Source organism: Citrobacter sp. Cc139 (genome assembly GCF_030334645.1).
GTDB classification, from domain to species: Bacteria; Pseudomonadota; Gammaproteobacteria; order Enterobacterales; family Enterobacteriaceae; genus Citrobacter; species Citrobacter werkmanii.
Genome location: NZ_JAOWDM010000072.1, coordinates 1 through 57,671, shown reverse-complemented (window position 1 = coordinate 57,671; position 57,671 = coordinate 1). Strand labels below are relative to the sequence as shown.

Sequence of the window (57,671 nt, the reverse complement as noted above, 5' to 3'; positions counted from 1 at the left end):
TGGTGGCGCAGGTTATATTGGTTCACATACTGTTTTAACACTACTGGAAAGAGGCGATGATGTCGTTGTCATTGATAATCTGTCGAACTCTTGTCAAGTCTCGCTGGACAGAGTCGCGGAACTCGCCGGAAGGAAACCGACTGTCTATATCGCCGATATTTTGGATCGGCAGGCGTTAAAGAACATTTTCACCCGCCATAACATCACTGATGTCATTCATTTTGCGGGACTCAAATCGGTTTCGGAGTCGATAAAAGAACCCCTCGCCTACTATGAAAACAACGTCACGGGTACGCTGGTATTACTTGATGAGATGCGGGCCGCAGGCGTGAATCGTTTTATTTTTAGCTCATCGGCCACGGTATACGGTAATCCGGAAAGCGTGCCGCTAAGCGAGCAGTCGCGCACGGGCGGTACGACCAATCCGTACGGCACGTCTAAATTAATGGTCGAACAGATTCTGGCCGATTTTTCACGCGCACAGCCCGATTTTCGCATCACCTGCCTGCGCTATTTTAACCCGGCCGGTGCCCATCCATCGGGTCGAATTGGCGAAGATCCTAACGGTATTCCCAATAATCTGGTCCCGTATATCTCCCAGGTCGCGATTGGTAAACTTGAGACCGTGTCGGTATACGGTAATGACTACCCAACCTCCGACGGTACTGGCGTTCGTGATTATATACACGTCATGGATCTGGCGACCGGCCACTTAGCCGCGTTGGATTCCCAGAACAAAGGCGCCGCTTACAAGGTGATTAATCTTGGTACCGGAGTCGGGTATTCCGTACTAGACCTCATTGAGGCGTTTGAAAAAGCGGCGCAGACAAAAATTAATTATCAGTTTGTCGCCAGAAGACCCGGAGACATTGCCGAGTGTTGGTCAGACCCTTCTCTGGCGCGAAAAGAGTTAGGCTGGCAGGCTATCTATAGCCTTGATGAAATGATGCGCGACACGTGGAACTGGCAAAAAAATAACCCGAATGGTTATAACCTGTGATGTTCTCAGCCACGAGCCTGGTCGCCAGGTTCGTGGCTTTACCAGGCTAGCGTGACGTTATTGTTGATACACGATACCAGCCGTTGCTCTGCTTCCCTTCATTGGCCAAGTTGATTCTCGCGGCGCCGGATTTATCCAGCATCGCAACCTCAATCGCATATTGCCCTTTCGCCAACTGCTCCGGCATAGGCAGCGCATAACTAACCTGATGAATTCCAGGGAGCCAATGTCGTATATCATCCGCCGCATTGCCCTGCGCCACCACCTTATTAGCACTGTCTACTACACGAAATGCCAGCGTATAGGACAGATAGATCGGTGCCACTCCATCGTTATACCAGGTACTGTTCAACGTCAGAGTTTGTCCACTGTTCCACACTGACTCATGGCTCAGGGACGCTAAGCGAAATCGGTAGCCCAGTTTGGTCAGCGCATCGTCGACAATCGGTCGATAATCGCTGGGTATCGCTCTCGATTTCAGGTTGATGGTACTGGCATGCTGCTTGAGCGCCCAGTCAAAAATCCCCTGCACTTCGGCGCGCGTATAATGAAAAGAATTCTTCCAGTCCTGCATATACGAACAGATTTCCAGACTCACCGGCGCGCTTTTCCAGGCATCGTTAAAGCCTGCATAACTTTGCTGCGCTGCCAGTAATCGCTGAGGATAGTCATCTTGCATATGATTCCACGAGTCTGAAAACACGCGCAGGTCGCCCCAACAGTCCGCTCGCCACCCGGCCCCACGCGCCACCGCATTTGCCAGGCTTTGCCCACCGCTTATCAGCATAATTTTGGGCGTTTTGGGAAAGGCAGAAAAGTGCATCGCAACGTAGCGATCCAACTGTCCGGTGGTGTATCGCTGCATGAGTGGCTGCAGGTCGGGGAAGTTGCTGTTATGCCACTCTCCCCACGAACCCACCATGCCGATATCAACAAAAGCGAGATTCTCATTACCATCGTAGCGCTGACCCAATGCGTTGAGCAGTCGCTGGCTGTATTCGATAAACAAAGGGTCATCTAAATCCGGCACAAAAGTCTTATTATCAGACGTCCAGGTCCCTTTTACGCCTTTTTTAATCAGCCAGTCGGGAATTTTAGTACCGTCCGCCGGGTCGGCAAGCGCCATAAATCGTAGCCCGACATTCATCGCAGGACGATGCGCCGCAGCGTATTTAAAGGCATCATCCACCAGCGCAAAATTGTACTGGCCCTCAACAGGTTCCAGATCTCGCCAGTAAAATCGCTCATATTCGAACCCGGTATTGGGATAATCCGCCAGACTCAGCGTTTCACCGTATCCCTGATGAAAACTGGCAACGCCAATCCCCGGATTAGTTAACGGCCCCGTCAATGCTTTGGGAGTTACGGTCGTTAATGCGGCCATGACCGACAGCGGGAGGAACATACCCAATAGCGCAGAAACCCATTTACTCTTCATCGCAGTAACGCCCCCCACTGGTTTAATCACGCTAGTGGTTTTTCAGATTTAACCACCAGTCCCAAATACCGACGTGAAAATTTTGGAATACATCAATACCTAACGCTGATTTGATCATATACAACGTCAGCAATACGCAGCAGGTGACGAACAGCACGGCGATCAACAGCAAAAAAGTGAGCAAGATCCGCGATAAAGTCGATTCCTGGCGATGCTGGCGGCGTAAATCTCTGCCAAACAAAAAAACCAGATAAAAACGTTTACTGAAAAAAGGAAAACTCCGGCGAATATCAATTTGATGCCGTGACGCCAATGTCGAGGCCAGGATCGCGTTTTCTACCCCTGCTTTTTGTTCCGGGGTCAACCCCGCCGCTATTTGCTCATCAAGGTGAGCGTAGAATCGCTCGATGACGGGAGGACGATTTTGAGGACTGGTCAAAATTAACCTATATCTTTATCAATTGAGTGATAGACGTTGACTGTCTTTTTGGCGATTTCATACCAATTATAGTTTTGCAAATATACACGATAGTCCACGCGATTGGCTGTCACCCACTGGGTTAATTTCTCGGCCAGACTGTTCACATCCCCGACCTTAAAATAGGCTTCGGCAGGTAGCTGAACTTCCAGGTTCGCCGGAATATCACTGACCACGGCGGGAAGAGAAAAGGACATCGCTTCCAGCAACGCAATAGGCAGACCTTCGTGATATGAAGGCATCACAAACAGTTTCGCCTGTGAAAATACCGCCTGCAGCTCATCACCGCGTAAAAATCCGGTCATCACGACGCCTGGCGTGTCGGCGGCCTGCTTTTTGAGGCGAATGCTGTATTCAGTCGGATGATCCGCATCGCCAATTAACACCAGCGGCATGGTCAAACCGCTTTGTTGATAAGCGGCGATGGCGTCATGCATCCCTTTTTCTTCGACAAATCGTCCAACCACCACAAGATAATTTTTCGGCTGTAGCCTAAAGCGGGAGAGCGTATTTTCGATAGTCAGCTCAGATAATAACCGCGGATCGTTCACACCGTTGTGAATTAAATGCGCGTCATAGCGACCATGTTTTTTCTGGATCAGTTGATTAATCACCTCAGAAATCACAATCACCTCGTTGGCGTATCTCACCGCCCAGCGTTCACCCAGCAACAGTATTTTTTTGGCAATGAAACCCCATTTCTGACGATCGTAGTCAGGCCCATGGTGGGTAAAAACGACCTTTTTGCCTAAAACACGTAATAATGGGATCACAAGGCCTGGTCCGATAGCATGCACATGCACAATATCCGAATGGTCGAAAACTGTCCTCAATGCCGCCAAAACGGAATGAACAATCGCTTCCAGCGAACGTTTTTTGGGCGCCCACAGCGCATAGGTTTCGACTTTCTTATACGTTGACCGTTTGTAATTCACATACGGTGAGCGAGCGATAACACAAATATCAACATCGAGCTGCTGCTTAATAGCAGGATAAAGATTCTGGCAGTGAGTCTCCACGCCGCCCAACACATCCGGAATACCTCGTGTGCCAAAAACCGTTATTTTTTTCATACTATGGCCTGCTCAGCAGTTCTTTATACAGCGCCAGTAAGGTATCCATATGTTTACTTAGCGCATATTTTTCACTTAACCGCGCACGACCATGTAACCCCATAACCCGCGCTTTCTCTGGTGCGTCAGCCAGCGTATCCATCGCATTCGCCAACGCTTGCGCATTGCCCGGCTCGAATAAAATCCCTTCGATACCGTCACGAATTTGTTCCGGGATCCCGCCAATGCGCGATCCAATCACCGGCTTACCTAAAGCCATCGCTTCTAATATCGCCATGGAACAGTTTTCATAACATTCAGAAGGAAGGATCACCGCCCGCGCATGCTTAATAAGCTTATCGAGGGCCTCCCCTTGCTGCACATAACCTAAAAACTCGACATCCGGGTATTGGGCGACTAACTCGTCATGTAGCGGACCGTGGCCCACAATTTTTAACGGTGCTTTGTTCTGCATTTTCTTATGCGCCGCCAGCAGCGTTGCCACCCCTTTTTCACGGCTCAGGCGACCAAAGAACAACATATAGCCTTCATCGCTTGTCTCATCCAGAGGACGGCTGTCATCGACCCCATTAACGATCACATCAATGCGGGAATTCGGCAGCGTACGCAACAACACGCCGCGTAAAAAAACGCTCGGCGAAACAATCACATCCAGCGCCTGGTAATTTTGCGCAATGTATTGCCAGGTTGCCTCCAGAGAGAGCAATAAGCTTTTTGAGGCGGAACCTTCCTGACAACGATACCTGAAGGCATTAAAAACCGTGCCGGTGATACAGGCATCACACACTTTGCCGTCGCGCAGCATGGAATATGCAGGACATACAATCTTATAGTCATGCGCAGTCAGTACCGTTTTGCAGCCAAAATTGCGCGCAACTTTAATTATCGCTGGCGTTAACTGGTGGTAGATATTATGAAAATGAACGATATCCGGGCGCTCTTTTTGCAATAACGCCAGCATTTTTTTGCAGGCCTGCGAATTATGAATAAAGTTAACCGCCGTTTTGAGCCCGCCCAACAAATTACTTTCTTTGTGGTAGTCCACATTGCTGACAAAATAATCCGCATAGTCCGAAGGGAAATTTTTCTCATGCTGCATCGAGAAATCAATCACCTGCACTCCGGCCTGTTTCAGCATATCGCGCTCTTGAAAATAAACTGTTTCCGCGCCGCCTTTGATGAAAAAAAACTTATTTACTAATAAAACTTTCATGGCGTCTGCCTTAGTTATTCATGAATGATTTTACTGTCAGGCGGAGTCAACGGATCGCGTAGCGGATGTGTCAGCCCTTTAACAAGCCCCGCAGAAAGCACAGCTAAGTTCATCACGCTTTGCAGACCGTTCAATAACGACCGATTCTGCACGGTTTTCAGTATGATAAAGGCAAGCAATGGCAGAAATGCGATATCGAAAAGCTCAAGATTAAAGGTCACCACCGCAATGAACAAAGCAACCAGGTAAACAGCAAATATCGCCTCATTTTTAACCATCTTTAAGGCGTTGATGAAATAAGGTTTTCCCCAGGCGCAGCGTAAAAATTCGCCCGGAGCCTGATAGTATCCGCTTCTCCAGCGATGCTTCAGCATCTGAAAGGTCGGCATGGTATGCGAAGTATGAATGAAATACGGAATATTCAGACGACGTAGTTTATAACCCGCGTCAAGTAAACGCAGGCCGAGTTCGGCTTCTTCATAAGCGTGCAGATTACGGTTGGTAAGATAACCAATTTTCTCAATGGCGGAGCGGCGATATAGCCCCCCGCCGCCTAAATGGTCGCTATCCCCTACGGGATAGATTTTATTAATGCGTTGCTTACGCGATTTAAATTCATAGTTAACGGCATCGTCCATTTCGACGGTTCCCGCTACGCCTGCATATTCCGGTTCAGCCTGCAAAAACGCGACAGCCTGATCCACAAACCCTTCTTCCAGCTCCATGTCGCCATCCATCAGCAACAGATATTCCCCCTCACTATAAAGGTAACCCAACTGATGTCCGACGCCACAGCAACGATCGCCAGGATCGGTTAATGACACCACAGTCACCCCTTTATCGATCGCCAACTGCTGGGTGTTATCCGTTGACAGACTATCTGCCACAATGATTTTATGTGGATAATCAACAAGCTGTTTCCGGATACTATCAATTGTTTTCTCAATACATTCAGATTCATTGAGCGTTTTAATACTCACTGAAATAAACGGTTTATTGTCCATACAATTACCCTACGCAGCGAAGGACGGTTCGACGAATCACTAAACTTGATCCTAGTGATAAATAGAACAGGAATTGTAACATCGGTATAATCATCAGTATCTGGCTGTAAGGTAAGCTAATTAAGCAAGCAATCGCAAAAGCATTAAATGCCGGAGCAAAGCTCAACAACTGAAGATCCTGCTGGTCCAGTTGTTCAAGCATCAGTAAAGGCTTGGGCTGACATATTTTCAGGATATAAATGAATAAGCTAATGAAGAGTAACGTGCCAATCACCCCCACTTCCCACAGCAGCATACTCAGAGAAGTCGAGTCGAGGATTAAGTTATAAATAATATTCAGAAAGCCTGGCGAAACCGTACTACCACTGTTAGTGGCGTTGAGTCCATAGCCAAATAACGTTCCTGAAAGTCCCCACAGATCGTTATTTTTTAGCCAGAACAGGAAGGTCGTAAAGCGCCCTAACTCCCCGGTAGACATAATGTAGTTCGGGTCAAAAATATAGCTCAAAGAGTCGATGAAAATACTCAACGAGCTTTTCGACGGATCGCCGCCAAACGCAGTAGAATAATAATACGCAAGGATCACTATCGACAGGCTAATCAGCAGCAACATCCCCGCCACAATAACCAATAACGTCTTCAGATTAACCTTACTAACGTCTTTAACGTAGCTCGGTGAGATCCACACCCACGCCAGGAACAGCGGCGATAGCAGGATAACGAACTTTACTTCGCCAATAATACATAGCCCGATCCCGAGAACAATGTGTAACGCCATGGATTTAAACGTGGTCAGTCCGTGCTTATACTCAGAGACCTTTAACAACATAATCAGCAGGCAAAACAGGCCCATCGCAGCAGTGTTACCGCCCCCCATCGGGTCGCCGCCAAACGTACCCACCACGGAATCCCATTTTTCATCTTCACCACGCACCGAGACACGCTGGGGAACAACCAGTAAAACCTGATAAATCATTACCGGGATCTGCGCGTAGAACACCCAGTACAAATAGCGAGTCACGCGATAAATCTGCGACTCCCGGCAAAATCCCAGCAGTAAACAGATCATCACCAGCGACAGTGCGATTTCATTTTTAAAGGCCACAATCGCGACGGTGATACCGCCCTGAATCAGAGTTGAAGCCCCGGCCAGTATCAGGAATGAGAAATACAGCGCCAGCACAATCGTCTCCTGCGCATCCAGACGCAGCGAGCCATCCCGCGTCTGCATCACCAGTAATCCCACCATCAACAGGGTCAGAAAAAAGGGGATCCATAGCACCGACTGTATGCCGGTAAAGTATTGCACCAGGCCACACAGGATCAGGGTAACGAAGGTATAACCTTGTAAATAATATCCGGTATTCAGCGTCATAGTATCACCGGCCTGTCTTTCAGCAGATTAGCCCGCTTGTTCATTTTCAAATAAATAAAGGCGTAGCGAATAAATGTCAGTGAAGAAAACAAAATCACCGACGTTGCATAGTCTTTATAAAAATAGGGCGTCACGACAAAAGCGAATAGCACAATCGCCAGTTGCTCCAACTGGATGCGCAGAAAATAGCGATGGGAGCCAAAAATAAGCTCTATGACCGTCAGGGGGCTTATCGCCAGCGCCGGGAACAGGTAGGGTAGCATGTAGCGTGACGTTTCAATGGAGTTAATCCAGTCTTCGCTAAAACCAAGGCGCATCACAATCGGGTAGAAAATAAACACGCCAAGAGTACAGATAACCCCCAGCACCAACAGCAGCATCCGTACCCGGGTATATTCCTGATAATTAAAGGTGTTATTTCTAAAATCGATAGACCACTTGGAAAAAATAGTATTACGCACCGCGTTCCCGATGATCACCACCGGCGCCAGGCAGAAGCGGCTGACCACGGAAAAATAACCGGCTGTCAGCGCCGAAAACCAGAAGTTAATCAGCATAATCGGCAGATTGCTGCTGGCCATCGCCAACACCTCAGCGCTGCCAACTTTAGTGATGTGATGAATATTCTGTTTAAAAAAATGCCAATTGCTGACGGGCCGTAAATGTTGCGCCGCCACCAAACGAATATCAAACGAATGCAAAATACAGCTGATGGTCAGTACCATCGTCGCGCAGGCCCATGACCAGTAGAACAGTTGCACATGGTGCGTAACCAGTATCGAAAGTAATACCACCACAGAAACAGAAATGCGCTGGAAGATCAGAAAACGAAAGTTAGCTGTGCGCAGCGCCAGGTTTTCCGAGATCAGAACCCACGCCGTAGCAAGCGTCAGTAAATAGAGAAACAGTATGCTCTGGTGAAACAACCACGCGGTCAGTACAGCGTAGGGTAAGGCGATAATCGTGCTTTGTATCAGGCAAAACACAACATTCTGTACCAGTTCGTCGTCCTGCTGTTTAGGAATTAACAGCTGTGATGCAAAGGTACAGACCTGAGCACCCACCACGGCAATACTGTAGTTGAGCGCATAAAGCCCCACTTCAGCCATATCGTACTTGTGTGAGATCAACCAGATAGACAGCGCACCAATCAACTGCGAGATGACTGATGAACCGGCTATCGTGGAGGCGCTCTTCAGTAGACTCATACGCGGCCTGGCGTTGTCATCAGTTGATCGGTGCTGAAGTTCAGTGAACGCAGGCCCTCTTGCGTTTCAAGGTCCTTTTCTTCAACCGCATTCAGCACAGCGCCAATCACAACGCCATCATTTTCCTCGATCTTATCCAGCGCGTTGGCTATATGTCCCGCCGAACCCGAGCCGGCTTTCACGATGAAAATAACGCCATCAACGGCGCGTTTGATCAATTGCACGTCCTGACTCTGATTTACCGCAGCCACATCGATAATGATGCGTTGATAGTGGGATTTCAGTTCGTGCATTAACGGCTCAAGGTGCCCGGACGACAACATCAGCAGAGAAGAGATGGTGGTCTTCCCGTGCGGGATAAAATCGAGATTATCACTGAGCTTGATCCGCGCCTGTTCAAGCTGGGTCTCCCCACGCAGCAGTTCCGCTACGCCTGCGGACGTTGCCGATGCCAACTCGGATGAGAGTCCGTCAGTATTGAAGAAATCCGCATCAATAAGCAGCGTTTTCTGATCGAAACTAAAGGAATTTGCTAACAGACTCGCCAGCAAAGAGCGCCCTTCACGGTGCTCCGTCGACGCCACGGCGAGCGTCTGTAACGGTCGATTATCCAACATAATCCGGGTACGGATACCGTGCACAATATCGGCATTCAGCGGGTTCTTCAGGATCATGTCCCGCACCTGCGCGCGCCCTGAGGTTCCGCTAAAACGACGGATTTCGCCCAGCGGAGCAACGTTCAGGCGTTTTTTCATACGACTCAACGTACCGATTGAGTTGTCCATCGCCGCTTTGACAATGAAATACATGATACTGAACACCACCACCAGCAGGACCACCATCGCCAACAAGAGGGATTTATTCGGCTTCGCTGGTTTTAGTGCGGGAACGGCAGGATCATATAACACCGCGTCGGCATTTACGCCGGACAGCGACAGTTCCTGAGTACGTTGATACAGCGATTTATACAGATCTTCCATTTTATCTAACGACAGCTTTTGGCTATTCCAGGCATCACGTTTTGAGGCCATTTTCTGGAAGATCTCTTTCTGCTGCGCCACCTGCTGCTGATAGTTCTTTTCATCCGCCAGCGCCGCCAGATATTGCTGACGTAACCCCACTTTCAGCTCACCCAGAACCCGTCCGGTTTGGCTTTGGATCGACTGGACATCCGCTTCTGCTTTTAAAATAGCGGGATTTTTCGGCCCGTATACTTTGCGCAGTTCAGACAACGTGCGCTGCGCCTGAATTAACGCGATACGTAAATCCTGAATTTGGGCGTGGTTAGAGACCGAAGGTAGTGAGATAACGCTCTCCACCGACCGTCCTCCGCTATTCACCTCGTTATAGACAGATTCTGCGGCAACGCGACGTTGGGTCGCATCAGCCAGACGATTGGTGACGATACTTAACTGCTCGGTTTCAAAACCATCGATACCGCGAAAAGTCAGCAGCCCGGCGTTTTTCAGATAGCTGTCCATTTCCTCTTTTTGTTTCGCTATCGACTTCTGAATCTCTTCCATTTTTTCAAAATTCAGTTCGCGGGCTTTCTCTACTTTCAGGCGCTTTTGCTCAACCGTATAGTTGATGAAGGCCTGCGCGACGCCGTTGGCAACGTCAGCAGCCATCAGCGGCGAGGGGGATTCATAGGTGATAGACGCCAGGTTCGTTGTACGAATACCGATGACATTCAGGTTTTTCGACAACGTTTTCAGCGCTTGCTCCATCCTCAACTGCCGGCTCTCATTGCTTTCCGCTCCCTGGGTACCGGCTTTTTCCCCGGTAAATTCCGGGTTTTCATCCAGTTTCATATCGCGGACGGCTTGCTCAAGCACAATACGCGAATGCATCAACGCATATTGCGTTTCATAGTAACCACTGCGCGTTGAATCGAAACCATCAACCTGTGGGAATGGAGAAACGTTATCGGCCTGGGCTTTAATCAGTACCGTCGCCGTTGAGACATACTTTGAGGACATCATGCTGATTAATGGGTATGCCACGACCCCGGCAACGATACCGGCCAGTGCGATTTTCCAGGCGTTCTTTTTCAGCTCTTTGGCAAAGCGGGAGAATTCAACCGTACTTTCTCGTTTTTTGCCGTTTTCCACTATAGATAGTTTCATCGTCAGAAGAACCCCATGCCAATAATCACGACATCCCCAGGATGAACAGAGTGCGTTAAATCGACATTCTCAAGCAGCTGATTGCTCCCCGACAGGCGAATGTTGATATCTTTTCGGTCAGCACGATCTGTAAATCCGCCCGCCTGCGCAATTGATTTCTCGACGGTAAGACCTGGCTCCCAGGCAAATCCGTTCGGGCTTTTCACCTCACCCGAAACATAGTATTTACGGAACTCGGCAATACTTACCGTCACCATCGGCGTGGTAAAGTAATCTCCCGTCAGCCGTTGAGTTAATTCGTTAGTCACCTGTTCGACAGTTTTATCTTTTAATTTAAGAGCGCCCACAAACGGGAAATTAATCTCCCCGCTCTTATCCAAAATAAACCGCATCGTCATATCAGGTTGACCGTGAACAGCGATATTGACAGTATCCCCCGCCCCAAGCCGGTAATCCTGCTGAACAGTAGCAGGATCATCCATTAATCTCGGGCTGGACGTTGTGCATCCGACCACCAGGATACTGAATAGCAAAAACGCGCACAGTTCTATTATTTTCATTTTAGATCTGAACCTTAGCTTTAAGCATAATCATAGAATTATCATAACCCAACGTTCTAATAACTTCCTGGTTGTCGTTGGGACCGATATAAAACGAGTCAGTATCCTTATTCGAATTCAATGTATCTAATTGATATTTAATCTCAAAATTAACCGATGGCGTATAGTCGTAGCTCATGGTTACGCTAAATACCCCATCTTTATCATGCCGATCCTTGTTCTGTTTTTTATAGTCTTCCGCAGTGTATGAATAATCCAGCAAAGTCGAAAAACGATTACCTAACCAGAAATGCTGGTAAGAAATGCCATACTGGGTCACTAAAATGTATCCCCCAACCTCCGACGGGTCTTTAATACTTTGTGCCGAGTGGGCTGTGAAAACCGACTGTTGCAGCGGCTTCCACTCTGCTTTTATGTCCCAGTTGAGGCCATTAAAATCATGCGAATTTGTGCTGTTTTCAAATGTTTTGTACAACCATGAAATATTCATGTCGACGTTAGTTTTTCCGGTCAACTGCGACTTCATGCCGTACAGCAAATAGTACTCATTAGTATCTTTTTCTGAGTTGTTGTCATAGCGACGCTGGTTAGTAATAAAGCTATAGCGAAAACGTGTTCTGGAAGTGTATTGGTCAAAAATTTCCGCTACCAGACTATTTTCATGCCATTCCTGTTCCTGAATGTAATGGTAAAAATCCTCACTGGTATCCTGCACATCAGAAGTATTACCGAAAGTCAGTTTTTTGTATAACAACGCCAGTTCCGCTTTGCCACGCCCCTCTGGCGCGCCGTAGCTGTAGCGTAATTCACTGTTGATGAAATTTGTCGTCAACGGTGATTTAATCCCATACTGCTCGAACTGGCCCGGTAAAAAGCCCTCGGTAATGCCGCGGCCACGGGATTCATGCCCAAGCGAATCCTCCAGATTGAGGGTTAAGCCATGCATGAGTCCATAACGCCAGGCCCCGTTAAAACGGAAAAAATGATCGGTGTAGTTATCAGCAGAATCGCTCGAGTAGTTACGGTAATCCCCAGAGTACATCAGTAAATACTTATCCTGACCACGCTCGCCGATCATACTCAGCACTGGCGCTGCGCTCTGAAACGAGGAACCGACAGCATCGCTGTTATGTGGCTGATAGGTCACGTTATCATTATAACCATAATCCACAGCAACCTTGCCCTGGAAGTCGATCCCCGCAAAGCCTATGTGTGATTTCGGTGTTAAATCAGCCCATGCGGACTGCGTTATCACGATTCCGGCAATAACGATTAATTTAGTATGCATTCTTACCGACAAATCCTTTGAAAATGGTTTTAATGATAATTTTTATATCCAGCCATAATGACCAGTTTTGAATGTACTCAATATCGTACTGAACCCGTTTTTCCATCTTATAAAGCGCATCGATTTCCCCACGAAAACCGTTAATCTGCGCAAGTCCGGTGATGCCAGGCTTTACCTTATGGCGGATCATGTAATTTTCGACCTGTTTACGATACTGCTCATTATGCGTAACCGCATGGGGTCTGGGACCCACAATCGACATACTTCCCTGCAATACGTTAATAAATTGCGGAAGTTCATCCAGCGATGTACGGCGTAAGAAACTACCGAATTTCGTCACCCGCGGATCGTTTTTCGTGGCCTGAATTACCGTCCCGGAATTCTCCATAACGCGCATAGTGCGAAATTTCCAGACCTTAATTTTTTGCCCACTCAGGCCATACCTGTCTTGTTTAAAAAAAACCGGCCCACGAGAAGTGAGTTTGATACCAATAGCAATAACCAACATCAGCGACGAAATCATCAGCATAATGATACTGCCAAGCACCAAATCCTCCGCCCGCTTAATAAACGAACCCGCCCCTTCAAACGGTGAGCTAAAGATACCAATGGTTTGTAGGTTGTGGATAGAGCGTAGCTTGGACATATTGTTGCTGTAGGTATAAAAGTCAGGAACAATATAGGTATCTACGGTGGTGTCTGACATCATAGCCAGGAAATGGCGGATGCGGTGCAGCGCCACCATCGGTAAAGCGATATATATTTCGTCAATATTTCCCAGTCGGGCTTCCTCAACCAGATTAATCACCGGGCCACGAAAGGGGCTTTTGATCTTATCAACGATGTCGCCACAGCGCGATAACGCCCGCTCATCATAAAAAGCCAGATCCAATTTGATATTGGCGTACTCATACAGTAACGCGCTTTCCGCGGCCAGACCATTGTCGGTCAAACCAATAATCGCCACGCGCATACTCTTTTTCGTTGAATATTTAAAAATAAAAAAGCGAATGTAATAAAGAAAAGGTAATGGAATGAAGTACCAGTAAATAATGGCAGAATAAAAAGGCGAAGGTAACCTGTCTAAGTAACCGAGGGACGCCGGTTCTGCCACTGTCATACTCACCAGCTCGTTAAAAAAAATAGCCAGCAGCGTACAAAAAAGTAACCGTTTTTGATTACGTAAACCAATCGTTTTAATTTTTTGCTGATAAATCTTGATATATTCAGCAAACAGCAAAAAAAAGACTGAAAACAGAATACTCAGAATAGCAATGGTGTTAAATGGCATCAACCCCAGCAGATGGGCACTAAAAATTAGCGTCACATTAATAACGATAAAATCAACCAGTTTTAAAAAGACTGGATATCCTTGACTGCTAATCTTTAGCGATTTTTTTAGCATATCTCAGCCCATTATCTATTGATATTTAATTATTTTTTTCTCATTTCATGTTGCTAATTATATCACAAGTCTAAAAAACGCAATGACCCATTGTCAGTAAATGTAAAAAATAATGTTTATTAGTGTGACACAAACCACCCACTCGCTCTCATCATTATGATTTTAAAGAAAATTAATGCAACATAAGTTTTAACCACCAAATCAAAAAAATTCATTTTTTACAACAAAACCACCATTGACAATTAACAAAACATAGTCTATGGAAAGTGTTTTATGTATGACAAATTTCACTACGGCTTTGCTTGATTTATTCTGAACCCACTTTTCATTGTGGCTAAACGCTGTAATTAAATAACAACAAATACCTTATGGTGATATTTAAAAATGCAACAATAACAAAGTTAATTACTTTTAATTATATTTGAGCGCCGGGCGCCACAATAAAAACATATCAGGCAACAACGCTTAAAAAGCGCACCCGCACGCTTAACCCACCTAATGTTTCGCTGCGTGCCAGCTGCGGATGCGTCCGGTGTAAGCGAGCAATGTCGTTAACCAGCGCCAGACCAATTCCTGCGCCAGGGACATTGCCAACGTTATCGAGTCGATGAAACGGTAGCATCGCCTGATGAACCATCTGGTCATCTATACCTGGCCCGCTATCCTCAATCATCAGCACCACGGCTTCGCCTTCACGCTGCAGTCGGGCAGTCACCACCCCATGCGCAGGGGTGTATTTCAGGGCGTTATCCAGTAGATTTCCACACAGCTCGCCGAGCAGGACTTCATCGCCCTCAATCCACACCGCGCCCTGTTCCCCCTCATAACCCAGATCGATAGCTTTACTGCGCGCCTGCGCCAGCCGGGTAAAACAGCTGCTTTGCACCACCTCATACAAATTAACCGGTGAGAAGTGCTTTTCTTCCTGCTCTTTGCGCTTCACAGCCGACAGCTGAAGCAGCCTTTCCGTCAGCTGAATAGTGTTATCCAGAGTCACGCTCATGGCCTGTAAACTCTCGAACCATTGCTGAGGCTGCGGGCTGGCGAGGGCTACCGCAGCCTGAGTTTTCAGTACCGCTAACGGCGTTTTAAGCTGATGGGATGCGTCCGCGCTGAAGCGTTCCTGACGAGAGATAAGGCCACGAAGTCGGTCCAGATAGCGGTTGAATGCCACAATCAGCAGACGGGTTTCCGACCACGGCAACAGCTCCGGCAACGGCGTCAGCAGCCCAGGCTCACGACGCACCATCAGCGATGACAACTGGCGCATCGGACGTAGCACCCGACGCAGCAGCCAGCCAACCAACACCAGCGTGAGCATTACCAGCAGTCCTTGCGAAACCCACGAGGAGAACAGCAACTGTCGCGCCAGATACCGCCGCGATTGCAGCGTTTCAGCGACATAAATTTCCGCCATACCGGTAATACCGCCCTCGTTGACTGGCTGAAGAAGACGTGCCACGCGGATTGCCTCGCCGCGATATTCAGTGTGATAAAACCACGCCAGCGCCGGATAAAGCCGGGTGCGCGAGGTTGCAGGCGGCATCGCAGGTAAATCGTCATAACCTGATATCACCTTCCCCGCCGGGTCGACCACTTTGTAATACAGCCTGTCATTCATATTCAGTTCAAAACTGTCCAACACCACCCACGGCACATTCACTTCCAGTCGTTTATTACGTACCACTAACCGCTCAGAGACGGTTCTGGCGGACGAGAGCAGGGTCCGATCATACGCCTGCGTCGCCGCCTGTAACGCGCTGACATAGCTGTTAAATGCCGACAGTCCCCACAGCAACAGCAGCGGTAATCCCAGAAACATCAGCAGTTGCAGATACAACGACTGGGGCTTAACCCATTTCATCGCTACGCTCCAGCACATAGCCCAGACCACGTAACGTGGCGATGCGCACATCGCTTCCCTGAAGTTTTTTACGCAGACGATGGATGTACAGTTCGATACTTTCGGGGCTGACCTCATCGCTTAGACTGAAAACCTGTTCAAACAACTGCTGGCGCGAAACCGGACGCAGGCGACGGTACATCAGCACCGTCAGCAGAGCCTGTTCACGCGGCGTAAGCGCCAACGGCTGTCCCTGTAACATAAAATAGCCTTCATCGTGAAACGCCAGCTCCCCCAGTTGCTGTATGCCTTGCACCTGCCCCGCGCTGCGACGAAGCAAAGCCCGCAGCCGGGCATCAAGCTCTTCGATTTCAAACGGTTTTGCCAGATAGTCATCGGCCCCGACGTTTAACCCTTTCACCCTGTCGGCCACCGCGCTGCGCGCCGTCAACAGCAGAACGGGGAGCGTCTGACCGCGTTTGCGCAGCCGTTGGACGACTTCAAGACCGTCCAGCCCCGGCATATTGATGTCCAGCACCGCCAGCGCATACGTTTCGCTATGTAAAAGATGGTCGGCCGCCAGGCCATCAAAAACGCAGTCGACGGCAAAACCGTTTTGCACCAGCGCTTTCTCCAGCCAGTGAGCTAACTCACGGTTATCTTCCGCTAATAAGAGACGCATATCACATCCTGTAAAGTTTCTGCCGCATTGAAAGGGAATTGAAAGGTTAATGTTTTAACAATCACGCAACCGAACTGCTACACATCGGCTCACATAATCACAAAAATCTTCTTCCGTACCCGAAAATCCGGTTTTCCGGTGTGAGGATAAACAATGAAAAAACAATTACTTCGTACCCTTACTGCAAGCATTTTACTGATGAGTACCTCTGTTCTGGCAGAACAAGCGCCATCGCGCACCGAATGTATCGCCCCGGCGAAACCCGGCGGTGGCTTCGATCTCACCTGCAAGCTGATTCAGGTGAGCATGATGGAAACCGGCGCTATCGAAAAACCGATGCGCGTAACCTACATGCCCGGCGGCGTTGGCGCTGTGGCCTATAACGCAATCGTCGCTCAACGCCCGGCTGAAGCGGGTACCGTGGTGGCTTTCTCCGGCGGCTCCCTGTTGAACCTGTCACAAGGTAAATTTGGTCGCTATGGCGTGGATGACGTGCGCTGGTTGGCAAGCGTGGGCACGGATTACGGCATGATAGCCGTACGCCAGGACTCACCATGGAAGACGCTGAAAGATCTGCTGACGGCAATGGAAAAAGATCCTAACAGCGTAGTTATTGGCGCGGGTGCCTCAATCGGTAGTCAGGACTGGATGAAGTCGGCGCTGCTGGCGCAAAAAGCCAACGTCGATCCGCACAAGATGCGCTATGTGGCCTTTGAGGGTGGCGGCGAACCGGTTACCGCGCTGATGGGCAATCACGTGCAGGTAGTTTCCGGCGATCTCAGCGAGATGGTGCCTTATCTCAGCGGCGACAAAATCCGCGTGCTCGCGGTGTTCTCGGAAGAACGCCTGCCGGGTCAGTTAGCCAATGTGCCAACGGCCAAAGAGCAGGGTTACGACCTGGTGTGGCCGATCATTCGTGGCTTCTACGTTGGACCAAAAGTCAGCGATGCCGAATACCAGTGGTGGGTCGATGCCTTTAACAAACTCCAGCAGACTGAGGAATTTAAAAAGCAGCGCGATCTCCGCGGCCTGTTCGAATTCAACATGAGCGGTAAGCAGCTCGACGAGTACGTGAAGAAGCAGGTCACGGATTATCGTGAGCAGGCGAAAGCCTTCGGTCTGGCGAAATAAGCGCAGAGGCAAAGATGATGAGCGATCGTATTTTTGCAGGTATCTGGCTGTTGCTCTGTATAGCCGGGCTGTTCGTGGCCTGGCAAATCACCAGCGAATACAGCTATGAGCCGGTTGGCCCGCGTCCCTTTCCGCTGGGCATTATCAGTCTGATGCTGTTATGCGCCGTGGCGCTGCTGTTGCGCCACCCGGACACCATCAGTTGGCCTCGCCGCCATGTGCTGCAAAAGCTGCTGACGATGGTGATTGTTCTGTTGATGTACGCCTGGGGTTTTGAATGGCTCGGTTTTCCCATCGCCACCGCCATTCTCACTGTGGTGATTGGCATGCTGTTCGGCGCAACCATTCCGGCTGCGGGTATTTCCGGCGCGGTGCTCGGCATTCTGTTGTGGTATGCCTTCGACCGGCTGCTTGACGTCACCTTACCACTCGGCGCCTGGCTGGGTTAACGGAGAAACGATGGATACCTGGATTTATCTTTCTCAGGGTTTCGCGGTGGCGATGACGCCGGAAAACCTGGTTATCGCCTTGATTGGCTGCTTTGTCGGCACCATCGTCGGGCTGCTGCCCGGCCTCGGGCCGATTAACGGCGTGGCGATCCTGCTGCCGCTGGCTTTCGCTTTGCACCTGCCGGCTGAATCTGCGTTGATCCTGCTGGCGACGGTCTACATTGGTTGTGAATACGGCGGGCGTATCTCCTCCATCCTGCTGAACGTGCCTGGCGATGCGGCAGCGATTATGACCGCGCTGGATGGCTACCCGATGGCGCAGCAAGGGCGTGGCGGCGTTGCGCTCTCTATCTCGGCGGTCAGCTCATTCTTTGGTTCGCTTATCGCTATCGGCGGCATCATTTTGTTTGCCCCAGCGTTAGCCCAATGGTCGCTGTCCTTCGGCCCGGCCGAATACTTCGCCTTAATGGTTTTCGCCATTGCCTGCCTCGGCAGCATGATGGCGCAAAATCCGCTGAAATCATTTCTGGCAGCGCTTATCGGTCTCGGCCTCGCGACCGTCGGCGTGGACGCCAACACCGGGGTTTATCGCTTTACCTTTGACAGCGTTCATCTCTCCGACGGCGTGCAGTTTATCGTGGTGGTGATTGGGTTGTTCTCTGTCTCAGAAATACTGTTAATGCTGGAACATACCAGCAGCGGCCAGACGCTGGTGCGTAAAACGGGCCGCATGTTGTTCAATGCCAAAGAAGGCGCACAGTGCGTGGGCGCCACCCTGCGTTCATCGGTGATTGGCTTTTTCGTCGGCGTTCTGCCTGGCGCAGGCGCCACCATTGCCAGCGCTATCACTTACATGACCGAGAAAAAGCTCAGCGGCAACAGCGACAGCTTCGGCAAGGGGGATATTCGCGGTGTGGCGGCACCTGAGGCCGCAAACAATGCCTCGGCCTGTGGCTCTTTTATTCCGATGCTGACGCTCGGCGTTCCAGGCTCCGGCACCACGGCAGTGATGATGGGCGCGCTGACCCTGTACAACATCACCCCTGGCCCGGCGATGTTCACCGAGCAGCCGGATATCGTTTGGGGACTGATTGCGGCGCTGCTGATTGCCAACGTGATGCTGCTGGTGATGAACATCCCGCTGATCGGCCTGTTTACTCGTATGCTGACTATCCCGCTGTGGTTTTTGGTACCGGCTATCGCGGCAGTCTCCGCGGTTGGCGTGTACGCCGTTCACAGCACAACCTTTGATCTGGTGTTGATGGTCGCCCTTGGCGTACTGGGCTACATTCTGCGTAAGATGCACTTCCCGATGTCGCCGCTGATTTTAGGCTTCGTTCTCGGGGAAATGCTGGAGCAGAACCTGCGCCGGGCGTTGTCTATCAGTAACGGCAGCATGGATATTCTGTGGGCCAGCGGCGTAGCGAAAGTGCTGCTGGTGATGGCGGTACTGGTTATCGTGATCCCGCCGGTGCTGCGCCTGATCCGTAAGCGCAACAGCAAACCACAGGTGGATATCGGTTAGTAATATGCCGGATGGCGCTGGCCATCCGGCATTTTCATCTTAATTCCTGAACTGCATTAAGAACGTGCTCGACAAACCGCGTCAGCTTTGGCAACGCACGCAAATCTTGCCGCCACAGCAGATGAATGGGTCGTGGCTGCGGCGTAAACGCCTCCAGCACCCGCACCAGCCTGCCAGTAGCTAACTCTTCCGCCAACAGCACCTCCGGTTGTAACAACAGCCCCGCCCCCGCCACTGCCGCCATACGCAGGCCATGACCATCGTTACAGCGCAGGATCGCATCGCGCTTCCATCTGACTTCGCCTTCCGCGCCCGGTAGCATCCATTCGTTGCGGGCCGTCCACACGGTGTGGGACAGGCACAAATGATCCACCAGATCCGCGGGCGTGAAGGGGGTGCCATGACGAGCGAGATAATCCGGTGACGCGCAAATCGCCATACGGTACGGACACAGGTATTTCGCCACTACATCAGTCTGATGGATATCGCCAATGCGGATCGCCAGGTCAACTCCTTCATTCACCAGATCGACCATCCGATTGGTCAGATCCAGTTCAATGCGCACTTCCGGCCAGGCCTGTAAAAACGCGGCGGCCAACGGCGAGATAACGCAGGCGCCAAAGGAGGTCGGCGCGCTGATGCGCAGCGTCCCCGCAGGCGCCAGCCGCAGACGCTCCACTGAGCGTTCGGCTATCGACACCTGTTCCAGCACACGCCGGGCTTCTTCAAAATAGACACGACCGGCATCGGTCAGACTCTGGCGACGTGTGTTGCGCTCCAGCAGGCGCGTACCGAGTTGCGTTTCAAGGTGGGTGATGTACTTCCCCACCATCACCGCAGACATCCCCAGTCGCGTGGCCGCGGTGGTAAAGCTCCCGCTCTCTACCACCGCGATAAACGTTTCCATGCCGCGCAGTTTATCCATATTGCAAACCTCTGGTTAGTAATCATCTAACTTTTGGCCAGTTTATCCGATTTCATTTTCGTTAAAGAATAGCGGCTCACACTATTGCGGAGGTGGTTATGAAAATCGTTATTGTTGGTGCCAGCGGTACGGTGGGTCGTGCAGTTACGGAAGCATTAAGCCGTAAACATGAAGTGATCCGTGTGGGCCGCACGCAGGGAGATTACCAGGTTGATATCACCTCCCAGGAGAGTGTCGAGGCATTGTTTGAAAAAGTCGGACGGGTAGATGCGATCGTTTCCGCCACCGGCAATTTGTTCTTTGGGCCGTTATCCACCATGACCGATCGGGATTTTAATCAGGGGTTACAGGATAAGCTGTTAGGCCAGATTCGTCTGACATTAACCGGGCAGCATTTTCTCAATGATGGCGGCTCAATTACGCTCATTAGCGGCATCATCGCCCATGAACCCATCGCGCAGGGGGCGAATGCGGCAACGATCAATGCCGGTCTGGAAGGATTTGTTCGCGCGGCGGCCTGTGAGCTGGGGCGTGGGCTGCGTATCAACCTGATTAGCCCAACCGTGCTCAGTGAATCCGCCGCAGCCTACGACGATTTCTTTCCGGGTTTTGAAAGCGTCCCGGCCGCTACCGTTGCCAACGCCTATCGCCGCAGCGTGGAAGGCATCCAAACCGGGCGTACTTATAAAGTAGGTTACTGATAAAAGCATGACCTTGCCTCTTACGTCATCAGTAAGAGGCAAGCCACTGCCTATTTTCAGGCACCCGTTTCGTTTCTTATTCGCGCATTAATATATTCCACGGCCTGAGAGACATCCATAATGCCGTTAATTGCATTCGTCACACCTTGCCCGATAATAATCTCTGCCTGGCGCAGGTTGAAAGGTTCACCTTTACTTCCCTCAGACTCCCTTATTCCCGTCATGCCTTTTTCATTCAATAAATTAAACCACGGGTAGAGATTGAGAACGTTTTGATCGTGACATATTCCAGACCAGGCGCTATTTCCTCCCAGCAAAACCAGATGGCGCGCAATTTCATCGGAATAAAGCCAATGAAAGAACTGCTCAACCTGTTTTTTCTTTTTACTGTAGCGGGACATTCCAATGGAACCGCCCCCCAATTGTGGAAGTTGCCCCGGAACAGGAGCATAGCCAATAGTGGGCGCTATGGCCGTGTGCGCCACATCGTTGAACAAATTGAGATACATGATCAGCATGGCAAGATTTCCACGCTCAAACTGTTTTACCGCGTCACTCCACCACTCACCTGGCAGATTCACGGCGATAGAAAGCTGTTGTAGATATTGTTCGAGTGCAGTTGCGGCAAGTGAAAGCTCGAGTTGTACCGGCTCGCCTTCGCGCACCAAACGCCCACCGAGCGCGTAGTAACGCAGCAGATACTCGGTAGCAATAAGCCCCGAGCTTCCCAGCGTCACCGCTGTTCCCATCGGGCGCTGTCTGTTTTCTGGCTGATGTAATTGACTAAAGAAAGCCGCTATCTCATCAAATTGCGCAAAGCTCTCTGGCAGCGTTAACTCTTTTCCCGTTGCTTCATAAAACATCCGTTTAATCGTCGCGTCTTCAAACAGATCTCGTCGATAAAACAAAAGCTGCATACTGGCATCAAAGGGTATTGCCCATGCGGTCCCATTCACCATGCTGAAGTGCTGTTGAATTTGCTCAGAGAAATTTTCCAACAGCAATGGAAGCTCAGAAGAGACGGATTCCAGCGGCAAGAGTGCTTTCTCTGCAAACCACGGAAAACACGCCATATCGATTCGCAGTAAATCGTAATAAGGATGTAGATGAAGGTGAGAGAGGATTTCAAAAACTTCATCATAGGGATAAACCGCAAGATTTACCTTAATACCGGTCTGGCGATAAAAGTGGGGTAACAGTTTCTTCAACGCATCAGTCGAAGGACTCGGTAAAATTAACATATTCAGCGTCGCCTCTGTTTCAGGCGGCGGCACGTACTGTCCATTCCAGGAAAAACCGCAATTTGTCAGAATACGATGCTTTTCTTTACTTTTAGGCAGGCGAATACTGGAGGCAATAGTTGTCCCCAGGCGACCATAATCCATCTGGTAGCTGGTGATCCCGTCGAAGGATGCAGGAAGATTATCACTCAGTTGCAATATCGGCGGGCAGGACTGGGAGCTACCAAACCAGGCTGCTTGCGTCAGTGCTCGCGTTCTCTCAGAGTCCTGGACAATAAACAGATCGGGAATTGCCCCGCGAAAAAAGTCAAAAGCGACGGTGTTAGCTTCACTGGCATGTGCAGGTAAAATCGTAAGCTTCGTATGCGGACTTAATTCCCGGCAGGTTTCCTGTATCGCCTGAGTAAAGCTCGCGCTATGGGAAAACTCCAGACGTTCGCAAAAAACACCAATATGGCCCGGCTGCTGCGCCAGCGCCCTCCTCGCTATTTCTTCGCCTGCAGTCACATAGTCAAGGCTAAAATAACAAACTGCGCCGACAGGCTGGCGATATGCAAACAAAATATTTTCCGGGGAAAGCCTGAGCAAGTCGTAATAGGGCTGACTGTCATTCAGGCAACTGACCGAGACAACAGCCTGATAAGACTTTGCCGCCAGCGTTTGCAGAATCTCCAGCTCAAGATTAGGCAGATCGTTGGTCAGGTAAAGGTCGATCGGTTCGCTTAATGAAGGCTGCCAAACCTGATGCAATCCCCGATAGAGTTGAAAGTACTGTTCGGCATTGATGTCGGGCAGAATCAATGCCACTCCCTGACTTTTGCTGGCTCTCAACGATTGCGCCTGCGCATTCAACTGATAGCCAACTTCTCGGGCTGCACGTTGAACCGCTTCAATCTTCTCGACGCTTACATTCCCTCTGCCATTGAGCACATTCGAGACAGTCCCATGCGACACACCGGCAATTCTTGCTATGTCTTTGATAGTTGGCATTTTTACATCCTTCCCCTGATGCTTTGATGCTAGCACGGCGCTCATCAGGAAACTATCTTCAGCACTAAAATTTGAACGTTACAATATTAAAAAGTGCATTTTATAAGCATGTCATAATAAAAGCCTGACGCTATCGATAGACACACCTCATTCACGTAGAAACACTAATACAATGAAATATATGTATAAATTTTATAATCTTTGAAGAGGATCACTTCTGAGGCAAAAGATCGTTGTTCATATAAAACACTGGAACCATAATTGACACGTTCCAATTACGTTTTATTACATAAACGTCTAAAAAAACAACAATCACATTTGTCATTAAGAGGGAAACATGAAGATTCATTTTCTGGGTACCGCTGCATCTGAAGGGATCCCCAATCCTTTTTGCCGTTGTGAGCACTGCCAGCAAGCCCGCATTCGTAAAAGTAAAGACTTACGCACACACTCTTCAGCGATTATCGACGATGAACTGCTCATTGACGTGGCGCCTGAATTCAGCCAACAACTGCTGCGAGATGGCCTGGACGCAACAGAGATCAGATCGCTATTGTTCACACATACTCATCCCGATCATTTCAACGTCGGCGATCTTTTTAGCCGTATGGAAGGGTATGGATTTGAAATTACTCATCCGTTGCACATTTTTGGTAATGACCGTGCAATTAACGGTGCTGCGGAAGTGTTACCAGGCTACAGCGCTGAAAGATTTGCTTTTCATTGCCTGGTGCCCTTCGTGACCGTTGAAACTCGCGGATACCGCATCACTCCGCTGCTGGCTAACCATGCCAAGTGGGAGCTTTGTTATACCTGGTTTATTGAAAAAGAAGGCCAGTCAATTTTCTACGGACATGATTCAGGCTGGTTTCCTGAGCTCACATGGCAGTGGCTGAAAGGGAAAAAAATCGATCTGGCTGTCCTGGAGTGCACCTACGGTTTTAATGGTGATAATCGTACAAATAACCACATGAGTCTGGAAACCGTCTTCGCCGCCAGAGACAGGCTTGCGGAACTCGGTTGCCTTGAGAAAAATAGCCAACTTATCGTCTCGCATATATCACACAGCGGAGGTCTGCTGCACGACGATCTCGTTGCGGCATGCGACAAAGAGAACATTCTTGTCGCCTGGGACGGGCTTAACCTGAGCATCAACCAGTAAGGATATGCAATATGGACCTTAATAAAACACCACGCCTGTTGATTATGATGTTCATACAATATTTCATGCAGGGTGCCTGGAATATGACCATGGGGCTGGTATTGAGCACCTATGGTATGGCAACAATTATTGGCTCATCCTATGCTTTGCTTGGCCTGGCGACTATTCTTTCCCCGCTATTTATTGGCATGGTCGCCGACCGCTTCTTTGCGTCACAAAAAGTCATGGCGATCCTGCATTTAATTAATGCTGGTGTACTGTTGTTTGTTCCGCAATTTATTGAGGCACAAAACACAGGTATGACGTTAACCATGATTTTCCTGGTTGGTCTGCTGTTTTATCCAACAACTGCGCTGGCGAACAGTATCAGTTTCAGCCACATTAACGGAGTAAAATATTTCCCATTTATTCGTGTATTCGGCACATTTGGCTTTATGGTCATCGGCTTTATCATTGGTGAAATGGGTTATTCTGGAAATACCATCACCTGGTATATTGCGTCGGCCTCCGGTGTTGTTCTCGGCCTGTACTGTTTTACGTTGCCAAATACCCCGCCAAAAGCAAAAGGAAGCGTGTTTACGCTTCGCGATCTGTTATGTCTGGATGCTCTGGCGCTCTTCAAAGACCGCAGTTTCTCGGTTTTGATGCTCAGTATTTTTGTCCTGATGATCCCAAAAACGGCTTATTCCGCCTATATCCCGGTCTTTTTAAAAGCGCTTGGATTCGATAACGCCGCCTCAATGATGCAGGTTGGCATCGCCTGTGAAGTCATTTTCATGTTCCTGCTGTCGTTCTTCTTACTGAAAGCTGGCTTCAAAATCACGCTGATGTTAGGCGCCGTCTGCTGGATCATCCGCACACTATTATTTGCTAATGCCTCGCTGGATGCCAACATGATGTTTGTGCTGATCGGCCTGATGTTACAAGGATTCTGCTGGGACTTTTTCTTTACCGTGGGCGACATTTATGTTGACCGTAAAGCAGCGCCAGAGATTAAAGCACAAGCCCAAAGCTTGCGATTTATCGTCTCCAACGGCGTTGGTCTGCTATTTGCCTCCACCGTATGCGGGCAAATCTTTAACAACACCGTGACGGAACAAGGTCCAGAGGCGTTGCCACAATGGGAAACATTCTGGCTAGTTTCAGCAGGCGTTGCCGCAGTGGTCAGCGTATTCTTCCTGATTTTCTTCCGGGACGATATTTCGAAACGCAAAACGGACCTCACATTGAAAAAAGCAAACTCCTGATCGTTAAAGACTCTCTCATTAAGGTAATTGCATGAATAATCTGGCCGCCATCATCAATGAGCAAGGATTGTTGCCTTTAACTACGATCATCAAAATCAGTATTGCATTTATTCTGGGTGGCATTATTGGCCTGGAAAGAGAATCGAAAGGGAAACCGGTCGGCTTCAAAACCTGCGTTATTTTATCCGTAGCCAGCTGTGTATTAACTGTCGTATCAATACAATCTGCTGAATACTATGCAGAAATTTCGATGAATATCCGTAGCGATCCTATGCGCCTGGCGGCGCAGATTATCAGCGGCGTTGGTTTTCTCGGTGCGGGAGTCATTCTGCACCGACACGACGATGCTATCTCTGGTCTCACGACTGCGGCAATTGTCTGGGCATCTGCAGGGGTGGGAATCACCTGCGGAGCCGGTTTTTATTTTCATGCTGTTTTTGCCACGGCTTTATTTTTATTAGCGATCAAACTAAGCCCATTCATTATCTTCTTACAGACCAGAAACCAGTTTCCCGGAAAAGTGAAAGTGCGGGTTATTCTTGATGAACGAAACGCTGTGGAAAGTCTGATAACCCGCATTCATCAACAGAAAAACATTATCGAAAACATCACTATCAGGGATATCAAGAAGGGCAAAATTGAGGTTAATCTCAAAATCGTAATTCGTCAAAAGATGACCTTGCCCGACTTATATCACGATCTGACTCATGTGGAACACGTCTGCGCCATCGCCCTGGAACATTAATACACCTTATCTTCCTCTTTAAAATCAGGGGCTTTTGCCCCTGAAATAGCCACTCAGTATCCATCCAGCCTCTAAATCCTCACCTTTTGCAATGTTAAATAATTGTTGTTTTTGATCACAAATAAGAAACAAACAAGCTCATTGTGTGCGCGTTTTTCAAAAATGTAGATATTTTTAATTTATGGCTACGAAACGAGCTGCGCCATATCTCCCTGACAATCTACTGAGAGGATCGATTTGATGAACGCACTGACTGCCGTACAACCGAACGCTGAAGATCCAGCCCAGCACTACAGAGGTTTCACACTGAAACCATCAGTCCAGTCTCCACGTCTGCTGGAGCTGACTTTTTCTGCCGAGACCACTGAGCAATTTCTACAGGCCGTCGCGCAGTGGCCGGTGCAGGCCCTGGAATACAAATCTTTCCTGCGCTTCAAAGTGGGCAAGATCCTCGATGATTTGTGCGGCAACCAGTTGCAGCCCCTGCTGCTGAAAACGCTGCTCGATCGTGCCGAAGGCGCGCTGCTGATCAACGCCGTCGGCGTGGATGATGTGGCCCAGGCTGAAGAAATGGTCAAACTGGCGACGGCGGTCGCACATCTGATCGGACGCTCCAATTTTGATGCGATGAGCGGTCAATACTATGCCCGTTTTGTGGTGAAAAACGTCGATAACTCAGACAGCTATCTGCGCCAGCCGCACCGTGTTATGGAGCTACATAACGACGGAACCTACCTTGAAGAAATCACCGATTACGTGCTGATGATGAAGATCGACGAGCAGAACATGACCGGCGGTAACTCGCTGCTGCTGCACCTCGACGACTGGGAACATCTGGAGCAGTACTTTACCCATCCGCTGGCGCGTCGCGCGATGCGCTTTGCCGCGCCGCCAAGCAAAAACGTCAGTAAGGATGTGTTCCATCCGGTATTTGACGTTGACCAGCAGGGCCGCCCGGTAATGCGCTACATCGACCAGTTCGTCCAGCCGAAAGACTATGAAGAAGGCGTCTGGCTGAGCGACTTGTCCGATGCGCTGGAAACCAGCAAGAACATTATTTCCGTTCCGGTTCCCGTAGGTAAATTCCTGCTGATCAACAACCTGTTCTGGCTGCACGGCCGCGATCGCTTCACCTCGCATCCTGACCTGCGCCGCGAACTGATGCGCCAGCGTGGTTATTTCGCTTACGCGAGCAACCACTACCAGACCCATCAGTAAGGGCGAAGGAAAAAAGCGGATGTATGATTTTGTGATTATTGGCGGCGGCATTATCGGCATGTCGACCGCCATGCAACTGATTGATGTCTATCCGGACGCCAGAATCGCGCTGCTGGAAAAAGAGTCCGGCCCGGCCTGTCACCAGACGGGCCATAACAGCGGCGTGATTCATGCCGGGGTTTATTACACGCCCGGCAGCCTGAAGGCGCAGTTTTGCCTGGCCGGAAATCGCGCCACCAAAGCCTTTTGCGACCAAAACGGCATCCGCTACGACGTCTGCGGAAAAATGCTGGTTGCCACCTCCCCTCTGGAAATGGAGCGTATGCGCACGCTATGGGATCGCACCGCTGCTAACGGCCTGGAACGCGAATGGCTGAATGCGCAGGAGCTACGCGAGCGTGAACCCAACATTACCGGGCTGGGCGGCATTTTCGTCCCGTCGAGCGGGATCGTCAGCTACCGCGAAGTAACCGCCGCGATGGCGAAGATTTTCCAGGCCAAGGGCGGTGAGATTATTTACAACGCCGAGGTCAGCGCGCTGAGAGAACACGCCGCGGGCGTGATCGTCCATACCCGTCAGGGGCACGAATATGAAGGCGCAACGCTGATAAGCTGTTCCGGCCTGATGGCCGATCGACTGGTGAAAATGCTCGGCGTTGAACCCGGTTTTATCATCTGTCCGTTCCGTGGCGAATACTTCCGTCTGGCGTCAGAACATAACCAGATAGTCAATCATCTGATCTACCCGATCCCCGATCCGGCGATGCCGTTTCTCGGTGTGCATCTCACCCGCATGATTGATGGCAGCGTCACGGTGGGCCCCAACGCGGTACTGGCATTTAAACGCGAAGGTTACCGTAAACGTGATTTCTCACTCAGCGATACGCTGGAGATCTTCGGCTCTTCCGGCATCCGCCGCGTGCTGCAAAACAACCTGCGCTCCGGGCTTGGCGAAATGAAAAATTCGCTGTGCAAAAGCGGCTATCTACGGCTGGTGCAAAAGTACTGTCCGAGTCTGACGCAGAAAGATCTGCAACCGTGGCCTGCGGGCGTGCGGGCGCAGGCGGTGTCGCCGGACGGCAAGCTGATCGACGATTTCTTGTTTGTCACCACGCCACGCTCCATTCATACCTGCAACGCCCCTTCTCCGGCAGCAACGTCAGCGCTCCCTATCGGTGCGCATATTGTCGGCAAAGTACATGCGCTGCTGGAGAGCCAGAGTAATCCCGGACGCACGCTGCGTGCGGCACGTAGCGTGGAGACATTACACGCCGCATTCACCCGTTAACATGATTAAGACAGGAAGTAATTATGCAACTAAACGATCCAACCTTATTTCGCCAACAGGCGTTGATTGACGGCAACTGGCGTGACGCCAACAACGGCGAGACCATCGCAGTAACGAATCCCGCCAATGGTCAGCAATTGGGTAGCGTACCGAAAATGGGGGCGGATGAAACCCGTGAAGCCATTAACGCCGCGAACCGCGCTCTACCCGCCTGGCGTGCGCTGACCGCCAAAGAACGGGCCAATATTCTGCGTCGCTGGTTCAACCTGATGATTGAACATCAGGACGATCTTGCTCGTCTGATGACCCTGGAACAGGGTAAGCCGCTGGCGGAAGCCAAAGGCGAAATCACCTATGCCGCCTCATTTATTGAGTGGTTTGCCGAAGAGGGCAAACGCATTTATGGCGACACGATCCCCGGCCATCAGGCTGATAAGCGTCTGATCGTCATCAAGCAGCCGATCGGCGTTACCGCCGCGATTACGCCGTGGAACTTCCCGGCGGCGATGATCACTCGCAAAGCTGGTCCGGCACTGGCGGCGGGTTGCACCATGGTGCTTAAACCGGCCAGCCAGACCCCCTATTCCGCACTGGCGCTGGCAGAGCTGGCTAATCGCGCCGGCATCCCGGCTGGCGTATTCAGCGTGGTGACCGGTTCAGCAAGCGCGGTCGGCAACGAACTGACCGGCAACCCGCTGGTGCGCAAACTGTCATTTACCGGCTCCACCGAAATTGGCCGTCAGCTGATGGAACAGTGTGCCAAAGACATCAAGAAGGTGTCGCTGGAGCTGGGCGGCAATGCGCCGTTTATCGTCTTTGATGATGCCGATCTCGACAAAGCCGTGGAAGGCGCGCTGGCGTCGAAGTTCCGTAACGCGGGGCAAACCTGCGTCTGCGCCAACCGTCTGTACGTGCAGGACGGCGTATATGACCAGTTTGCCGAAAAACTCGAGCAGGCGGTGAGCAAGCTGCGCCTCGGTGATGGTCTGCAACCAGATGTCACCACCGGGCCGCTGATCGACGAGAAAGCGGTTGCCAAAGTGCAGGAGCACATCGCCGATGCCCTGGATAAAGGCGCACGCATTATCGCTGGCGGTAAACCTCATGCGCTGGGCGGGAACTTCTTTCAGCCCACCATTCTGGTCGATGTACCTGCCAACGCGAAGGTTGCCAAAGAAGAGACATTCGGCCCGCTGGCGCCGCTGTTTCGCTTTAAAGACGAAGCTGACGTCATCGCCCAGGCCAATGACACCGAGTTTGGCCTGGCAGCCTATTTCTACGCCCGTGATTTAAGCCGCGTCTTCCGCGTTGGCGAAGCGCTGGAGTACGGCATCGTCGGGATTAACACCGGCATCATCTCCAACGAAGTCGCCCCATTTGGTGGGATCAAAGCCTCCGGTCTTGGCCGTGAAGGATCGAAATACGGCATCGAAGACTACTTAGAAATCAAATATATGTGTATCGGCCTTTAATAAAACAAATACTGGAGAACACCTGATGAGCACCAACAAAGAACTCATGCAACGTCGCAGCAACGCCGTTCCCCGTGGCGTAGGACAGATCCACCCTATTTTTGCCGAGCGGGCAGAAAACTGCCGGGTCTGGGACGTTGAAGGCCGCGAATTCCTCGATTTTGCTGGCGGTATTGCGGTGCTGAATACCGGCCACCTGCACCCGCAGATTGTCTCTGCGGTAGAAGCGCAGTTGAAAAAACTGTCGCATACCTGCTTCCAGGTGCTGGCCTATGAGCCCTACCTGGAGCTGTGCGAAATCATGAACAAGAAAGTGCCGGGCGATTTCGCCAAGAAAACCCTGCTGGTGACCACCGGTTCTGAAGCCGTGGAAAACGCGGTGAAAATTGCCCGCGCCGCCACCAAACGTACAGGTACGATCGCCTTCAGCGGCGCTTATCATGGCCGTACCCACTACACCCTGTCGCTGACCGGGAAAGTCAACCCGTACTCCGCCGGAATGGGGCTGATGCCGGGCCATGTTTATCGCGCACTTTTTCCTTGCCCGCTGCATGGCATCAGTGAAGATGATGCTATCGCCAGTATTCACCGCATCTTCAAAAATGATGCCGCGCCGGAAGACGTTGCCGCCATCGTCATTGAACCCGTCCAGGGCGAAGGCGGTTTTTACGCGGTCACCCCGGCATTTATGCAGCGTCTGCGCGCCATTTGTGACGAACACGGGATCATGCTGATTGCCGATGAAGTGCAGAGCGGCGCGGGCCGCACCGGTACGCTGTTCGCCATGGAGCAGATGGGCGTTGCGCCCGATCTTACCACCTTCGCCAAATCTATCGCTGGCGGCTTCCCGCTGGCAGGGGTAACCGGTCGCGCCGACGTCATGGACGCTATCCCGCCGGGTGGCCTGGGCGGTACCTATGCCGGTAACCCGATTGCCTGTGCCGCCGCGCTGGCGGTGCTGAACATTTTCGAACAGGAAAATCTGCTGCAAAAGGCCAACGAACTGGGGCAAACCCTGCGCGAAGGCCTGCTGGCTATCGCCGAAACGCATCGCGAAATTGGCGACGTGCGTGGGCTGGGGGCGATGATCGCCATCGAACTGTTCGAAGACGGCGACCATACGAAACCAGACGCCAAGCTGACCGCGGAAGTGGTGGCGCGCGCGCGTGATAAAGGGCTGATCCTGCTCTCCTGCGGGCCTTACTACAACGTGCTGCGCATCCTTGTCCCGCTGACCATTGAAGATGCGCAAATTCGCCAGGGGCTGGACATCATCGCCCAGTGTTTTGCTGAGGCGAAGCAGGGCTAACTATACAAAAAAGCAATCCGTAGGCCGGATAAGGCGGAGCCGCCATCCGGCACATAGGGTCAATAACAATAATACGCGTGCCCCGGCGCGGGAATGCCGGGGTGCTCTCCCAAGTGAAATACTTTCGAGAGGTTTACAAGATGGGGCAAGTGTCACAATCACATGATTTAGGGGGCGGGCTGAAATCACGCCACGTCACCATGCTGTCTATTGCCGGGGTTATCGGCGCGAGTTTATTCGTAGGTTCAAGCGTGGCGATTGCAGAAGCCGGTCCCGCGGTATTATTAGCTTATCTGTTTGCCGGACTGTTGGTGGTGATGATTATGCGCATGCTGGCCGAAATGGCCGTCGCCACCCCGGATACCGGCTCCTTCTCCACCTACGCCGATAAAGCCATTGGCCCATGGGCAGGTTATACCATCGGCTGGTTGTACTGGTGGTTCTGGGTGTTGGTTATCCCACTGGAGGCCAATATTGCCGCCATCATTCTGCATTCCTGGATCCCAGGCATACCTGTCTGGTTATTTTCTCTGGTTATCACGCTGGCATTAACCGGCAGTAATTTGCTGAGCGTCAAAAATTACGGTGAATTCGAATTCTGGCTGGCGCTGTGCAAAGTGATTGCCATTCTGGCGTTTATTGTCCTCGGCGCGGTGGCGATTAGCGGTTTCTATCCTTATGCTGAGGTTAGCGGCGTTTCACGCCTGTGGGATCAGGGCGGCTTTATGCCGAACGGTTTTGGCGCCGTACTCAGCGCGATGCTGATCACCATGTTCTCCTTTATGGGTGCAGAGATTGTTACCATCGCCGCCGCCGAGTCCGATACCCCGGATAAACACATCGTCCGCGCCACCAACTCGGTTATCTGGCGTATCTCCATCTTCTATCTGTGCTCCATTTTCGTGGTGGTGGCACTGATCCCATGGAACATGCCGGGGCTAAAAGAAGTGGGTTCTTACCGCTCGGTACTGGAGTTATTGCATATCCCACACGCGAAGTTGATCATGGACTTCGTCATTTTGTTGTCGGTGACCAGTTGCCTGAACTCCGCGCTGTATACCTCATCCCGTATGCTCTATTCCCTGAGCCGTCGTGGCGATGCCCCCGCCTTTATGGGGAAAACTAACCGCAGTAAAACGCCTTACGTGGCGGTGTTGCTGTCTACGGGGGCGGCATTCCTCACCGTGGTGGTCAACTATTACGCCCCGGCCAAAGTGTTTAAATTCCTGATCGACAGCTCCGGCGCCATCGCCCTGTTGGTTTATCTGGTGATCGCGATTTCCCAACTGCGGATGCGCAAAATTCTGCTGGCGCGAGGCGGTGAAATTAAACTGAAAATGTGGCTTTATCCGTGGCTGACCTGGCTGGTTATCGCCTTTATTATCTTTGTGCTGGTGGTTATGCTCTTTCGCCCGGCGCAACAGCTGGAGGTTATCTCTACCGGGTTGTTAGCCATAGGAATTATTTGCACGGTGCCCATTATGGCACGCTGGAAAAAACTGCTATCGTGGCAAAAAGCACCCTTGCAAAATACGCATTAAATCTGTTCCCGGCGCACGCCGGGACATTTATTCAGGAGTAAGACCATGACCGCCATTCCCCAACCGACGGCCATTGATGGATACCGCTGGCTCAAGAACGACATCATCCGCGGTATTTATCAGCCTGATGAGAAACTGCGTATGAGCCTGCTGACCTCGCGCTATGAGCTTGGCGTAGGACCGCTGCGCGAAGCGCTTTCACAGCTGGTGGCGGAGCGACTGGTCACGGTGGTTAATCAGAAAGGGTATCGTGTCGCCCCGATGTCCGAGCAGGAATTGCTCGATATTTTCGATGCCCGCGCCAATATGGAGGCCATGCTGGTCGCACTGGCTATCGAACGCGGCGACGACGCCTGGGAAGCGGAGATTCTGGCACGGGCGCATATGCTCAGTAAGCTTGAAGCTGTGGACGCCAGTGAACAGATGCTTGATGAATGGGATCAGCGCCATCAGGCATTTCACTCGGCGATTGTCGCCGGCTGCGGTTCCCAATATCTGCTGCAAATGCGCGAACGATTGTTTGATTTAGCGGCACGTTACCGGTTTATCTGGCTACGTAAAACGGTGCTGTCAGTCGAGATGCTGGAAGATAAACACGATCAGCATCAAACGCTGACCGAAGCGATTCTGGCACGCGATGCCATGCGCGCCAGCGAATTAATGCGCCAGCACCTGCTGACGCCGATTCCAATTATTCAACAGGCGATGTCCGGCAAGCTGCTGACGGAATAAGCCCGCACATCATTATTCTTCCGGAATACGTAACACCTGCCCGGGATAAATTTTATCCGGGCTTTTCAGCATCGGTTTATTCGCTTCGAATATTTTATTGTACAGGTTAGCGTTACCGTAAACCTGTTTGGCAATAGCGCTCAGGGTATCGCCCGCTTTCACGGTATAAAACTGGCTTTCGCTCGCGGGTGCAGAGGTTTTAACCTGATCGTCCACGCTGGCGATACCGGAAATATTACCAATCGCAATCAGGATTTTCTCTTTCGCTTCCTGGCTTAATCCATCGCCAGAAACGGTGGCCTTGCCTTCGTTAATTTGCACGTTCACCTTATCTGCATCAGGGATGCCGGTTTTATTCAGGTGTTCCTGCACCTTCTTCGCCAGATCGGCCGTGTCATGATTTCCGGTGACCGCATCCCAAAGTTTTTCACCTGCATCTTTCACAAAATTGAAGAGTCCCATATCCACCTCGGTTATTAACAAGCAACACCAGGAAGTGTAGCAGAGGAGAGAGGACGGCAAAGAAAACGGCGCAAATGCGCCGTTTATGAAAGGAAGTATTAATTACGCGTCTGTACCCAGAAGGCGTGGATCAAACCAGGAATGTAGCCCAGCAGCGTCAGAACGATATTAAGGATAAACGCCCAGCCGAATCCTTTTCCCAGCAGTACGCCAAGCGGGGGCAGAATAATAGTAAAAACGATTCTCCAGAAACCCATACACACTCCCTACAAGCAAAAAGTTAATCATTGTTTAAAAAGAGATTTTATCTCTAAGAGTAGCCATTCTACTCAAATCCGCCAGCCTTCCCCTGCTGTTTTACCCTCCTTTACGCTCTTTACGCTGGCGTACGTTGGCTTTTTATTTTAGAATTCACTTAATTTAGATTATGCTTAAATACATATGACTGAACTTGAACAACTCCAGGCCAGCGCTGAACAGGCTGCCGCTCTGCTTAAAGCGATGAGTAACCCGAAGCGGTTGCTGATTTTGTGCATGCTCTGCGTTTCGCCCGGTACCAGCGCGGGCGAGTTAGCACGCGCTACCGGACTGAGTCCTTCCGCCACGTCCCAGCATCTGGCGCGTATGCGTGAAGAAGGTCTGATAGACAGCCAGCGCGATGCCCAGCGCATCCTTTATTCCATTAAAAATGCGGCTGTGAATTCGCTGATCGCCACATTAAAAACACTGTATTGCCCATAAGGAGCCATCATGACCATTGGGAAGATTTCCCCGCGCGAGGCGCAGACGCTGGTCGCGCAAGGCGCGAAACTGATTGATATCCGCGATGCTGACGAGTACCTGCACGAGCATATTCCTGAGGCGCATCTGGCACCGTTACCCACGCTTGAGCAGGGATCGTTGCCTGCGAATTTACGCGCCGAGCAGGTGATTTTTCACTGCCAGTCAGGCAAACGCACACAAAATGCAGCGAACAAACTCAGCGCCATTGCCGCGCCTGCGCAGGTCTGGTTGCTGGAAGGTGGAATCGATGGCTGGAAAGCCGCAGGTTTACCCGTGGCAAAAGACAGTTCACAACCACTGCCGCTGATGCGTCAGGTGCAGATAGCCGCAGGTAGCCTTGCCTTACTCGGCGTCATTCTCGGATACGCCATCAACAGCGCCTTCTTCCTGCTGAGCGGTTTTGTGGGTGCCGGGCTGATACTCGCTGGCCTAACCGGCTTTTGCGGCATGGCGCGATTGCTGGACAAAATGCCCTGGAACCGGCGTACTCATTAAGCGGTAATACCTGAAACAGCGCTGTACCCGTCGATTGACGTGATCTATGGTGAGTTGTGCGATAAATAAAGGAGCGCAATATGTTTAAACCTGGCGATCTGGTTCAACCACGCATGGGCGGACCTAAACTGAAAGTTGTCGAAGTCAACGAAGATCAAATTGTGGCGGTACAAGCCAGTAATGAAAGCGGTGAAAAATTCACACTGAAAGCAGCTGACGTGACGCGATATACCGAAGACGGTGATTTCGGCGTTTGCTGAAAACAGGCGGTGAGGTCACCCTCACCGCATTTATAATTAGATTAAAAAGTCATCAAGAGATTTACCGGCAGCCAGCGCCTGGGCAATTGGCTTTGGTGTCCGACCTTGTCCGGTCCATGTTTTTGTTTCACCGTCGAAATCGGTAAAACGATATTTCGCCGGGCGTGGTTGACGTTTTTTGACTGCCCGCGACGTCGCTGGGGTCATACTCAGCAGCTCTTCCGGATTGATCCCATCAGCCTGCATCAGGGCCAGCAAATTATTAATTTTTTCCTGCTGTTCTGCACGTTGGCGCTGTAGCTGTTCTTCTTCATCGCGGCGTTCTTTAGTCACTACTCTGAATTTTTCGAGCATATCTTCCAGCACATCAACGGAAAATTCACGTGCCATTACACGCAGCGAGCGGATATTATTTAAGTTTTTTAACATTGAACTCATATTAACAAAACCTCTTTAACGTAAAAATGGTATCACGCTAAATATTGTATGCAACTGATTATTATTTTTCCAGTCTAATTTTTTCGCAGATTATAAAACAAATAGCCAATCCCGTTATTTAAATGGCTATCCTGAAACCTGACATCAAATATTTTATATTCCCAGGATAGTCACTGTAAATATACTCGCATGACCTCTTAGCGCATCGTCTGATAAACACATCACTTTATTGCCCAGGGCCGGCACGCGCACATTCTGAACATCAGTCAACTTTCAGAAAAGGAGCGCAAAAAATTCAGAAAAACAAGTATTCATAACCTATTGATATAAAATACTTTTAATCAGCAGAACAACGAAAACACCAAAACGAACAAAAATCAAACCAATGCAGAGCATTTTATCGACAAAAAGACAATAAATAAAAATTTTAAGCTAGTTGATAGTTATTATCCAGGCAGATATCCTATTGAAACGCGAAAGCATCAAGACAAATCACTAGCAGTGAAGGTATTCAAAACCTTTTTTCCCCTTTTTACAAGGAGCATTAACATGTTCTCTCCGCAGTCACGCTTGCGTCATGCTGTAGCAGACACGTTCGCGATGGTTGTTTATTGTTCTGTCGTGAACATGTTGATCGAGATATTCCTTTCTGGAATGAGCTTTGAACAGTCACTGTACTCCAGACTGGTGGCCATCCCTGTCAATATTCTGATCGCCTGGCCATACGGCATGTACCGTGATTTGTTTATGCGCGCGGCACGTAAAGCCACGCAGGCAGGATGGGCAAAAAACCTGGCGGACGTGCTGGCTTATGTCACCTTCCAGTCGCCGGTTTACGTGATTATTCTGTTGACGGTTGGCGCGGACTGGCACCAGATTACGGCTGCGGTAAGTTCGAACATCGTGGTATCGATGTTGATGGGCGCAGTATACGGCTACTTCCTTGATTATTGCCGCCGCCTGTTTAAGGTCAGCAGCTATCACCAGGCTAAAGCCTGACACGCCTCTTCGCGACTGGCCCTGCCAGTCGCGTTATTAGTTAGCGTTAACGTCGCCAAATAACCCACTCAGATAACGCTCAAGTGCAATACGCGAACTGAAGCCGTGAGGAATACCATAATGCTCATGGGTCTCTCCGGCTAAATACAACGGGAATTGCTGGTAGTGATCGCAGGTTTTAATGTCTGTCGCAGGTTCCGCCAGTGAAGAGCTGCGCTCTTTAAGCGTGGGATGGATGACTAATGCGGTACGTCCCATACGTGCTTCCCGGTTAACGTACACATAATTTTCACCACGTCGATAGCCGTACGTTTTCGGCGTCACTACATCAACGGTAAAGCCCACTTTTTCAAGTACGCGCGCCACCTCATCAGGTCGTAAATACATATTATTTTCCTCGTTATCTTTTACTGCGGGCTTACCTTACCTGATTCAGCATTAGCAACGCTTTCAGAAAAGTCCATAAACGAGTGAAGACGGTGGGACGAATATCTTAAGAACCGTGCAGATTTATGTCAGCGCCTGCCGCAATTGATAGGCCGCCTGCTGCGCCATTTCCGCTGAGCTAATATTGGTAAATGACAATAATATTCCCCCTTGTCCGTTCGGCGTTATACGCCACTGGCTCAAGGCCTGTACGGCCAGACCTGCCAGATTCGCTTTACGTACTAACGCAACATCGTCTGCGTCTACACTCATCACCAGTTGGATCCCACCCTCTTGCGGGAGCACGCTAAAACCGTGCTCGGTCAGAGCATTTACCATCCACTGACGTCGCTGGGCATAATGTTGACGCATGCGTTTTAAGTGCCGCCAGAAGTGCCCCTCGCGCATAAAATCCGCCAGCGTTTGTTGCCATAAAACCGGAACGCTACAGGCCGCCAGCGCCACCTGCTGGCGAAAATGCTCGACCTGAGTCATGGGCACCACCAGCCATGCCGTGCGTAGCGCAGGAAACATTGATTTGCTGAACGTTCCGGCATAAATCACCCGCTGCGGCGCATCCAGGCTTTTCAACGGCGGCAACGGTTTACCGTGGTAGCGAAATTCACTGTCATAGTCATCTTCAATAATCCATGCCTGGGTGCGGGCCGCCCACTCCAGCAACTGATGGCGACGCTCCAATGAAAGGGCCACACCCAGCGGGCTTTGATGCGCGGGTGTAAGCAAAACAAAGCGCGCCTGCGGGTAATCGCGGATCCCAGCGCAGACATCCAGACCATTGGCATCAACAGGAACCGGCATCAGCGCAATTCGCTCCTGAGCCACCACCGGTCGGATCAACGGAAAGCCGGGATCTTCGACCCACATCCCTTCACCGGGTTGAGACAGCGCGCGCAGAATTAACGTCATCGATGCCGCATAGCCAGAGGTGATAAAAACCTGCTCCGGCTGGCACTCAATGCTGCGTGAAACGCGCAGGTAATCAACAATCGCCTGACGCAGCACCCTTTCGCCGCAAACCTCCCCCACCGCCAGATCAAAACGCGTTTGGGTGCGTAAACGTCGGCCCATCACCCGCGCCCATACTTCACGCGGGAAGAGATCGAGTGCGGGTAGCCCCATCTGAAAAGGTTGGGGTCTGGGATTTTCTCCTGCGAAGATAGCGGGAGCCGCAGGCGCGGTCTCTGGTCGCAACTGCTCACTGACAAAAGTTCCCGCCTGCCCACGTCGAGCCAGCCAGCCCTGCGCCACCAGCTCGGCATAGGCATGTTCCACCGTCGAACGAGAAACCCCCAGTTCCTGGGACCACGTCCGGCTGGAGGGCAATCTTGCGCCTGGTTTGAGTTCACCTGTCTCAATGGCATTTTTTAACTGGCGGGCGATTTGTTGATAGCGCGGCATTTATGGTCTGCTTTTTTTGCAAAAATATGGCCCTCTGTAACAGTCCATTATAGTGCTACATTGCGGGTTATCCAAACGAGGAGAAATACCATGACAATGTTACGCCAGCCCTATTATGAACTCAGTCCTGAAATCTATAACGCTCTGGTTCAGGCCAGCAAAGCGCTGGAAAATTGCGCACTGGAACCTACGCTGACGGAACTGGTTTACCTGCGGGTCTCGCAAATCAACGGCTGCGCATTTTGCCTGGAAATGCACAGTAAGGCGTTGCGCAAAGCAGGCGTTGCGCAGGCCAAACTCGACGCGCTGGCAGGTTGGCGAGTGAGCCACCACTTCAGTGAACAGGAACGTGCGGCGCTGGCATGGGCCGAATCGGTCACTCATATCGCCAGCACCCACGCGGAAGATGATGTTTATCTGCCGCTGCTCGACCATTTTAGCGCGAAAGAAATCAGCGATCTGACGTTTGCCATCAGCCTGATGAACTGCTTCAACCGCCTGGCGGTTGGGATGCGTATGTAATTCTGCCCTGCCGGATGGCGGGATAAATGCCTTATCCGGCCTGGGATGTGTTCTCCTGTAGGCCGGATAAGACGCGACGCGTCGCCCTCCGCCCCCCCCGTCATGCTACACATCCCAGCCCCCGTCACGCTCATCATTCTGCCCTTCATCAATCTAAAATTACCATATCTTGTATGGTTGAATATTTTTAAAACTACATCTAGTATCACTCCTATCAAGACACCTACAATCTGACGCTATCAATCGCGTCGATCTTTTATTTACAAATGGAAATACGAATCATGCGTATTATTATTTACACTCGTAGTAACTGTGTTCAGTGCCACGCCACTAAGCGGGCAATGGAAAGCCGCGGGTTTGACTTTGAGATGGTAAATATTGATTTGCAGCCCGCTCTGGCTGACAGCCTGCGCGATCAAGGCTTTCGTCAGTTACCGGTCGTTGTCGCCGGGGAAACCAGTTGGTCCGGGTTTCGCCCGGACATGATCAACCGTCTGCGCCCACAACCCGATATGGCCAGCGCATGAGTCAGCTCGTCTACTTCTCCAGCAGCTCCGAAAATACGCACCGCTTTATCCAGCGTCTGGGGCTGCCTGCCATCCGCATTCCGCTTAATGAACGCGAGCGGATCCGGGTCGACGAACCTTACATCTTAATCGTGCCGTCCTACGGCGGCGGCGGAACGGCAGGCGCGGTTCCGAGACAGGTGATCCGCTTTTTAAACGATCCGCACAACCGGGCGTTAATCCGTGGGGTGATTGCTTCCGGCAATCGCAATTTCGGTGAAGCCTATGGCCGCGCGGGTGAAGTCATCTCACAAAAATGCGGCGTGCCGTGGCTCTGGCGCTTTGAGCTGATGGGCACCCAAAGCGATATCGACAACGTTCGACAAGGAGTGAGTGAATTTTGGCAACGACAACCGCAGAACGCATAACCCAGCCAACGCTGGATTATCACGCCCTGAACGCCATGCTGAATCTGTACGATAAAGCTGGACGCATTCAGTTCGACAAAGACCATCAGGCGGTGGAGGCTTTCTTTGCCGCCCACGTCCGCCCCAACTCGCTGACGTTTGCCAGCCAGCAGGAGCGCCTGGAAACGCTGGTTGCTGAAGGCTACTACGACGAAAGCGTATTAAGCCGTTACGATCGCGCATTTGTAATAAAGCTCTTTGCTCACGCCCACGCCAGCAGATTCCGGTTCCAGACGTTCCTCGGCGCATGGAAGTTCTACACCAGCTATACGCTGAAAACGTTCGACGGTAAGCGCTATCTCGAAGATTTTGAGGATCGGGTAACGATGGTGGCGCTCACGCTGGCGCAAGGCGATGAAATGCTCGCCATGCAGCTTAGCGATGAAATGCTCTCCGGGCGCTTTCAGCCCGCCACGCCAACCTTCTTAAACTGCGGCAAACAGCAGCGCGGCGAGCTGGTTTCCTGCTTCCTGTTACGCATTGAAGACAACATGGAGTCCATTGGCCGGGCGGTTAACTCTGCGCTGCAACTTTCCAAGCGCGGCGGCGGCGTAGCGTTTTTGCTCTCTAACCTGCGTGAAGCAGGTGCGCCGATTAAACGCATTGAGAACCAGTCATCCGGCGTGATCCCGGTAATGAAAATGCTGGAAGATGCGTTTTCTTATGCCAATCAACTCGGCGCGCGTCAGGGGGCAGGCGCGGTGTATTTGCACGCGCATCATCCGGACATTTTACGTTTTCTGGATACCAAACGTGAAAATGCCGACGAAAAAATCCGTATCAAAACCCTGTCGCTTGGCGTAGTGATCCCGGACATTACCTTTAAACTGGCCAAAGAGAATGCCGACATGGCGCTGTTCTCGCCCTATGACGTGGAACGCATTTACGGCAAAGCGTTCGGCGATATCGCCGTCAGTGAACGCTATGACGAACTGCTTGCCGATGGACGCGTGCGCAAAAAATACATTAACGCCCGCGATTTCTTCCAGCGGCTGGCTGAGATCCAGTTTGAGTCCGGCTACCCTTACATCATGTTTGAAGATACGGTGAATCGCGCGAATCCGATTGCTGGCCGTATTAACATGAGCAATCTGTGCTCCGAAATTTTGCAGGTTAACAGCGCCTCCACCTACGATGAAAATCTCAACTACGCGCAGACCGGACACGATATCTCCTGCAACCTCGGCTCGCTAAATATCGCCCATACCATGGATTCCCCGGATTTTGGTCGTACCGTGGAAACGGCGGTTCGCGGCTTAACCGCCGTTTCGGACATGAGTCATATTCGCAGCGTGCCCTCGATTGCAGCCGGAAACAGCGCATCGCACGCGATTGGTCTTGGTCAGATGAACCTGCATGGCTATCTGGCGCGGGAAGGCATCGCCTACGGCTCGCCGGAAGGGCTGGATTTCACCAATATCTACTTTTACACCATCACCTGGCATGCGCTGAATACGTCAATGAAGCTCGCCCGCGAACGGGGTAAAGCCTTTGCTGGATTCAGGCAGTCTCGCTACGCCAGCGGCGAGTATTTTAGCCAGTATCTGCAGGGTGACTGGCAGCCAAAAACCGACAAAGTTCGCGCGCTGTTTGCCGCCAGCGGCATTACGCTGCCGACGCGTGAGATGTGGGCGCAGTTGCGTGAAGATGTCATGCGCTACGGCATTTATAACCAGAATTTACAGGCAGTTCCGCCAACCGGCTCTATTTCCTACATCAACCATGCGACGTCAAGTATTCACCCGATCGTGTCAAAAGTGGAAATTCGCAAAGAGGGCAAAACCGGGCGCGTGTACTACCCTGCTCCTTTTATGACCAATGAGAATCTGGCCTTGTATCAGGATGCCTACGAGATTGGCCCACAAAAAATTATCGATACCTATGCTGAAGCGACGCGCCATGTCGATCAGGGACTGTCGCTGACGCTCTTTTTCCCCGATACCGCCACTACCCGCGATATTAACAAAGCGCAGATCTACGCCTGGCGTAAGGGCATCAAATCGCTGTACTACATCCGACTGCGTCAGCTGGCGCTGGAAGGGACCGAAATCGAAGGTTGCGTGTCATGCGCGCTGTAAGGAGGAGATCATGACATTATCCCGCGTGAGCGCCATCAACTGGAACAAGATTGAAGATGATAAAGACCTGGAGGTATGGAATCGCCTGACCAGTAACTTCTGGCTACCGGAAAAAGTCCCGCTTTCTAACGACGTTCCGTCCTGGCAAACGCTGAGCGCTGCCGAGCAGCAGTTAACTATCCGCGTTTTTACCGGGCTAACGCTACTCGACACCATTCAGAATGTTGCCGGTGCGCCAACGCTAATGGCGGATTCATTAACACCACACGAAGAAGCGGTGCTGTCGAATATCAGCTTTATGGAAGCCGTTCACGCCCGCTCATACAGCTCTATTTTCTCCACGCTTTGCCAGACCAAAGATGTGGATGCCGCCTACGCCTGGAGTGAGGAAAATATCCCGCTCCAACGTAAGGCGCAGATTATTCTGGCCCATTACGCTAGCGATAATCCGTTGCACAAGAAGATTGCCAGCGTGTTTCTGGAATCATTCCTGTTCTATTCCGGCTTCTGGTTGCCGATGTATTTCTCCAGCCGCGGCAAACTGACTAATACCGCCGATCTCATTCGTCTGATCATTCGTGATGAAGCGGTCCATGGGTATTACATTGGTTATAAATTTCAAAAAAGCCTGGAGCATATTTCCGAATCCGCACGCGAGGAGTTAAAGAATTTTGCCCTCGACCTGCTCATGGAGTTGTATGATAACGAAGCGCGTTATACAGAAGAATTGTATGCAGAAACCGGTTGGGTGGATGACGTCAAAGCCTTCCTTTGTTACAACGCCAATAAGGCATTAATGAATTTGGGTTATGAGGCGTTATTCCCGTCAGAAATGGCGGAGGTTAACCCGGCAATCCTTGCCGCGCTGTCGCCCAACGCAGACGAAAACCACGATTTCTTCTCAGGTTCTGGCTCATCTTATGTGATGGGTAAAGCTATCGAAACCGAAGACGACGACTGGAATTTTTAACTCTCATGTTTGCGGGAAATACCGTACATTTTTCGCGGTAATATTTTAACAGGATCACACTTTTATCGTGCAATTATAATTGTGTGATCTACACTCAATATCAGCCGCATTATTCGCCTGCATTACACCAATTCAGGCGCTTTTTCATTGGCGTTTACAAAAAATATCAGTTAACGCACATTCACGCTCAGCCCTTATATCACGGGAAGTCCCGCCGACTGACCTTCGGCAATATTCATGCCACAACTAAATTCAGGGTTGTCTCAGATTCTCAGTATGTTAGGGTAGAAAAAGGTCACTATTTCCATCAGGTAATATATCGATATAAACAAATAACAGGAATCATTCTATTGCATGGCAATTAAATTAGAAGTGAAGAACCTCTATAAGATATTTGGCGAGCATCCTCAGAGAGCGTTCAAATATATTGAAAAGGGACTTACCAAAGAGCAAATTCTGGAGAAAACAGGGCTATCGCTTGGCGTTAAAGACGCCAGTCTGGCCATTGAAGAAGGCGAGATATTTGTCATCATGGGATTATCCGGCTCGGGTAAATCCACAATGGTACGCCTTCTCAATCGCCTGATTGAACCCACCCGCGGACAGGTACTGATCGACGGCGTAGATATCGCCCGGATCTCCGATGCCGAACTCCGCGAGGTGCGCAGAAAAAAGATTGCGATGGTCTTTCAGTCCTTTGCCCTGATGCCGCATATGACGGTGCTGGACAATACGGCATTCGGCATGGAATTAGCCGGCGTCGCCGCGGATGAACGTCGCGAAAAGGCGCTGGATGCGCTACGTCAGGTCGGTCTGGAGAATTACGCTCACAGCTACCCGGATGAACTTTCCGGGGGGATGCGCCAGCGTGTAGGCCTTGCCCGCGCATTAGCCATTAATCCTGACATCTTATTAATGGATGAGGCCTTCTCAGCCCTCGATCCATTAATTCGCACCGAGATGCAGGATGAACTGGTAAAACTCCAGGCGAAGCATCAACGCACCGTGGTCTTTATTTCCCATGATCTCGACGAAGCTATGCGTATTGGCGACAGAATTGCCATTATGCAAAACGGTGAAGTAGTACAGGTCGGTACACCGGATGAAATCCTGAATAATCCGGCTAATGATTATGTACGCACCTTCTTCCGCGGCGTTGATATTAGCCAGGTGTTCAGCGCGAAAGATATTTCCCGCCGTAGCCCCGAAGGTTTAATTCGTAAAACACCCGGTGTAGGCCCTCGTTCGGCGCTGCAATTATTGCAGGACAAAGATCGCGAATATGGTTACGTGATCGAACGTGGCAATAAATTCGTCGGCGTCGTCTCGATCGACTCACTAAAAACCGCGCTTAGTCAGGCGCAAGGTATTGAAGCGGCGTTGATCAATGAACCGCTGGCTGTCGATGCACAAACTCCTCTCAGCGAGTTGCTTTCTCATGTCGGCCAGGCACCGTGCGCGGTACCGGTAGTTGACGAGGAACAGCAGTATGTGGGCGTCATTTCAAAACGCATGCTGTTACAGGCTTTAGATCGTGAGGGGGCAAACAATGGCTGATCAAACTAATCCGTGGGATACCACACCAGCGGCCGATAGCGCCGCACAAACCGCCGATGCGTGGAGCACACCATCCTCCGCGCCTACTGACGGCGGTAGCGCAGACTGGCTGACCAGCGCGCCCGCGCCGGCACCAGAGCATTTTAATATTATGGATCCGTTCCATAAGACGCTGATCCCATTGGACAGTTGGGTCACCGAGGGGATCGACTGGGTGGTTACCCATTTTCGTCCGGTCTTCCAGGGCATCCGTGTACCGGTGGATTACATTCTCAACGGCTTCCAGCAAATGCTGTTAGGTATGCCAGCCCCCGTGGCGATTATCCTGTTCGCCCTGATCGCCTGGCAGATTTCCGGCGTTGGAATGGGTGTCGCGACGCTGATTTCGTTGATTGCTATCGGCGCCATTGGCGCGTGGTCGCAAGCGATGATCACGCTGGCGCTGGTGCTGACCGCATTACTGTTCTGTGTGGTGATCGGTCTGCCGATGGGCATCTGGTTGGCGCGCAGCCCTCGGGCGGCAAAGATTGTTCGTCCGCTGCTGGATGCGATGCAAACCACCCCCGCCTTCGTGTATTTGGTGCCGATTGTCATGCTGTTCGGTATTGGTAACGTCCCCGGCGTAGTGGTGACGATTATCTTCGCCCTGCCGCCAATCGTCCGTCTGACCATTCTGGGGATTAACCAGGTGCCGGCCGACCTGATTGAAGCCTCGCGCTCGTTTGGCGCCAGCCCGCGTCAGATGCTGTTTAAAGTGCAGCTCCCGCTGGCGATGCCCACGATTATGGCCGGGGTTAACCAAACGCTGATGCTGGCGCTCTCGATGGTGGTCATCGCCTCGATGATTGCCGTTGGCGGATTGGGTCAGATGGTTCTGCGCGGAATTGGTCGTCTGGATATGGGATTAGCCACGGTTGGTGGCGTTGGGATTGTGATCCTCGCCATCATCCTGGATCGCCTGACGCAGGCCGTTGGTCGCGATTCGCGTAGCCGGGGTAACCGTCGCTGGTACACCACCGGTCCCGTTGGGCTTATCACTCGCCCTTTCACGAAGTAATACACCCGTTGCCCGGTGGCGCTGCGCTTACCGGGCCTACACGTCCCTCCAATAATTAAGGAACAACGATGCGACATACCGTACTTTTTGCCACAGCGTTTGCCACCCTTGTCTCCCCCAGCGCTTTCGCTGCCGACCTGCCGGGCAAAGGCATTACCGTCCAGCCAATCCAGAGCACTATCTCTGAAGAATCCTTCCAGACGCAGCTGGTCGCCCGCGCGCTGGAGAAACTGGGTTACACCGTTAACAAAACCAGCGAAGTTGACTATAACGTCGGCTATACCTCCATTGCCTCTGGCGATGCAACTTTTACCGCCGTGAACTGGCAGCCGCTGCATGATGATATGTACGCCGCGGCAGGCGGAGACAAAAAGTTTTATCGCGAGGGGGTATTCGTTACGGGTGCCGCACAGGGTTATCTGATCGACAAAAAAACCGCTGAGCAGTACAAAATCACCAACATCGCCCAGTTAAAAGATCCCAAGATCGCCAAAATTTTTGACACCAACGGCGACGGCAAAGCCGATATGATGGGCTGTTCGCCAGGCTGGGGCTGTGAAGCGGTGATCAACCACCAGAACAAAGCCTTCGATCTGGAAAAAACGGTCGAGGTCAGCCACGGTAACTATGCGGCGATGATGGCAGACACCATCACCCGCTTTAAAGAAGGCAAACCCATTCTTTACTACACCTGGACGCCGTACTGGGTCAGCGACGTGATGAAGCCGGGCAAAGATGTGGTCTGGTTGCAGGTACCGTTCTCTTCCCTGCCGGGTGAGCAGAAAGATATCGATACCAAATTGCCAAACGGCGCTAACTATGGCTTCCCGGTGAACACCATGCACATCGTCGCTAACAAAGCCTGGGCAGAGAAAAACCCGGCGGCTGCGAAACTGTTCGCTATCATGAAATTACCGTTGGCGGATATCAACGCACAGAACGCGATGATGCATGACGGTAAAGCGTCTGAAGCCGATGTTCAGGGTCACGTAGACGGCTGGATCAAAGCCCACCAGCAGCAGTTCGACGGCTGGGTGAACGAAGCGCTGGCTGCGCAGAAATAACCCACTCGCAGGTCTGATAAGCGTAGCGCCATCAGGCACAGTAACCGCACCATTGCCGGATATGCTAACGCTTATCCGGCCTGTTTCCCTCTATCCCACCTAAACCGCACAATCCATCACCCAACAAATCAGCAACAGTTAATCACTTCCGTTATGATTGTTTTCTGCAACCCATTATTCAGTTGAAAACCATGACGAAAACCACTCAGGGACTTAGCCCTTCGCTGATCCTGTTAATGTCTATCGCCACCGGCCTTGCCGTCGCCAGTAACTATTACGCACAACCGCTGCTCGACACCATCGCCCGCAACTTCTCACTGTCTGCCAGTACAGCAGGATTTATCGTCACCGCGGCCCAGCTCGGCTATGCCGCAGGTTTGCTATTCCTGGTACCGCTTGGCGATATGTTTGAGCGACGGATGTTGATTGTCTCCATGACGCTGCTGGCGGCTGGCGGCATGCTGATTACCGCCAGCAGCCAGTCGTTGGGCATGCTGATCCTCGGCACCGCCCTGACCGGACTGTTCTCGGTAGTGGCGCAGATCCTGGTTCCACTGGCGGCAACGCTTGCCACCCCGGACAAGCGCGGGAAAGTCGTCGGGACGATTATGAGCGGCCTGTTGCTGGGTATTCTGCTGGCGCGTACCGTAGCGGGGTTACTGGCGAACCTTGGCGGTTGGCGCACCGTATTTTGGGTGGCATCGATACTGATGGCATTGATGGCGATTGCGCTGTGGCGCGGTCTGCCGAAGATGAAATCAGATACCCATCTTAACTATCCGCAGCTGTTAGGTTCCGTATTCAGCCTGTTTACCCATGATAAATTGCTGCGTACCCGCGCAATGCTGGGTTGCCTGACTTTTGCCAACTTCAGCATTCTGTGGACCTCAATGGCATTTTTGCTCGCCGCGCCGCCGTTTAACTATTCTGAAGGGATGATCGGTCTGTTCGGTCTGGCGGGAGCCGCGGGGGCGTTAGGCGCACGCCCGGCGGGTGGTTTTGCCGATAAAGGGAAATCACATCTCACCACTACCGTTGGCCTGTTGTTACTGTTGCTCTCGTGGCTGGCTATCTGGCTCGGACATACTTCGGTGCCAATGCTGATTATCGGTATTCTGGTTCTGGATCTCACCGTTCAGGGGGTGCATATCACTAACCAGACGGTTATCTATCGCATTCATCCGGATGCACGTAACCGTCTGACCGCCGGCTACATGACCAGCTATTTTATTGGCGGGGCCGCGGGTTCGTTGATTTCGGCCTCCGCCTGGCAACATGCCGGTTGGGCGGGCGTTTGTCTGGCGGGTACGACCGTTGCCGTACTCAACCTGTTGGTCTGGTGGCGAGGTTTTCACCGTCAGGAAGCCGTAAATTAAGCGTATAGCGCTTGTTTACCGCTGATTGGGCTCCTCAGGGTGTTAAGGAGCCCATCAGTCTGCTAAGGTTATAACTCATTGAACCAAGTTATATTAATTTCGGTAATGAAACCTATAACCCTATGGAAAGCCCTATACCCCAGTCCGGATCCCGTTCGGCGACGTTAACGGAAGGATTCAAAGACAGTCTGCCGATAGTTATCAGCTATATTCCGGTCGCTTTTGCATTTGGTCTAAATGCTACTCGCCTTGGCTTTACGCCGGTCGAAAGCGTCTTTTTCTCCTGCATTATCTATGCGGGAGCCAGCCAGTTTGTCATTACCACCATGCTTGCCGCAGGCAGTTCTCTGTGGGTCGCCGCACTGACCGTTATGGCTATGGATATCCGCCATGTTTTATACGGTCCCTCCCTGCGCAGTCGCATCACACAGCGCCTGAACAAACCCAAAAGCGCGCTGTGGGCCTTTGGCCTCACCGATGAAGTCTTTGCCGCCGCAACGGCTAAACTGGTCCGGGATAATCGGCGCTGGAGTGAAAACTGGATGATTGGCATTGCGCTATGTTCCTGGGCTTCCTGGGTATTCGGCACAGTGATCGGCGCGTTTTCCGGTAGTGGTTTACTCAAAGATTATCCCGCGGTTGAAGCGGCACTGGGTTTCATGCTTCCGGCGCTATTTATGAGTTTCCTGCTCGCCTCTTTCCAGCGTCAACAGGCGCTCTGCGTGACTGCCGCACTGGCTGGCGCACTGGCCGGGGTAATACTCTTTTCTATCCCTGCCGCCATCCTTTTGGGCATCATCTGCGGATGCCTGACCGCGCTGCTCCAGTCATTTTGGCAGGGAGGACCTGATGAGCTATGACGTTTTACTGCTCGGCCTGCTGGTCGGCTGCGTGAATTATTGCTTTCGCTATTTACCGCTCCGTCTTAGGGTAGGGAATGTTCGCCCGACAAGACGCGGCGCGACGGGCATATTACTTGACACCATTGGCATTGCATCAATTTGCGCCCTGTTGGTGGTGTCTACCGCGCCAGAAGTGATGCACGATGCTCGTCGGTTCGTGCCTACGCTGGTGGGGTTTGTCATACTGGGCGCAAGCTTCTATAAGACCCGCAGCATCATCATTCCGACCTTACTGAGTGCTCTGGGCTACGGATTAGCCTGGAAAATGCTGGTTGGCTTATAGACAAAAACAATCATTTTAAATAAATAATACATTTACTTTATTTGTCACTGTCGTTACTATATCGGCTGAAATTAATGAGGTTATACCCAAATGGATAGTTCGTTTACGCCCATTGAACAAATGCTAAAATTTCGCGCCAGCCGCTACGAAGAGTTCCCTTATCAGGAAGTGCTTCTGACTCGTCTTTGCATGCACATGCAGGGCAAGCTGCTGGAAAATCGCAATAAGATGCTGAAAGCTCAAGGGATTAACGAGACATTGTTTATGGCGTTGATTACGCTGGAGTCTCAGGAAAACCACAGTATTCAGCCTTCTGAACTGAGTTGCGCGCTTGGCTCGTCAAGGACTAACGCTACCCGCATTGCGGATGAGTTAGAAAAACGTGGCTGGATTGAACGTCGCGAAAGCGATAACGATCGCCGCTGTCTGCATCTGCAATTGACCGAAAAAGGCCATGCTTTTTTGCAAGAGGTGTTACCACCTCAGCACAACTGCCTGCATCAACTCTGGTCATCTCTTAGCACCACCGAAAAAGATCAGCTTGAGCAGATCACCCGTAAACTTCTGACCCGTCTTGACCAGATGGAGCAGGATGGCGCGGTATTAGAAGCGCTGCGCTAACGCGCCGACTCGCTCAGAAATCCAGATTTATAAATGAAAACCGACAGGCCAGCACGCATACTGCTGGCCTTTCTGATGAACAGGTCGGCTCAGCCGATGTGAAAAAAATAAGATCGTGGAGAACAACATGAGCGCAAATGCGGAGACTCAAACCCCGCAGCAACCGGTTAAGAAGAATGGCAAACGTAAAAGTATGCTGCTCCTTCTGACCTTGCTCTTTATTATCATTGCCGTGGCATATGGGATTTATTGGTTTTTAGTACTACGTCATTACGAAGATACTGACGATGCGTACGTGGCAGGGAACCAGGTTCAGATCATGGCGCAGGTATCAGGCAGCGTGACGAAAGTCTGGGCTGATAACACTGACTTTGTTAAACAAGGCGATGTGCTGGTCACCCTCGACCAGACAGACGCCAAACAGGCATTTGAAAAAGCCAAAACGGCATTGGCCTCCAGCGTGCGTCAAACGCACCAGTTGATGATTAACAGCAAGCAGTTACAGGCAAGCATTGAAGTGCAGAAAACTGCACTGGCGCAGGCACAAAGCGACTTTAATCGCCGCGTCCCGCTGGGCAACGCCAACCTGATTGGCCGCGAAGAGCTGCAGCATGCGCGTGATGCCGTTGCCAGCGCTCAGGCGCAGCTTGATGTCGCAATCCAGCAATATAATGCTAACCAGGCAATGATTCTCGGTAGCAAGCTGGAAGATCAACCCGCCGTACAGCAGGCCGCCACCGAAGTGCGCGATGCCTGGCTGGCGCTGGAACGTACCAGAATCGTCAGCCCAATGACCGGTTATGTCTCGCGCCGTGCCGTCCAGCCTGGCGCGCAAATCAGCCCAACCACGCCGCTGATGGCAGTTGTTCCGGCCACCAACCTGTGGGTAGATGCCAACTTCAAAGAAACACAGCTGGCCCATATTCGTATTGGTCAACCCGCAACGGTCGTTACCGATATTTATGGCGATGACGTGAAATACACCGGTAAAGTTGTCGGCCTGGATATGGGTACGGGCAGCGCCTTTTCCCTGCTGCCAGCGCAAAACGCGACCGGGAACTGGATCAAAGTCGTCCAGCGTCTGCCGGTACGTATCGAACTGGATGCGCAGCAGCTGGCGCAGCATCCGCTGCGAATCGGTTTATCTACGCTGGTTACGGTAGATACCTCCAATCGTGACGGACAAATTCTGGCAAGCCAGGTCCGCACCACGCCGGTATCAGAAAGTAATGCACGTGAAATCAACCTTGCTCCGGTCAATAAGATGATCGAAGAGATCGTGCGGGCCAACGCGGGCTAATTCAAAGGTGCGTGTGATGCAACAGCAAAAACCGCTGGAAGGCGCGCAGCTCGTCATTATGACGATCGCGCTGTCTCTGGCGACATTCATGCAGGTGCTGGACTCCACCATTGCTAACGTGGCGATCCCTACTATCGCCGGGAACCTGGGCTCTTCGCTGAGCCAGGGAACCTGGGTGATCACCTCATTCGGGGTGGCGAACGCTATCTCAATTCCAATCACCGGTTGGTTGGCAAAGCGCTTTGGCGAAGTAAGGCTATTCATGTGGTCAACGACTGCCTTCGTCATTGCGTCATGGGCATGCGGGATGTCCACCAGCCTGAACATGCTGATTTTCTTCCGCGTGGTACAAGGGATTGTCGCCGGTCCACTAATTCCGCTTTCGCAAAGCCTGCTGCTGAATAATTATCCTCCCGCCAAGCGTTCCATTGCCCTCGCGCTGTGGTCGATGACGGTGATTGTCGCCCCAATATGCGGCCCTATTCTTGGGGGCTATATCAGCGACAACTATCACTGGGGTTGGATATTCTTCATCAACGTGCCAATCGGCGCGGCGGTGGTATTGATGACTCTGCAAACTCTACGCGGACGAGAAACCAAAACCGAGCAGCGACGCATTGACGCCATTGGTTTGGCATTGCTGGTCATTGGTATCGGTAGCTTGCAGATTATGCTCGACCGCGGCAAAGAGCTGGACTGGTTTGCCTCACAGGAGATTATCATCCTGACGGTGGTCGCCGTTGTCGCTATCAGCTTCCTGATCGTCTGGGAGCTTACCGACGAGCACCCGATTGTCGATCTCTCGCTGTTTAAGTCGCGAAACTTTACCATCGGCTGCTTGTGTATCAGTCTGGCCTATATGCTCTACTTCGGCGCAATCGTCCTGCTGCCGCAGCTATTGCAGGAGGTTTACGGATATACGGCAACCTGGGCCGGTCTGGCCTCCGCCCCGGTTGGGGTGATCCCGGTGATCCTGTCGCCGATAATCGGCCGCTTCGCGCATAAGCTGGATATGCGTCGTCTGGTCACGTTCAGTTTTATTATGTACGCCGTCTGTTTCTACTGGCGCGCATGGACGTTCGAACCGGGTATGGATTTTGGCGCATCGGCCTGGCCGCAGTTTATTCAGGGATTCGCGGTAGCCTGCTTCTTTATGCCGCTGACGACCATTACGCTGTCCGGTTTACCGCCTGAACGTCTGGCGGCGGCGTCCAGCTTGTCTAACTTTACGCGAACGCTGGCAGGTTCTATCGGAACCTCCATCACCACGACAATGTGGACTAACCGTGAGTCGCTACACCATGCGCAGTTAACGGAGTCCGTTAACCCCTACAACCCAAATGCACAGGCTATGTATAACCAACTGCAGGGATTAGGGATGAGCAAGGAGCAAGCCTCTGGCTGGCTGGCCCAACAGATAACCAATCAAGGGCTGATCATTTCCGCCAACGAAATCTTCTGGATGTCAGCAGGGATCTTCCTGGTGCTGCTTGGTCTTGTCTGGTTCGCTAAACCGCCGTTTGGCGCGGGCGGCGGCGCGGGCGGCGCACATTGATCAAAAAAGCCAGTTCAGATGAACTGGCTTTTTTATACCGGCTGGCGCCTATTATTTGTCGACCAGATGAGAAGCGTGAGCTTCACCATCCAGCATGACAACTAAATATGCAGTTCCTGCAGCTTCTCTTTCGGCAGTGCCAGCTCTTCATTGCTGTTCACACGAACATCGTGCTCAAGGATATGACGGGCAATGTCCTGCGCTTCACTGAGAGAGTGCATCTGATACGTGCCGCACTGGTAAATGTTCAGTTCTGGGATCTGGTTTTGATCCTGCACTTTCAGTACGTCAGCCATCGCCGCTTTCCACGCGTCGGCAACGCGCTGCTCGTCCGGCGTGCCAATCAGGCTCATGTAGAAGCCGGTGCGGCATCCCATCGGAGAGATATCGATAATCTCAACGCCGTTACCGTTGAGGTGGTTACGCATAAAACCTGCAAACAGGTGTTCTAGCGTATGGATACCTTTCTCAGGCATCACTTCTTTGTTCGGAATGCAGAAACGCAGATCAAACACGGTGATTGCGTCGCCATGCGGGGTGTTCATCGTTTTTGCAACCCGGACCGCGGGAGCTTCCATCCGGGTGTGATCGACAGTAAAACTATCTAACAACGGCATTTAGCCACCTCCGATAAATTTTTTAAAAATAATCTGAACTCTTTGTTCCGGGGCGAGTCTGAGTATATGAAAGACGCGCATTTGTTATCATCATCCCTGTTTTCAGAGATGAAATTTTGGCCACTCCCGAGTGGCCTTTTTCTTTTGTATCAAGCGTGCTTTTCCAGCCACACGCTAAACGGCTCGGTATCAGCCGCTTCGATCTCCTGCTGACGACGCTTTGACGCTTCGGTTTCAGCAATAAACTCTTCTTCCTGCAATATTTCCAACGGCTCTTCGCGCAGCAGATTGCGGTAAGCCTCACCCAACGCTTTCCCCGTACCGCCAATGCCTTCATCAATCATAGACCGTAGGATCCGGGCGGAGAATGTCAGTTCAGGATTATCAAAGCAGGCGACCAACTCGTCGCATACCTTTTGATACTCCTCTCCCCCGTGGATGCTGTCCAGCGTTTGTGCTACGCGTTTCAGGTCGCGGAACAGATCTTTACCCACTTCAGGCAGTGGGAACTGCGCTGTCTCACAGCCAATGCCTAAGGTCAGGCCAGGCTTACGCCCTTCCAGAATAACGCGATTCCAGTTAGTACGCGTACATAACAGCTCATCGCTACTCATTTCCGGCGCATCGGCCAATGCGCACCAGACCATAAACAGATCGAGGAAGCGCACCTGTTGCTCGTCTACGCCGATTGGTGAGAACGGGTTAATATCCAGTGAACGTACTTCGATGTACTCAATACCGCCACGCAGAAGCGCGTCAGAAGGCGTTTCACCACGACGAGTGACGCGTTTCGGACGAATAGGCGCATACAGTTCATTTTCAATCTGCAAAACGTTACTGTTAATTTGCAGACGCTTACCGTCCTTCTCCAGACCGATCGCCGCGTACTCCTCGGAAGGGGTTTTAATCGCGCGCTTTAATCCTGCCACATACTCATGCAAATCGTTAAACGTAATTCCGAGATTGCTTTGCGACTTATTGGTATAGCCCAAATCGCTCAAACGCAGCGACGTCGCGTAAGGCAGGTAATACATCCCACAGTCGGTTTTTTCAAACGGCAGGGTGGTCGGTTTTCCTTGCAGGAAGGAGGAACAAATGGCCGGAGAAGCGCCAAACAGATACGGGATGACCCAGCCAAAACGGTAATAGTTACGGATCAGACGGAAGTAACCCGCAGAGATCTTCTCTTTAGCATCTTCACCGTCCGTTACGCCGCATTTCGCCTGCCAGAAAGCCATCGGCAGCGAGAAGTTGTAATGTACGCCGGAGATGGTCTGCATCAACGCGCCATAACGGTTTTTGAGGCCTTCGCGATAAAGCGTTTTCAAACGACCGGTATTCGACGTACCGTACTGCGCCAGCTCAATATCCTGACCGTCGGCAATATAGCAAGGCATGCTCAACGGCCACATACGCTCGTCGCCCAGGTTTCTGGCGGTATAACGATGCAGGTCGCGCATGAACGTCAGCATTTTATGAATATCGTCGCCAGGTGGAGTAATAAACTCCAGCAGCGCTTCGGCAAAGTCCGTAGTTATCCACTTATGTGTTAGCGCTGAGCCTAACACCTCAGGATGGCCTGTCGTCGCCAATGACCCATCAGCATTAACGCGCAGCGTTTCACGCTCCAGCCCACGTTGAATCCCCTTTAACGCCTGAGGATGGTTTTCCAGCCAGGCCAGCGCCTGTGATACGTTCGGGATCAAATTGACCTCCCGCCTGTCAAAATCGTTTTAATTAGCATAATGGTATTGGTTACCCTGAAGGCTATCTCACAACACAATTAGTGCCACCACATAATGCCTTGCGTCGTAACCGCTGCGACAACAACATAGCGCAACGCCTTGCCAAGGCATAAGAAAAAGAGAACTGGGCCCCACGAGATGCGCATCCATCCAGCTAACAGGCACAGTAAATCACCCACAACCGGCATCCAGCTTAATAATAGTGTGACAGCGCCATAGCGCCGCAGCCAGCCAGTGGCTTTCTCTTGCCAGCGCGATGTTTTACGCAATGGAAAGAAACGCCCAAGGATAACGTTAGTTAACCCTCCAAGGCTATTACCCATTGTTGCTGTTAAGACTAAGACCCAGGGATGACTTACCCCAGAAATCAGCAAAGCAACCAGAACAACTTCAGAATTGCCGGGTAATAGCGTGGCGCTGAGAAAACTGCTGGCAAACAGTGACAGGAGCGATAGTCCATCACTCACAATAACCGAACATCCACGGCGTCCATCCCCGCTGCGCTCGCCGCCTGCAGTCCAAAATCGGCATCTTCAAACACGACGCAGCGCGCCGGAACAACCCCCATTCGCTCAGCACAAAGCAAGAACGTATCAGGAGCAGGCTTATGGCGTTGTACGTGATCGGCGGCCACCACAGCATCAAAATAACGACGCAGACCAAGGTGAGCGAGCAGAGCCTCTGCAATTGCGCTTTCACTCCCCGTCCCTACCGACATAGGACGGCGGCCATGCCAGGCTTTCACTACTTCAACCAACGGTAAAGGCTGGACGCTATCCAGCAGCATGCTTTTTACCTTGTCCGTTTTTTCTCGTGCCAAAACATGGGGGTCAATATCGGCATGATTCAATTCAATCACCGCCTGGGCAATACGCCACGTTGGAGAGCCGTTGAGGGCAACCATGGCTTGTTCATCAAACCGTAGCCCATAATGGCCCAATACCTCACGCCACGCCTTACGGTGCGTAGGTTCGGTATCCAGGATGGTGCCATCCATATCAAAAATCAAACCCGCATAACGTTCGTACATCGTCTTCTCACAAGCCGAATGACCAGACGTTATTTTATCGTAATTGATTGATTTTGTCGCTGACAGCGAATTGAGGGATGTTCAGGGAGTATGTGGAAATGATTCAAGAGGGGGAAAATTCAGGCGATTATCTCGCAGACCATGAAGAAACAGTTTCGCTGTTATTCAGGAGAAGATGGTGCATCCGGGAGGATGACTCACTAGCGTTCACCCTGCGGGCCGTTGCTGAAGCAACGTTATCCTCCCTGGTGCTGGCGATTATCTCGCAGACCGTGAAACAACAATTTAGGTGTTATCTCGGAGAAGATGGTGCATCCGGGAGGATTCGAACCTCCGACCGCTCGGTTCGTAGCCGAGTACTCTATCCAGC

Annotated in this window: 56 protein-coding genes (1 of these 56 running past the window's edge); 32 read left to right on the top strand and 24 right to left on the bottom strand. The window is 51.3% G+C overall.

From position 1 onward, the window contains the following. Window positions 1-1,000: the 3' portion of a UDP-glucose 4-epimerase GalE gene (gene galE / locus OGV69_RS07380; RefSeq protein WP_038632871.1), read on the top strand. 17 nt of this gene lie to the left of the window's left edge; only the last 1,000 of its 1,017 coding nucleotides appear in the window; the start codon falls outside the window, past its left edge; it ends in the stop codon at window positions 998-1,000. Window positions 1,001-1,046: 46 nt separating this feature from the next. Here the strand turns inward: galE and OGV69_RS07375 are convergent, their stop codons facing one another. From OGV69_RS07375 to tctD, 13 genes are all read right to left on the bottom strand, one after another. Beyond that, window positions 1,047-2,438 (bottom strand): DUF4832 domain-containing protein, encoded by a 1,392-nt coding sequence (locus OGV69_RS07375; protein ID WP_069324621.1) that lies wholly within the window; start codon window positions 2,436-2,438, stop codon window positions 1,047-1,049. A 31-nt stretch (window positions 2,439-2,469) separates the two neighbouring features. After that, window positions 2,470-2,877 carry a hypothetical protein gene (locus OGV69_RS07370; RefSeq protein WP_038632874.1) on the bottom strand — a complete coding sequence of 136 codons (408 nt, stop codon included), beginning with the start codon at window positions 2,875-2,877 and terminating at the stop codon, window positions 2,470-2,472. A gap of 2 nt (window positions 2,878-2,879) precedes the next feature. Further along, window positions 2,880-3,989: a glycosyltransferase family 4 protein gene (locus OGV69_RS07365; RefSeq protein WP_038632877.1), complete on the bottom strand. Its 1,110-nt coding sequence runs from the start codon at window positions 3,987-3,989 to the stop codon at window positions 2,880-2,882. Between the two features lies 1 nt (window position 3,990). Then, the gene (locus tag OGV69_RS07360) at window positions 3,991-5,202 is read right to left on the bottom strand and encodes a glycosyltransferase family 4 protein (protein WP_069324606.1); all 1,212 of its coding nucleotides are present in this window, start codon (window positions 5,200-5,202) and stop codon (window positions 3,991-3,993) included. 14 nt (window positions 5,203-5,216) lie between these two features. After that, on the bottom strand, window positions 5,217-6,206 hold the full coding sequence (locus OGV69_RS07355) for a glycosyltransferase family 2 protein (RefSeq protein WP_069324605.1): 990 nt from the start codon (window positions 6,204-6,206) through the stop codon (window positions 5,217-5,219). A 4-nt stretch (window positions 6,207-6,210) separates the two neighbouring features. Further along, window positions 6,211-7,581, bottom strand: a complete 1,371-nt coding sequence (locus OGV69_RS07350; RefSeq protein WP_069324604.1) for a capsular biosynthesis protein — start codon at window positions 7,579-7,581, stop codon at window positions 6,211-6,213. Beyond that, window positions 7,578-8,789, bottom strand: a complete 1,212-nt coding sequence (locus tag OGV69_RS07345) for a lipopolysaccharide biosynthesis protein (protein ID WP_069324603.1) — start codon at window positions 8,787-8,789, stop codon at window positions 7,578-7,580. Before OGV69_RS07345 ends, OGV69_RS07350 begins: the two co-directional genes overlap by 4 nt. Continuing rightward, entirely contained in the window at window positions 8,786-10,915 is a 2,130-nt protein-coding gene (locus OGV69_RS07340; protein WP_069324602.1) for a GumC family protein, read from the bottom strand. The genes OGV69_RS07345 and OGV69_RS07340 overlap by 4 nt, the downstream gene beginning before the upstream one ends. Window positions 10,916-10,917: 2 nt before the next feature. Next, a complete protein-coding gene (locus OGV69_RS07335) occupies window positions 10,918-11,475 on the bottom strand; it encodes a polysaccharide biosynthesis/export family protein (RefSeq protein ID WP_038632893.1) in 558 nt (185 codons plus the stop codon). Between the two features lies 1 nt (window position 11,476). Further along, window positions 11,477-12,763 carry an outer membrane beta-barrel protein gene (locus tag OGV69_RS07330; protein WP_069324601.1) on the bottom strand — a complete coding sequence of 429 codons (1,287 nt, stop codon included), beginning with the start codon at window positions 12,761-12,763 and terminating at the stop codon, window positions 11,477-11,479. Then, the gene (locus OGV69_RS07325; RefSeq protein WP_038632899.1) at window positions 12,753-14,168 is read right to left on the bottom strand and encodes an undecaprenyl-phosphate glucose phosphotransferase; all 1,416 of its coding nucleotides are present in this window, start codon (window positions 14,166-14,168) and stop codon (window positions 12,753-12,755) included. The genes OGV69_RS07330 and OGV69_RS07325 overlap by 11 nt, the downstream gene beginning before the upstream one ends. Before the next feature lie 451 nt (window positions 14,169-14,619). Further along, window positions 14,620-16,032 (bottom strand): sensor histidine kinase, encoded by a 1,413-nt coding sequence (locus tag OGV69_RS07320; protein ID WP_038632902.1) that lies wholly within the window; start codon window positions 16,030-16,032, stop codon window positions 14,620-14,622. Next, complete coding sequence (tctD, locus tag OGV69_RS07315; RefSeq protein ID WP_069324600.1) at window positions 16,019-16,693, bottom strand: transcriptional regulator TctD; 675 nt, start codon at window positions 16,691-16,693, stop codon at window positions 16,019-16,021. Before tctD ends, OGV69_RS07320 begins: the two co-directional genes overlap by 14 nt. 153 nt (window positions 16,694-16,846) lie before the next feature. Between tctD and OGV69_RS07310 the strand changes: the two genes are divergently transcribed. Genes OGV69_RS07310 through OGV69_RS07300 form a run of 3 tightly spaced genes read left to right on the top strand, consistent with a single transcriptional unit; the run spans window position 16,847 to window position 19,798 of the window. Further along, the gene (locus OGV69_RS07310; RefSeq protein WP_038632908.1) at window positions 16,847-17,824 is read left to right on the top strand and encodes a Bug family tripartite tricarboxylate transporter substrate binding protein; all 978 of its coding nucleotides are present in this window, start codon (window positions 16,847-16,849) and stop codon (window positions 17,822-17,824) included. A 14-nt stretch (window positions 17,825-17,838) separates the two neighbouring features. Beyond that, the gene (locus tag OGV69_RS07305) at window positions 17,839-18,273 is read left to right on the top strand and encodes a tripartite tricarboxylate transporter TctB family protein (RefSeq protein ID WP_087856208.1); all 435 of its coding nucleotides are present in this window, start codon (window positions 17,839-17,841) and stop codon (window positions 18,271-18,273) included. Between the two features lie 10 nt (window positions 18,274-18,283). Further along, complete coding sequence (locus OGV69_RS07300) at window positions 18,284-19,798, top strand: tripartite tricarboxylate transporter permease (RefSeq protein WP_069324599.1); 1,515 nt, start codon at window positions 18,284-18,286, stop codon at window positions 19,796-19,798. Window positions 19,799-19,832: 34 nt separating this feature from the next. Here OGV69_RS07300 and OGV69_RS07295 read toward each other — a convergent pair whose 3' ends face one another. Next, complete coding sequence (locus OGV69_RS07295) at window positions 19,833-20,723, bottom strand: LysR substrate-binding domain-containing protein (RefSeq protein WP_069324598.1); 891 nt, start codon at window positions 20,721-20,723, stop codon at window positions 19,833-19,835. A 92-nt stretch (window positions 20,724-20,815) separates the two neighbouring features. Between OGV69_RS07295 and OGV69_RS07290 the strand changes: the two genes are divergently transcribed. Next, complete coding sequence (locus OGV69_RS07290; RefSeq protein WP_325100447.1) at window positions 20,816-21,424, top strand: short chain dehydrogenase; 609 nt, start codon at window positions 20,816-20,818, stop codon at window positions 21,422-21,424. A 56-nt stretch (window positions 21,425-21,480) separates the two neighbouring features. Here OGV69_RS07290 and OGV69_RS07285 read toward each other — a convergent pair whose 3' ends face one another. Then, a complete protein-coding gene (locus OGV69_RS07285) occupies window positions 21,481-23,655 on the bottom strand; it encodes an extracellular solute-binding protein (protein ID WP_227409124.1) in 2,175 nt (724 codons plus the stop codon). Between the two features lie 337 nt (window positions 23,656-23,992). Between OGV69_RS07285 and OGV69_RS07280 the strand changes: the two genes are divergently transcribed. The 9 genes from OGV69_RS07280 to csiR all read left to right on the top strand — a co-directional run bounded on the left by OGV69_RS07280 (window position 23,993) and on the right by csiR (window position 34,369). Then, window positions 23,993-24,817 carry an MBL fold metallo-hydrolase gene (locus OGV69_RS07280; RefSeq protein WP_069324595.1) on the top strand — a complete coding sequence of 275 codons (825 nt, stop codon included), beginning with the start codon at window positions 23,993-23,995 and terminating at the stop codon, window positions 24,815-24,817. 11 nt (window positions 24,818-24,828) lie between these two features. Beyond that, on the top strand, window positions 24,829-26,064 hold the full coding sequence (locus tag OGV69_RS07275) for an MFS transporter (protein WP_038632926.1): 1,236 nt from the start codon (window positions 24,829-24,831) through the stop codon (window positions 26,062-26,064). 31 nt (window positions 26,065-26,095) lie between these two features. Further along, a complete protein-coding gene (locus OGV69_RS07270; RefSeq protein ID WP_038632928.1) occupies window positions 26,096-26,809 on the top strand; it encodes an MgtC/SapB family protein in 714 nt (237 codons plus the stop codon). A 240-nt stretch (window positions 26,810-27,049) separates the two neighbouring features. After that, the gene (gene glaH, locus OGV69_RS07265; protein WP_038632931.1) at window positions 27,050-28,027 is read left to right on the top strand and encodes a glutarate dioxygenase GlaH; all 978 of its coding nucleotides are present in this window, start codon (window positions 27,050-27,052) and stop codon (window positions 28,025-28,027) included. A gap of 19 nt (window positions 28,028-28,046) precedes the next feature. Next, entirely contained in the window at window positions 28,047-29,315 is a 1,269-nt protein-coding gene (gene lhgD, locus OGV69_RS07260) for an L-2-hydroxyglutarate dehydrogenase (RefSeq protein ID WP_069324594.1), read from the top strand. Window positions 29,316-29,338: 23 nt separating this feature from the next. Next, window positions 29,339-30,787, top strand: coding sequence for an NADP-dependent succinate-semialdehyde dehydrogenase (gene gabD, locus OGV69_RS07255; protein WP_069324593.1), 1,449 nt, complete (start codon window positions 29,339-29,341; stop codon window positions 30,785-30,787). A gap of 25 nt (window positions 30,788-30,812) precedes the next feature. After that, window positions 30,813-32,096, top strand: coding sequence for a 4-aminobutyrate--2-oxoglutarate transaminase (gabT, locus tag OGV69_RS07250; protein ID WP_038632940.1), 1,284 nt, complete (start codon window positions 30,813-30,815; stop codon window positions 32,094-32,096). A 140-nt stretch (window positions 32,097-32,236) separates the two neighbouring features. Continuing rightward, on the top strand, window positions 32,237-33,637 hold the full coding sequence (gene gabP, locus OGV69_RS07245; protein WP_069324592.1) for a GABA permease: 1,401 nt from the start codon (window positions 32,237-32,239) through the stop codon (window positions 33,635-33,637). Window positions 33,638-33,682: 45 nt separating this feature from the next. Next, window positions 33,683-34,369, top strand: coding sequence for a DNA-binding transcriptional regulator CsiR (gene csiR / locus OGV69_RS07240; RefSeq protein WP_069324591.1), 687 nt, complete (start codon window positions 33,683-33,685; stop codon window positions 34,367-34,369). 12 nt (window positions 34,370-34,381) lie between these two features. On the opposite strand, the gene lysM is transcribed toward csiR, so the two are convergent. Beyond that, a complete protein-coding gene (gene lysM, locus OGV69_RS07235) occupies window positions 34,382-34,831 on the bottom strand; it encodes a peptidoglycan-binding protein LysM (RefSeq protein WP_038632949.1) in 450 nt (149 codons plus the stop codon). A 98-nt stretch (window positions 34,832-34,929) separates the two neighbouring features. Further along, window positions 34,930-35,088, bottom strand: coding sequence for a YqaE/Pmp3 family membrane protein (locus OGV69_RS07230; RefSeq protein WP_038632951.1), 159 nt, complete (start codon window positions 35,086-35,088; stop codon window positions 34,930-34,932). Window positions 35,089-35,272: 184 nt separating this feature from the next. On the opposite strand from OGV69_RS07230, the gene OGV69_RS07225 reads away from it, so the two are divergent. From OGV69_RS07225 to OGV69_RS07215, 3 genes are all read left to right on the top strand, one after another. After that, a complete protein-coding gene (locus tag OGV69_RS07225; protein WP_069324590.1) occupies window positions 35,273-35,572 on the top strand; it encodes an ArsR/SmtB family transcription factor in 300 nt (99 codons plus the stop codon). Window positions 35,573-35,581: 9 nt separating this feature from the next. Continuing rightward, window positions 35,582-36,109 (top strand): rhodanese family protein, encoded by a 528-nt coding sequence (locus OGV69_RS07220; protein ID WP_069324589.1) that lies wholly within the window; start codon window positions 35,582-35,584, stop codon window positions 36,107-36,109. A gap of 80 nt (window positions 36,110-36,189) precedes the next feature. Next, complete coding sequence (locus OGV69_RS07215) at window positions 36,190-36,369, top strand: GDFGVC terminal motif YodC-like protein (protein ID WP_038632960.1); 180 nt, start codon at window positions 36,190-36,192, stop codon at window positions 36,367-36,369. A 36-nt stretch (window positions 36,370-36,405) separates the two neighbouring features. Here OGV69_RS07215 and stpA read toward each other — a convergent pair whose 3' ends face one another. Further along, window positions 36,406-36,807 (bottom strand): DNA-binding protein StpA, encoded by a 402-nt coding sequence (gene stpA, locus OGV69_RS07210; protein ID WP_038632963.1) that lies wholly within the window; start codon window positions 36,805-36,807, stop codon window positions 36,406-36,408. Window positions 36,808-37,356: 549 nt separating this feature from the next. Between stpA and alaE the strand changes: the two genes are divergently transcribed. Beyond that, window positions 37,357-37,806 carry an L-alanine exporter AlaE gene (gene alaE / locus OGV69_RS07205; RefSeq protein ID WP_003037259.1) on the top strand — a complete coding sequence of 150 codons (450 nt, stop codon included), beginning with the start codon at window positions 37,357-37,359 and terminating at the stop codon, window positions 37,804-37,806. 36 nt (window positions 37,807-37,842) lie between these two features. Here alaE and OGV69_RS07200 read toward each other — a convergent pair whose 3' ends face one another. Beyond that, window positions 37,843-38,193: a DUF2002 family protein gene (locus OGV69_RS07200; RefSeq protein WP_038632969.1), complete on the bottom strand. Its 351-nt coding sequence runs from the start codon at window positions 38,191-38,193 to the stop codon at window positions 37,843-37,845. A gap of 123 nt (window positions 38,194-38,316) precedes the next feature. Beyond that, the gene (pdxR, locus tag OGV69_RS07195; protein WP_069324588.1) at window positions 38,317-39,651 is read right to left on the bottom strand and encodes a MocR-like pyridoxine biosynthesis transcription factor PdxR; all 1,335 of its coding nucleotides are present in this window, start codon (window positions 39,649-39,651) and stop codon (window positions 38,317-38,319) included. 90 nt (window positions 39,652-39,741) lie between these two features. Here pdxR and OGV69_RS07190 point away from each other — a divergent pair, with 90 nt between their 5' ends. The 14 genes from OGV69_RS07190 (at window position 39,742) to emrB (ending at window position 53,909) form a co-directional block, all read left to right on the top strand. Next, window positions 39,742-40,173, top strand: a complete 432-nt coding sequence (locus OGV69_RS07190) for a carboxymuconolactone decarboxylase family protein (RefSeq protein WP_038632976.1) — start codon at window positions 39,742-39,744, stop codon at window positions 40,171-40,173. Window positions 40,174-40,454: 281 nt separating this feature from the next. Beyond that, the gene (nrdH, locus tag OGV69_RS07185; protein WP_069324587.1) at window positions 40,455-40,700 is read left to right on the top strand and encodes a glutaredoxin-like protein NrdH; all 246 of its coding nucleotides are present in this window, start codon (window positions 40,455-40,457) and stop codon (window positions 40,698-40,700) included. After that, window positions 40,697-41,107 (top strand): class Ib ribonucleoside-diphosphate reductase assembly flavoprotein NrdI, encoded by a 411-nt coding sequence (gene nrdI / locus OGV69_RS07180; protein ID WP_038632982.1) that lies wholly within the window; start codon window positions 40,697-40,699, stop codon window positions 41,105-41,107. Before nrdH ends, nrdI begins: the two co-directional genes overlap by 4 nt. Continuing rightward, the gene (gene nrdE, locus OGV69_RS07175) at window positions 41,080-43,224 is read left to right on the top strand and encodes a class 1b ribonucleoside-diphosphate reductase subunit alpha (protein WP_286469220.1); all 2,145 of its coding nucleotides are present in this window, start codon (window positions 41,080-41,082) and stop codon (window positions 43,222-43,224) included. The genes nrdI and nrdE overlap by 28 nt, the downstream gene beginning before the upstream one ends. A gap of 10 nt (window positions 43,225-43,234) precedes the next feature. Continuing rightward, window positions 43,235-44,194, top strand: a complete 960-nt coding sequence (nrdF, locus tag OGV69_RS07170; RefSeq protein WP_069324585.1) for a class 1b ribonucleoside-diphosphate reductase subunit beta — start codon at window positions 43,235-43,237, stop codon at window positions 44,192-44,194. A 354-nt stretch (window positions 44,195-44,548) separates the two neighbouring features. Beyond that, window positions 44,549-45,751, top strand: coding sequence for a glycine betaine/L-proline ABC transporter ATP-binding protein ProV (proV, locus tag OGV69_RS07165; RefSeq protein ID WP_038632990.1), 1,203 nt, complete (start codon window positions 44,549-44,551; stop codon window positions 45,749-45,751). Continuing rightward, a complete protein-coding gene (gene proW / locus OGV69_RS07160) occupies window positions 45,744-46,808 on the top strand; it encodes a glycine betaine/L-proline ABC transporter permease ProW (RefSeq protein WP_038632993.1) in 1,065 nt (354 codons plus the stop codon). The genes proV and proW overlap by 8 nt, the downstream gene beginning before the upstream one ends. A gap of 68 nt (window positions 46,809-46,876) precedes the next feature. Continuing rightward, entirely contained in the window at window positions 46,877-47,872 is a 996-nt protein-coding gene (proX, locus tag OGV69_RS07155) for a glycine betaine/L-proline ABC transporter substrate-binding protein ProX (RefSeq protein ID WP_069324584.1), read from the top strand. 191 nt (window positions 47,873-48,063) lie between these two features. Next, window positions 48,064-49,248 (top strand): MFS transporter, encoded by a 1,185-nt coding sequence (locus OGV69_RS07150; protein WP_038633000.1) that lies wholly within the window; start codon window positions 48,064-48,066, stop codon window positions 49,246-49,248. 122 nt (window positions 49,249-49,370) lie between these two features. Further along, complete coding sequence (locus OGV69_RS07145) at window positions 49,371-50,108, top strand: AzlC family ABC transporter permease (RefSeq protein WP_069324583.1); 738 nt, start codon at window positions 49,371-49,373, stop codon at window positions 50,106-50,108. Next, the gene (gene ygaH / locus OGV69_RS07140) at window positions 50,098-50,433 is read left to right on the top strand and encodes an L-valine transporter subunit YgaH (protein WP_069324582.1); all 336 of its coding nucleotides are present in this window, start codon (window positions 50,098-50,100) and stop codon (window positions 50,431-50,433) included. The genes OGV69_RS07145 and ygaH overlap by 11 nt, the downstream gene beginning before the upstream one ends. A 90-nt stretch (window positions 50,434-50,523) precedes the next feature. Then, entirely contained in the window at window positions 50,524-51,054 is a 531-nt protein-coding gene (gene emrR / locus OGV69_RS07135; RefSeq protein WP_003037300.1) for a multidrug efflux transporter EmrAB transcriptional repressor EmrR, read from the top strand. Window positions 51,055-51,181: 127 nt separating this feature from the next. Further along, the gene (gene emrA / locus OGV69_RS07130) at window positions 51,182-52,354 is read left to right on the top strand and encodes a multidrug efflux MFS transporter periplasmic adaptor subunit EmrA (protein WP_069324581.1); all 1,173 of its coding nucleotides are present in this window, start codon (window positions 51,182-51,184) and stop codon (window positions 52,352-52,354) included. 16 nt (window positions 52,355-52,370) lie between these two features. After that, window positions 52,371-53,909, top strand: a complete 1,539-nt coding sequence (emrB, locus tag OGV69_RS07125) for a multidrug efflux MFS transporter permease subunit EmrB (RefSeq protein ID WP_069324580.1) — start codon at window positions 52,371-52,373, stop codon at window positions 53,907-53,909. Window positions 53,910-54,010: 101 nt separating this feature from the next. Here emrB and luxS read toward each other — a convergent pair whose 3' ends face one another. The 4 genes from luxS to yqaB form a co-directional block, all read right to left on the bottom strand. Then, window positions 54,011-54,526 carry an S-ribosylhomocysteine lyase gene (luxS, locus tag OGV69_RS07120; RefSeq protein ID WP_006687194.1) on the bottom strand — a complete coding sequence of 172 codons (516 nt, stop codon included), beginning with the start codon at window positions 54,524-54,526 and terminating at the stop codon, window positions 54,011-54,013. Window positions 54,527-54,675: 149 nt separating this feature from the next. After that, window positions 54,676-56,232, bottom strand: a complete 1,557-nt coding sequence (gshA, locus tag OGV69_RS07115; protein ID WP_038633015.1) for a glutamate--cysteine ligase — start codon at window positions 56,230-56,232, stop codon at window positions 54,676-54,678. 77 nt (window positions 56,233-56,309) lie between these two features. Next, window positions 56,310-56,738: a YqaA family protein gene (locus OGV69_RS07110; RefSeq protein WP_038633018.1), complete on the bottom strand. Its 429-nt coding sequence runs from the start codon at window positions 56,736-56,738 to the stop codon at window positions 56,310-56,312. Next, on the bottom strand, window positions 56,735-57,301 hold the full coding sequence (gene yqaB / locus OGV69_RS07105) for a fructose-1-phosphate/6-phosphogluconate phosphatase (RefSeq protein WP_069324579.1): 567 nt from the start codon (window positions 57,299-57,301) through the stop codon (window positions 56,735-56,737). Before yqaB ends, OGV69_RS07110 begins: the two co-directional genes overlap by 4 nt. Window positions 57,302-57,671 lie beyond the last annotated feature (370 nt).

Bases quoted from the DNA above. Each gene is read 5' to 3' on its own strand.
- csiR (WP_069324591.1), top strand. From the start codon at position 33,683: ATGACCGCCATTCCCCAACCGACGGCCATTGATGGATACCGCTGGCTC.
- OGV69_RS07145 (WP_069324583.1), top strand. From the start codon at position 49,371: ATGGAAAGCCCTATACCCCAGTCCGGATCCCGTTCGGCGACGTTAACG.
- OGV69_RS07350 (WP_069324604.1), bottom strand. From the start codon at position 7,581: ATGACGCTGAATACCGGATATTATTTACAAGGTTATACCTTCGTTACC.
- OGV69_RS07300 (WP_069324599.1), top strand. From the start codon at position 18,284: ATGGATACCTGGATTTATCTTTCTCAGGGTTTCGCGGTGGCGATGACG.
- gabT (WP_038632940.1), top strand. From the start codon at position 30,813: ATGAGCACCAACAAAGAACTCATGCAACGTCGCAGCAACGCCGTTCCC.
- gabD (WP_069324593.1), top strand. From the start codon at position 29,339: ATGCAACTAAACGATCCAACCTTATTTCGCCAACAGGCGTTGATTGAC.
- OGV69_RS07220 (WP_069324589.1), top strand. From the start codon at position 35,582: ATGACCATTGGGAAGATTTCCCCGCGCGAGGCGCAGACGCTGGTCGCG.
- pdxR (WP_069324588.1), bottom strand. From the start codon at position 39,651: ATGCCGCGCTATCAACAAATCGCCCGCCAGTTAAAAAATGCCATTGAG.
- OGV69_RS07345 (WP_069324603.1), bottom strand. From the start codon at position 8,789: ATGAGTCTACTGAAGAGCGCCTCCACGATAGCCGGTTCATCAGTCATC.
- OGV69_RS07295 (WP_069324598.1), bottom strand. From the start codon at position 20,723: ATGGATAAACTGCGCGGCATGGAAACGTTTATCGCGGTGGTAGAGAGC.
- emrA (WP_069324581.1), top strand. From the start codon at position 51,182: ATGAGCGCAAATGCGGAGACTCAAACCCCGCAGCAACCGGTTAAGAAG.
- OGV69_RS07355 (WP_069324605.1), bottom strand. From the start codon at position 6,206: ATGGACAATAAACCGTTTATTTCAGTGAGTATTAAAACGCTCAATGAA.
- emrB (WP_069324580.1), top strand. From the start codon at position 52,371: ATGCAACAGCAAAAACCGCTGGAAGGCGCGCAGCTCGTCATTATGACG.
- glaH (WP_038632931.1), top strand. From the start codon at position 27,050: ATGAACGCACTGACTGCCGTACAACCGAACGCTGAAGATCCAGCCCAG.
- OGV69_RS07280 (WP_069324595.1), top strand. From the start codon at position 23,993: ATGAAGATTCATTTTCTGGGTACCGCTGCATCTGAAGGGATCCCCAAT.
- emrR (WP_003037300.1), top strand. From the start codon at position 50,524: ATGGATAGTTCGTTTACGCCCATTGAACAAATGCTAAAATTTCGCGCC.
- proW (WP_038632993.1), top strand. From the start codon at position 45,744: ATGGCTGATCAAACTAATCCGTGGGATACCACACCAGCGGCCGATAGC.
- OGV69_RS07275 (WP_038632926.1), top strand. From the start codon at position 24,829: ATGGACCTTAATAAAACACCACGCCTGTTGATTATGATGTTCATACAA.
- OGV69_RS07190 (WP_038632976.1), top strand. From the start codon at position 39,742: ATGACAATGTTACGCCAGCCCTATTATGAACTCAGTCCTGAAATCTAT.
- OGV69_RS07340 (WP_069324602.1), bottom strand. From the start codon at position 10,915: ATGAAACTATCTATAGTGGAAAACGGCAAAAAACGAGAAAGTACGGTT.
- OGV69_RS07200 (WP_038632969.1), bottom strand. From the start codon at position 38,193: ATGTATTTACGACCTGATGAGGTGGCGCGCGTACTTGAAAAAGTGGGC.
- nrdI (WP_038632982.1), top strand. From the start codon at position 40,697: ATGAGTCAGCTCGTCTACTTCTCCAGCAGCTCCGAAAATACGCACCGC.
- proV (WP_038632990.1), top strand. From the start codon at position 44,549: ATGGCAATTAAATTAGAAGTGAAGAACCTCTATAAGATATTTGGCGAG.
- OGV69_RS07325 (WP_038632899.1), bottom strand. From the start codon at position 14,168: ATGCTAAAAAAATCGCTAAAGATTAGCAGTCAAGGATATCCAGTCTTT.
- OGV69_RS07230 (WP_038632951.1), bottom strand. From the start codon at position 35,088: ATGGGTTTCTGGAGAATCGTTTTTACTATTATTCTGCCCCCGCTTGGC.
- stpA (WP_038632963.1), bottom strand. From the start codon at position 36,807: ATGAGTTCAATGTTAAAAAACTTAAATAATATCCGCTCGCTGCGTGTA.
- OGV69_RS07330 (WP_069324601.1), bottom strand. From the start codon at position 12,763: ATGCATACTAAATTAATCGTTATTGCCGGAATCGTGATAACGCAGTCC.
- lhgD (WP_069324594.1), top strand. From the start codon at position 28,047: ATGTATGATTTTGTGATTATTGGCGGCGGCATTATCGGCATGTCGACC.
- OGV69_RS07365 (WP_038632877.1), bottom strand. From the start codon at position 3,989: ATGAAAAAAATAACGGTTTTTGGCACACGAGGTATTCCGGATGTGTTG.
- OGV69_RS07310 (WP_038632908.1), top strand. From the start codon at position 16,847: ATGAAAAAACAATTACTTCGTACCCTTACTGCAAGCATTTTACTGATG.
- OGV69_RS07285 (WP_227409124.1), bottom strand. From the start codon at position 23,655: ATGCCAACTATCAAAGACATAGCAAGAATTGCCGGTGTGTCGCATGGG.
- OGV69_RS07215 (WP_038632960.1), top strand. From the start codon at position 36,190: ATGTTTAAACCTGGCGATCTGGTTCAACCACGCATGGGCGGACCTAAA.
- OGV69_RS07150 (WP_038633000.1), top strand. From the start codon at position 48,064: ATGACGAAAACCACTCAGGGACTTAGCCCTTCGCTGATCCTGTTAATG.
- gabP (WP_069324592.1), top strand. From the start codon at position 32,237: ATGGGGCAAGTGTCACAATCACATGATTTAGGGGGCGGGCTGAAATCA.
- OGV69_RS07320 (WP_038632902.1), bottom strand. From the start codon at position 16,032: ATGAAATGGGTTAAGCCCCAGTCGTTGTATCTGCAACTGCTGATGTTT.
- OGV69_RS07360 (WP_069324606.1), bottom strand. From the start codon at position 5,202: ATGAAAGTTTTATTAGTAAATAAGTTTTTTTTCATCAAAGGCGGCGCG.
- OGV69_RS07305 (WP_087856208.1), top strand. From the start codon at position 17,839: ATGATGAGCGATCGTATTTTTGCAGGTATCTGGCTGTTGCTCTGTATA.
- OGV69_RS07335 (WP_038632893.1), bottom strand. From the start codon at position 11,475: ATGAAAATAATAGAACTGTGCGCGTTTTTGCTATTCAGTATCCTGGTG.
- proX (WP_069324584.1), top strand. From the start codon at position 46,877: ATGCGACATACCGTACTTTTTGCCACAGCGTTTGCCACCCTTGTCTCC.
- OGV69_RS07375 (WP_069324621.1), bottom strand. From the start codon at position 2,438: ATGAAGAGTAAATGGGTTTCTGCGCTATTGGGTATGTTCCTCCCGCTG.
- OGV69_RS07270 (WP_038632928.1), top strand. From the start codon at position 26,096: ATGAATAATCTGGCCGCCATCATCAATGAGCAAGGATTGTTGCCTTTA.
- tctD (WP_069324600.1), bottom strand. From the start codon at position 16,693: ATGCGTCTCTTATTAGCGGAAGATAACCGTGAGTTAGCTCACTGGCTG.
- lysM (WP_038632949.1), bottom strand. From the start codon at position 34,831: ATGGGACTCTTCAATTTTGTGAAAGATGCAGGTGAAAAACTTTGGGAT.
- nrdF (WP_069324585.1), top strand. From the start codon at position 43,235: ATGACATTATCCCGCGTGAGCGCCATCAACTGGAACAAGATTGAAGAT.
- luxS (WP_006687194.1), bottom strand. From the start codon at position 54,526: ATGCCGTTGTTAGATAGTTTTACTGTCGATCACACCCGGATGGAAGCT.
- nrdH (WP_069324587.1), top strand. From the start codon at position 40,455: ATGCGTATTATTATTTACACTCGTAGTAACTGTGTTCAGTGCCACGCC.
- alaE (WP_003037259.1), top strand. From the start codon at position 37,357: ATGTTCTCTCCGCAGTCACGCTTGCGTCATGCTGTAGCAGACACGTTC.
- yqaB (WP_069324579.1), bottom strand. From the start codon at position 57,301: ATGTACGAACGTTATGCGGGTTTGATTTTTGATATGGATGGCACCATC.
- ygaH (WP_069324582.1), top strand. From the start codon at position 50,098: ATGAGCTATGACGTTTTACTGCTCGGCCTGCTGGTCGGCTGCGTGAAT.
- OGV69_RS07225 (WP_069324590.1), top strand. From the start codon at position 35,273: ATGACTGAACTTGAACAACTCCAGGCCAGCGCTGAACAGGCTGCCGCT.